The sequence below is a fragment of the Mucilaginibacter sp. HD30 genome, from assembly GCF_054061755.1.
The window spans coordinates 1,322,982-1,379,506 of the sequence record NZ_JBSSEO010000001.1 but is presented as its reverse complement, the minus strand read 5'-3'; the positions used below and the strand labels follow the sequence as shown (position 1 = coordinate 1,379,506).

The following is a 56,525-nucleotide window of genomic DNA, read 5'->3' as shown; positions in this document are numbered from 1 at the left end:
TACGCATTTACCATAGTGTCATTAATGATATTGGGAGCTGTTGCAGCCAAAACCGGGGGCTCAAGCATTAAGAAGGCAATTGCGCGTATAACCATTTGGGGGACATTAGCCATGGGACTATCCGGTTTAGTGGGTTATATTTTCGGCGTGAAGGTTTGATAAGTTAAGCTCGGCCTAAAAATATTTTTCCAGGTTCAGCCCATAAGTAAACAGTAAATTTTCGCTGCTTGTGCGGTTTTGCCGATTGTAGCTTAGTGACGAACTAATACTTAACCAGCTACGTAATTTAAAAGACAAAGTATTGTTAGTGCGGACAATATAATCATATCGCCTATCGAAAGAGTTTTGTAAAAAACTACTGCTTTCAAAGGTTACCAGGTTACTTATATTAAAACGCATGGCCAGCCGGAACGAATTACGGTAAGTATGATAAGCATCTTTAATATTGCCGGGTAACATCAAATCGCTGGTATCATACAATACACCGTCGCTTAAATTAAAATAGGCGTCTGGCCTGTCTATAATACTGTAAGCTATCCCCGCGCCGGCCAGTAATTGGCTGTTGATTTTAAGTGAATAACTGGTGTTATAGTTCAGTAGTCCCCAGAAGTAAAAATGTTGCGGCCCTTTGTACAAATTAAAATCAACGAATGATGAATAATCGTTATTGGTTAATCCCGCGTTTTGCCGCCCGTATATCCAGGTGTTGGTGAAATTGAGGGAGATGTCTTTTCTGCGAATATTGAACTTAAGGTTGTTATTCAGTAAATAAGCGGTGTTTCCGTTGGCCTTGTTGATAGAACCCGTTGGTGCAAAACTTACGTGATAAAACGTACTATCGTTATATTGTGCACTGGCTTTGCCAACATACATTAAAAACGCTAAAAGCAATATAATTTTTATTTTTCTTAAGGCCATCAACCATTAACTACTTCACCCCCGTTTACATGGATTACCTGCCCGGTGATAAAAGATGCATCATCGAAGCTAAAAACACATAGGCCGGCCCTAATTCAGAAGGCTGTCCGGCTCTTTCCATGGCGGTTTGTGTGCCGAACTTTTCTATATCTTCTTTTTTAAATGTAGATACTATAAGCGGTGTCCAAACAGGTCCCGGTGCAACTGCGTTTACCCTTATCTTCTTTTTAGAGAGATTAGTAGCCAGTGAGCGCGTAAACGATGTTATAGCTCCTTTTGTTGATGAGTAATCTATCAGGTGAGGCGATGACCGATAAGCGGTAACAGAGGTAGTATTGATGATGCAATCGCCTTCTTGCATGTGTTTAAGCGCTGCATCGGCAAAATAGAAATAGGCGAATATGTTGGTACGGAAGGTTTCTTCCATGTGCTTGTCGCTTATCTCATTAAGCTCCTCTTCGGGGATCTGCATACCGGCGTTGTTAACCAGAATATTGAGCTTGCCAAATTCTTTTACCATTTGTTGCACAGCCTTTTCACAGAATGCGCTCTTTTTAACATCACCCTTTATCAATACGCATTTGCGGCCAACGCGCTCTACTTCTTTTTGAGTTTCTAACGCGTCGATATCCTCATTCAAATAAACTATACCCACATCAGCACCTTCCCGCGCAAAATGTATGGTAACCGCCCTGCCTATGCCGCTATCACCACCGGTTATCAGGCCTACCTTACCCATAAGTTTGCCAGCGGCTTTATAGTTGGGCTTTATATATTCAGGGCGCGGGTCCATTTGGGCCTCAATACCCGGTTGTTTGTTTTGCTTTTTAGGGATTTTGGTTGCCATAGCGGTAGCTGTTGTTTTTATTTACAACTACCGTTTTAAGCAGAATGTTTAAAGAATTTGCAATATCAAATAATTTGTCTTTCTAAGCGATAGCGAAGAATATTATCAAACTATCTTGATCGCGTGGTACAGAAAAGCGAATAAGATTCTTCACTGCGTTCAGAATGACAGTATCCAGTACTACATCCGTTCCGGCACAGCAATACCCAGCATACCCATTCCCCTACTTATAACCTTCGCTGAAGCAGCAGAAAGTTGCAGCCTAAACTGTTTAGCCAGCTCATCCTCAGCTTGTAAAATAGAATGCTCGTGGTAGAATTTGTTGTATACTTTGGCTACTTCGTATACATAATTGCCAACAATTCCAGGGTTATGTCCCCTTGCAGCATCCACAATCGTTTCCGGGAATTTGCTTAAAAGTACAATCAGGTCGCGCTCTTCCGGTGCCAGTTCCGTTGGTTTTGATGCATCACCGGCAATGCTTGCACGGTTTAACACCGACTTAATACGTGCATGCGTATATTGTATAAACGGACCTGTATGACCTTGAAAATCAACCGACTCATTCGGGTCAAATAACAGGCGTTTTTTAGGATCAACTTTCAGCAGAAAGTACTTCAACGCACCCATGCCTATAGTATGGTATAGCTGCTGCTTTTCTTCCTCGGTAAAATCATTCACCTTGCCCAAGGCTTCGGTTACTTCTTTAGCTGTTGATTCCATTTCGGCAATCAGATCATCAGCATCAACTACAGTACCCTCGCGCGATTTCATTTTTCCCGATGGCAGATCTACCATGCCATACGACAAGTGGAATAAGCCCTTTGCCCAGCTTTTTTGCAGTTTTTGCAGGATGAGGAACAATACCTTAAAGTGATAATCTTGCTCGTTACCTACCACATAGATAGATTCATCCATGCCAAAATCATCGTATTTTAGCTGTGCGGTGCCCAGATCCTGTGTAATATATACCGAGGTGCCATCTGCACGGCGCACCAGTTTTTCATCCAGGCCATCCCCAGTCAGATCTATCCAAACAGAGCCGTCTTCCTTTTTAAAGAAAACGCCTTTCTCCAAACCTTCCTCAACAATATCCTTACCTAACAGATAGGTGTTTGATTCATAATAGAATTTATTAAAATCAACCCCCAAGGCTTTGTAAGTTTTACCAAACCCATCATATACCCAGGTGTTCATGGTTTTCCAAAGTTCCATTACCTCGCTGTCGCCTGCCTCCCACTTTTGCAGCATGGTTTGCGCCTGTTTTATCAGCGGGGCGTGCTTTTTAGCTTCCTCTTCCGTTTGCCCCTCGCCTTTTAAAAATTCTATTTCCTTTTTATATTCCTTATCAAAGATCACATAATATTTACCTACAAGGTGATCCCCTTTCATACCTGTCGATGCAGGCGTTTCGCCATTACCAAACAGCTGCCAGGCTAACATAGATTTGCAAATGTGTATGCCCCTATCGTTAACCAGATTGGTTTTTATCACCTCGTAACCGGCAGCCTTTAATATCTCTGCAACCGAATAGCCCAAAAGGTTATTACGCACATGGCCAAGGTGTAGCGGTTTGTTGGTATTAGGCGATGAATACTCTACCATCACCTTTTTGCCATTGGGTTTAATAACAGCAAAATCATTGGTGGCGATGTTTTTATATAATTGATCTATCCAAAACTGATCCGACAAAGAAATATTTAAAAAGCCTTTGATCACATTAAAAGCAGAAACCTCTGTAAGCGCATCTTTAATAAACTCGCCTATATCAGTGCCTGTCTGCTCCGGAGATTTTCGCGAAAACTTAGTGAACGGAAATGTCACAATGGTTACCTGCCCCTCAAACTCTTTGCGGGTTTCCTGCAGACTAACTTCGGCAGGTGTAATATCAACTTGGTAGATATGTTTTACTGCTTTTATGGCAGCATCAATTATAAAATTCATCGTAGGCAAAATTAGTCATTTAGTCGGGAAGTCGGAAGGGTTTATAGTCCGGAAGGCGGAAAGACCGAAAGTCCGAAAGACTGTAAGTTAAAATATTTACAATAGTTAGCCCGCAACTCGGAAAGGTTTTTTGGTTATTAGAAGGTATGCACTGGCATTTGGTTAACTATCTTTCTGAATTTCGATTTATAAAAATCTTTCCGACTTCCGGTCTTTCTACTTACATAAACACAAACATTATAAAATTTGCGTTAAGCAAATATTAAGTAATATTCATCAGCCCCTTAAGCTGTTTACAGTTACATAAAATAAGATAGCTTTGTCTATTAAATATGACACAACAATCTGATATTATCATAAACGTAGGCTCTGAAATAGGCACCTTGCGTTCCTTATTGATCCACAGTCCCGATAGCGGCCTGGGCCGCGTAGTCCCCTCAAAAGCACAGGATTGGCTTTTTGAAGACATTGTGCACCTGGACAGCATGCGCAAAGACGAATACGATTATTACATTAAACTATTGCTGTACTTTCTTGATCCGGATAAGATAAAGGGGAAACTAAAACATATAGACGCGAAGGAAAATGACCGTAATTTTTTTAAGCCTGACAATACAGACTTTTACTCATCTGATAAAGTAATTGAAATACAAGCCCTGCTTGCTGATATCTTACAACAGGACGAGATCCGCAATAAACTGGTAGCATCGGTTTGTGCCATTGAGGGCTGCACCTATGTTATGCAGCAAAAATTGATAGACACTACACCTTTGGAGCTGGCTAAGATCTTTATTTCAGGATCATTAAACGCTGCCGAAATGATTTTCGCTCCTATCCCCAATCTGATCTTTTCGCGTGATTTAGGCGTGGTTATTAACGATCATATTTTGTTGAACCGACCCGCTAAAAAGGCCCGTTCGCGCGAGACTTTGTTGATGCGATACATATTTTTTAATCACCCGATGTTTGCGGCTTACCACGATAAGATAATTGAGATAAGCGAAACCAAACAGCACTTTTTACGCCCGGGCGAGGCCAGCGAAGAAAAAACCACCATTGAGGGCGGCGACCTGATGATGGTTAGCGAGGGGCACTTAATTATTGGCTGTAGCGAACGCACCTCTATTAGTGGCGCCAACGAGGCCATTAAGTTGCTGTTTGAAAAGGATGTGGTGAAAAAAATAACCATCGTAAAAATACCGCATAAGCGCGACTATATGCATTTGGATACGGTAGTTACGCAGGTAAAACGTAATGTATGGGTATTGCTAAGATCATTAAGCGGCACCGAGATTGAACCTTTACAAAACGATGCAGTAGGATGGTTTAGCGACAAGAAAAACAAAGACAAAACAGAAATAGTACAGTTTAGACAGGATAAAAAACCCAAGAGCTTCGCCACGCTGGAGGCCTTATTGGATAATATCAGCAAAAAAGATCTGGGATGCACAGAACCTACCCGCTTCATTTATTCAGGTAATGATGAATTTCCGTTTGACGCCCGCGAACAATGGACGGATAGCTGTAACCTGCTGGCCCTGCGTGAAGGGGTGGTTTTAGGGTATGACAGAAATGACAAAACCATAGGCGCGTTTAAACAAAACGGCTTTAAAGTTATTAATGTAAAAGAGCTGCTAAAAAAACTGGAAAACAATGAAATTGATGCGCAGGAAATGAAGGATACGCTGATATTGATGCCTTCGGCAGAGCTTTCAAGAGCGCGTGGTGGTTTCCATTGTATGAGTATGCCTCTTGAGCGCGACGCGCTCAGTTCATAGTTGATGGGTCAGGGATCATAGCCAAATATGTTTTTTGACCAACAACTATTAACCAAGAACCATGACCAAGAACTATGAACCAAGAACCAAGAACTATATTAATGATCCGCCCGGTAAGTTTCGGGTTTAACGAACAAACGGCGGAGAGTAATGCTTTTCAAAATCAGGATGCAGATCAACAGCTTGTGCAGGAAAAAGCCCTGGCCGAGTTTGATGCATTTGTACAGGTTCTGAGAGAAAACAGCGTTGATGTAACAGTTATTGAAGATACACCCGAGCCACATACACCCGATTCCATTTTTCCGAATAACTGGGTGTCGTTCCATGAAAATGGCGACGTTTTTTTATACCCGATGCAGGCCGAAAACCGCCGGTTGGAACGGCGCGAAGATATTATCCGTCAGCTGGAAGAAAAATTTAAGGTAGGCCATGTGATAGATCTAAGTCGTTTTGAAAAGCAGGGGCAGTTTCTGGAAGGGACGGGAAGTATGGTATTAGATCGTGAAAACAAGATAGCCTATGCATGCCTTTCACCGCGTACAGATGCTGATGTGTTAAATGCTTTTTGTGAACATGCAGGGTATAAGCCCATGCTTTTTAATGCAGTGGATCAAAATGGCAAAGCGATATACCATACCAACGTTGTAATGGCCATTGCCGCCAAATATGTGGTGATATGCCTTGAAGCCATTGCAGACGATGACGAAATGGAAGCCGTTATTGATTCCATTTCATCTACCGAAAAGGAAATTATCGCTATAAGTCTTGAGCAAATGAACCGGTTTGCAGGTAACATGCTGGAGGTGTTCAATGATAAGACCGAAAGTTTAATAGTAATGTCGCAAGCGGCTTGGAACTCATTAGACGGTGAGCAGAGGGAAGTATTATCGAGCTTTAGTAAACCTGTTTTTGCTGATATTAACACTATTGAACAAAACGGTGGCGGCAGTGTGCGATGTATGATGGCGGAGGTGTGGTTGCCTGTCCTTTAAGTTGCTCTATATCGGCTTTAAATAACAGAAGCATACCATGTAATTATTTTTATATTTGTACTAGTTACTTCATGTTATGCTAAACTTTCGCCTTATCATATTGTTCGTATGTATTTTTTTTACTGCTCTGTTAACTACTGGCTGTAAAAAAGGTGGTGCTGAACCAGGATCAGAAAACGAAACAAACATCGTTACTGTAAGTACGTTTGCCGGAAATGGTTTGAGTGTTGTTGCCGACGGAGTTGGCGCAAATGCCTCATTTCAATATCCACGCAAAATTACTATTGATAATGACCGCAATTTGTATGTTATGGATGGTAACTATACAAAAATTAATATTCGCAAGATAACCCCTTCAGGTGCGGTTGTTACAATTATTAGCGATCCTACGCTAAGCGACTACAATTTTAGAACTTCCCCCAGCGGGGACAATTATCTGTATACCAATTCCGGAAGAGTTTTTAAAATAGATGGTTCCGGTAATAAAACAGAAATCATTTATGATCGTTTCCTGACGCCGGGTATAGAGGCTTTTGATCAACTAAATAGCATCGAAGTAGATGCTTCGGGCACTATATTTTTTATTGCGAAAGGCAGTATTTATAAGCTTGAAAAATCCGGTAAATTATCTTTATTCTATCAGGCTGATAAAAATCCGTTTTATCCTGGGTATATACAGTCAACTATTGATTTTCACGGCAATATTTATATTGTTGAGTCATTTAATATGGGTTGTAAAATAAAAAAAGTAAACAATGCTGGTCTACACACATTTATTGATGTTAAGCCACCTTCCGGAATGGAGGATTTGTTTGTAATAAATAATGTAACTGTTGACTCTCAGGGCAATTTTTATTTTATAGTATACGGTTTGACTATTTTATCGGGGTCAGAAGAATTGCCGAGGGCACATCATATTTATAAAATGGATAAAAATGGAATTATTACCCGCATTGCCGGTAACGATGCCAAGACGCCTCTCATTAACGGATCAGGGTTATCAGCTACCTTTAATTTCCCATTAGGGATTGTAATAGACAATTTCAACAATCTCTATATTGCTGATTCTCGTAACAATCTTATCCGTAAAATAGAAATACGAAAATAATTCTCTTTCGCATTTTTGCGCATGTTCTATACAAGCACTTAAGGCGCGAGAGTGATTGCCTAGCCTCAATATCAAATATCAATGGATACTTCAATAGCGCGTATTGGCACTGTTCTATCACTACTAAAAAGATTAGAAGATTGCCCTTTGCAGGAACGCGAAAGTTCAGTCGAAGCGGAATTGCTGATCTTGTCTGAATTTACAGACGGCATAAGCAACCTTCAGTCGGGCGATAAGATAATATTACTTACCTGGATGCATCTGGCCGATAGAACAGAGCTAAAAATTCAACCCCGTAACAACATAAACACGCCGTTTATAGGTGTTTTTTCTACGCGGTCGCCCAACAGGCCCAACCCAATAGGCTTACATAGGGTGACGGTACTTTCAGTAATGGGTAATTTGATAAAGGTGTCGGGCCTGGAAGTGCTTGATCAAACACCATTGATAGACATTAAACCAGTGATAGATTGACCTGATAATGGTTGGCAATACTTCAAAACGGGGTGATCCAAAGTGATCCAAAATGATCCAAAAAAGTGCAATTTCACTATTTTTCAATCACTTGATAATTAACACCTTATGAATGTTTTACAGCTAATTTTACTGACTTAAAAGTAGTTTCACTTTTGGAAAATTAAAAAATGCAAATTGTTAATTATCAATTGATTATAATAAAGTGATCCGCTTTTTTTTCGTGAGACGCATATTTTTTGGATCACCTGGTTATTTACCATAATCATAATAATTACATTGCTACCACAAAAATATTGCGGCAATGTTAATGTATTAATAACGTTTAAAAATTACATTTGCCCCAAATTTTAATAAATGCAGAGTTACCAGGAATTTCTTGATCTGAGCGTTGGCTTTCCACAGGAAGGTTTTGAGATCATCGATGATGAATTATACTTCCATGATCTTAACTTGATGGAAATGATAGAAACGTACGGCACCCCGCTACGTTTCACTTATTTACCCATGGTTACCAAGAAGATACAACAGGCTAAACTGTTGTTTCAGCAGGCAATTATTAAAAACAACTATCGGGGCAGCTACAAGTATTGCTATTGCACCAAAAGTTCGCACTTTAAACACATTGTTGAGGAAGCGCTAAAGAACGAGATCCACCTGGAAACATCCTCGGCTTTTGATATGCCGATGATTGACGCGCTGGAGAAAAAAGGCGTGTTAACCAAGGATATGACCGTTATCTGTAACGGCTTTAAAACTTTCCAATACAAGCAGTATATAATTGATATGCTACACGATGGATTTAAAAACATCATCCCCGTGCTGGATAACAAAGAGGAGTTTAATCTGTACGATGATGAGATAGAGATGAGCACTCCTTGCAACCTCGGCATCCGTATAGCGGCCGAAGAACAACCAGACTCGCAGTTTTATACATCGCGTTTGGGCGTCCGCATGGAGGACATTATCGATTTCTATTATAACAAGATCGAGAATAACCCAAACTTCCAGGTTAAGCTGCTGCATTTCTTTATCAACTCGGGTATATCCGATACGCCCTATTACTGGAACGAGTTAGAGAAATACGTTACGCTTTATTGTAAGTTTAAAAAGATCAACCCGCATTTGGATACCCTTGACATTGGCGGTGGTATGCCATTTAAAGATTCGCTGGTGTTTGACTTTGATTATGAGTACATGATCAACGAAATTGTAAAGCGGATCAAAGAGATCTGCGCCGAGCATGATACCATGGAGCCTGATATCATTACCGAGTTTGGTAAGTATACCTGTGCTGAAGCGTCGGGTATATTATACAAGGTATTAGGCCGCAAACAACAAAATGATCGTGAGCGCTGGCTAATGCTGGATGGTTCGTTCATTACCAACCTGCCTGATGTTTGGGCCCTTAACCAAAAATACATCCTGTTACCTATCAATAACTGGGATTCTGAATACGAGCGCGTCAATTTAGGTGGCATCACATGCGATGGTCAGGATTATTACAACCAGGAAGCCCACATGAACAGTGTATTTATGCCTAAAACCCGCAAGGTTCAATATTTGGGCTTTTTTAATACAGGGGCCTACCAGGAAGTTTTAAGCGGTTATGGAGGTATACATCACTGTTTACTGCCATCACCTAAACACGTCATCATACGCCGCAACCGCGACGAGACATTTAACTTTGAGGTGTTCGGCGAAGAGCAGAACAGCAAGCAGGTACTTAAAATATTAGGCTATACAACTTAGTTTAGTTGATTAGTTAATTGGTGATTAGCGATTAGTTTTAGATATTTAGAACATATTGCTAATCACTGACTAACTAAACCATGTTTGCCAACCACAAGGGCGAAATTCCTTTTGTCATTCTGCTACTACCCTTTCTGGTGGGGATTGGTTTGGCTTTGTACCTCACAGATTACACATCTACCAATGTTCCTTTTATTTTACTTGTTTGTTTAGGTGCGGTATTTTTCGTTCTGAATATCAGTTATAGACAATTCAGTATCTATAAGTTCAACTGGCTTGGCGGTGTACTAATACAGGCCATATTATTCTGCGCCGGATGGGTTTGTGCTATCGACCATAATGAGCTTAACAAGGCCGATCACTTCTCTAAACATAAATCGCAATACCTTGCAATAAAGGTTGCTACAGAACCTGTTGTTAAGAACGGATCGGTTCGGTTCGCTGCTACCGTAAACGGGGGTATAGAATTCGGTAAGCATTCGACTGTATTAGGGCAACTGTTAGTTAATATTAAGGACAGCGCGGCCTTTTACCTGAATTATGGCGATGTGCTATTGATTCCGGCAAGGTATAATACCGTTGACCCTCCCTTTAACCCTGCTGAATTTAATTACAAGCAGTATCTGGCCCACCAGAATATTTACCATCAGGTATTTCTTTATACTCGACAATACGCAGTGATAGAACGCAACACGGGCAATCCAATCATCGCTTATTCTTTGCAATTAAGAAAGAAGCTGGTAGCTAAATTTAATACCAGGATGCACGATTCATCGGCCATAGCTGTGGCATCCACCATGATATTGGGTTACAAAGCCGATTTGAGCGATGATGTATTGCAAGCTTACGCGAATACCGGCACTTTGCATGTGCTATCTGTATCGGGAGCGCATGTAGCTATCGTGTTCGTCTTGTTAAGCTGGGCATTGTCGTTTTTAAACAAATTCGAGCATGGCAAGTTTATGAAGACCTTTCTGATAATAACCTCAATATGGGTATACGCGCTGCTTACGGGCTTTTCGCCTGCGGTTAACCGGGCAGCGCTAATGATAAGTCTTATCATAGTTGGCAATAACTTTTACCGGTATATAAATCCGCTAAATCTGCTTGCTGTGTCGGCGTTTGCTTTATTACTTTATAACCCATATTATATAACAGATGTTGGCTTTCAGCTCTCCTACCTGGCAGTTGGTGGTTTGATCGTTTTTCAGCCGGTATTATATAAAACCCATCAATTTGAGCATAAATGGTTAGATAAGTTATGGTCGTTATGCACAGTTTCTATAGCAGCGCAGATTATTACGTTTCCACTAAGTGTTTACTACTTTCATCAGTTCCCACTTTATTTTTTGTTGAGTAACCTGTTTATTTTGTTACCGGTTTTAGCCATTATGTATATTGGACTGGCATTCCTATTGTTCTCATGGATTCCGGTGATTTCTGATGCGCTAGTGTACCTGCTCGAAAAAAGCGTTATTGTAATGAACGAAGGTTTGAGTTTTATTAAGCACCTACCTTATGCCAATATTAATAAGTTATGGATCAGCAAGATTGATTATTTGCTGATTTATTGCGCGATTATTCTCCTGTTCTATTTCCTTTATAACCACAATAAACGGTTGCTTAATTTAAGTTTGGTGTTATTGTTTGTTGTTATGATAAGCGTTGCATGGAAAAAAATTGATTCCCAAACCGATAGTTCTATAACCTTTCTTAACCTAAAAAAGCAACGTGCAATAGTTTTCATAAACGGAACACAAGCTGTCGTTTTATCGGACTTGAATTCGACCGATAAAAACTACCATTATTCCATTCAACCCGGTCTGGATAGCGCTAAGGTTGAAAGTGTAAACGTTTATGGCTTCGCCGAAAATATTGATCTACCGCAGTTAAAGAAAAGTGGAAATCTTATAAGGTTTCAAAATAAAATCACCGCCTTGCTTGATAGTTCTTCTCAAAACCTGAAACCATTACACCCACTTAAAGCCGATTACGTTTTTATAACCCATACTCCCCCTATTTCTATTGCAAAGGTTAACCAAATCTTTAACAGCCAACTGTTAGTTGTTAGTTCAGACAATAGCGACAGGTACATTGATTCCCTTAAAAAGCAATTATTGAAAAGCAGCAATAAGTATTATTTACTTAAGCACAATAGGGCCCTTAATCTCAGCTCCGATTAAATCACAAGGTCATACGGAAGGACTTTGTTTAGTCACATGTAAATTCACCCCCGTAACAAGTAATCGTCAATATTTTTAGTAAAGGTTTTTTAACGTCAGACTAAAATAGAGTATTTTTGCCATCCGATGTTGAGAAGTCTTTTTTTTAGCTTTATACGGTTCTTCCTTTTTTGGCTGCTTTTTTTTGCCATTACTCGCGCTACGTTCGAGATTTATTTTTACGGGCATATGCACGGTGTATCTGCTACCGATATTATCAAAACGTTCTTATACGGCATCCGTATGGACTCCTCGGCTACTGCCTACATTGCTACAATCCCTTTATTGGTATTTATTGCTGAGTGGTTTATTGACGGCAAGCCTTTAAAGCCAGTCTGGTTGCGTGCATACACTTGGGTTTGTGTGTTTTTTATAAGCTTTATAGCAATTATTGATCTGGGGATATTTACCGAATGGGGCGCCAAAGTAAATTTTAGGGCGTTTGAAACCTTGTATAATTCACCCAAAGAGTCATTTTCATCAACATCGTCCGCACCTATTGCATTACACGTTACTATTGGTGTAATTTTGCTGACACTTGGATTTGTGTTATCCTATTTCATTCTTGATTATCGCATTAAACGCCCTGCTGTAACTATAGGTAAGAAGATACTTTATTCCCTTTTGCTGTTCGGAATTAATTTTATCATTCTGCGGGGCACATTGTTACCTGATCCCATTAACCAAAGTGCAGGCTATTTCTCAGACAATCAGTTACTTGATATATCCGCTCAAAATACAGAATGGAACCTGGCCAACAATATTTTTGAGAATCTGCGGCATCCTTATAATCCTTACTTGTTTATGCCTGCCGCACAAGCGAAAAAAACAGTTGAGGACGCTTTTAAAGTCGAAAAGGATAGTACTGTAAGCATACTAACAACAAAAAGACCTAACGTAGTTATCATTCAGCTGGAAAGTTTTACAGCTGATCTGATCGAGTCGTTAGGCGGTGACAAAGGTGTAGCGCCGAATTTTGAAAAGCTGGCCAAAGAAGGTGTATTGTTTAACAATATTTACGCAGCAGGCGACCGTACAGATAAGGGTGTTATTGCTATTTTAAGTGCATTTCCGTCTCAGGCTATACGTACTATTATTGTGGATACACTTAAGCAACGCAAGCTGCCATCGCTTATAACAGCGTTTAAAAATAACGGTTACTATACCTCCTACTTTTATGGCGGGCATAGCAATTACATGAACTTTGATACCTACATGTATGATCATAAGATCGACATGATATTTGATAAGTCGCATATTCCGGCTGATCAGATCGGTTCTGTCTGGGGAGCTCATGACAATGTGCTTTTTCAAAAAAACATCGTTGAATTAGGTAAGCATACACAACCTTTCTTCGCCCTTGTACAAACCCTTACAAGTCACGAGCCCTTTGTGTTACCAACTGCACCTCATTTTAAAGGTAAGGATGTGGCAGAAATGTTTAAAAGCACTGCCTGGTTCACAGATTCGTGCCTAAATGCATATTTTGAAGATGCTAAAAAACAGCCCTGGTACAAAAACACCCTATTTGTTGTAGTAGCCGATCATGGGCACCGTTTGCCGCGCAGCACTTCGTGGGCGTATAGTCCGGGCAAGTACCATATTCCCTTGCTGTTTTATGGCGACGTGATAAAGCCTGAGTATAAAGGCCAAAGGGTAACAAAGTTAGGTAACCAAACTGATCTGGCTGCAACTCTGCTCGCTCAATTAGAATTACCGCATAAAGATTTTGAGTGGTCAAAAAATCTGCTTAATCCACACAGCAAAGAGTTTGCTTTTTATGATTGGGATAATGGCTTTGGATTTATGATGCCGCAGCAAGCCGTTGCGTATGATAGTCAGGGGAAAAGAATTATTTACCGGAAAAACGCTACTGCTGCTGTTAAACTAACGGAAGAAGCACTGAATAATGGGAAAGCTTTTATGCAGCAGATCTATACCGAGTATTTAGCTTATTAATGACCGTGATTAACGTGATTTATGGATTGACTTGTTTTAAAAAAATATTAAAATCCATAAATCAAAAAATCCTTTACTCAAGGTCCACTTCTCTTCCCAACGCTATTACCCAATCATTAAACAGACGCGTCTCTAACTCGACAGCATTGTCTGCATAGCGCTGCCAATCAGGCGAGAACTTGTGCAGTTGTGCTATCATTTCCTCTAAATGTCCTTCTTCTTCCAGTATTATCGACTTAACGTTTACCTTGCTGCCTGCATTATCTAACGCTTCTTGGTACACAGGATACAGCCCATCTGCGCGTACTTCAATAGCATAGGTTACTAAGAGATACGCTGCAAAACGCAGCTCTTTTCCAGAAAGACCCAAATCTTTCTTCAAATAACGCGACACTTCTACATCAAGCACATTTAAGTAATATTTGCTGTAAGCCGGCGCTACCAGGTATTCATCTGCATAGGTTGGGCAAAGCTCTTTACCGGCTTTTTCTATCTGTTTTTTAAGATAGAAGGCGTGACGGTGTTCTTCTGCCGCGTGTTTTAAAATTATATAAGTAACAGTAACCGGGTCCTCGCTGGCTGATATTTTGCGCGCTCCGGTATTTTCCATTAATGATAATGTATTTAACCAGCGGGCATGTAATTGATTATTAGATATTATTTTAGGTAGTATAGTAGCTAAGTTCATAGTCATTGTTCTTATAATTGAAACGGTATTGTAATCACAGATCATTTGCCTTAGGTAGCAATTGCTGATCAACTAATCACCAATCTCTAATAGTGCCTGTTCAATTTTGCTGTAAATGTACTCCAAGTCGGTATTGCTAATGCAATACGGAGGTAAAATATAAATAACGTTACCTAATGGACGTAAAATTATACCGGCTTCTAAAAAGTAATTATACAAAACATCGCGCAGCGAACTAAAGTAGGATGTGTTACTTCCTGTTTTCCATTCCAGGGCCAGTATCGTTCCTGTTTGGCGCACATCTTTAAGTTTCGGGTGATGCTTTATCCGTTCAGCAAACGCTGAATGCTGCTCTGCTATTCTTTTTATATTATCGCTTGTAGCTTCTTCCAAAAAAAGATCCATACTTGCCAAAGCTGATGAACAAGCTATGGGGTTGGCTGTAAATGAGTGGCCATGAAATAATGTTTTAAGTTTATCATCACTCAAAAAAGCATCAAAAATTTGCTGTGTACATGTAGTAACACCAAGCGCCATGGTTCCGCCCGTAAGTCCTTTGGAAAAACACATAATGTCTGGCTTTTCAGTAACATGATTACAAGCGAAGGGCATGCCCGTGCGACCAAAACCCGTGAAAACCTCATCATCAATAGTCAAAACGCCTTCTTCCCTGCAATGTACCATTAGCTCATTAAGATATTGAGCTTCGTACATGATCATTCCCGCAGAGCCCTGTACCAAGGGCTCAAAAATGAAACAAGCTAATTGAGATTTGAGACGTGAGATTTGAGATTTGAGATCTTGTATGTTTTCGTTATTGGGCAGATCAATAAACTCCACTTCAAATAACAAAGAATCAAAAGCAGCTGTAAAAGCACTTCGTCCGCTTACGGCCATGGCACCAAATGTGTCGCCATGGTAGGCATTTTTAAAAGCAAGTAACTTAGTTCGTTTTTGCCCTGTATTATGCCAGTATTGAAGGCACATTTTAATGGCCACTTCTACCGCAGTAGACCCGTTATCAGAATAAAACACCTTTTGCTGGTTATCAGGTAGAATTGCTAATAATCGTTCAGCCAATTCAACGGCTGTTGGATGTGTAAAGCCGGCGAATATAATATGCTCCAATTGCTTTAGCTGCTCGGCTACTTTCTGCGCAATGTGTGGATGAGCGTGGCCGTGAATATTTGTCCACCAAGAAGATACAGCGTCAATATACCGGGCGCCGTCTTCTGCAAACAGATAAACACCCTCGCCCCTAACTATGGGTATAGGCGGCAAAGCCGTTTTCATTTGGGTGTACGGATGCCATATTACTTTTAAATCTCTCTCAACTAATCCCATATTGTTTTTTCAATAATTTGACCACATGCTGGTCTATCGGAAAGGTAACATCTTCTACTTTTAAATCGCTGATTTTTATCCAGCGAAAGGCTTGCAAAACCTCACCTTTCTCGTCAAAATCAAAAGGCGCTTTTTTAAAATTAGGCTGTAGCGGTGCAGTGTTTTTTATAATGTAATAAATACTAACAATCTGTGCGTCGCTGAATGCCGATTTTATGAAGAAATCTGTCGTATAAAAATGGCTTAAAACCGCTACTTCAGCATTGCATTCCTCCATAAACTCACGCTTCAGGCCATCAATAGTACCTTCGCCGTATTCCAATCCCCCACCCGGGAATTTGGAAAACAGCATGCCATATTCTTTTTCATCGCTGATCAATATTTCATTGTCAGTATTAATAAGCAAACCGTATACACGAATACTATGATGCATATTATTCTTCAAAGTGTTTTTTGTTGCGTATCACCCTGTCAGGCGTCCACACAATGTCTTCTCGTTTTGGCTCAAACCTTATGGGGCAATTAGGCATGCTGCAATAGTGGCAGCAATCGGGCAGGCATGGGTCGGTATGAATAAAGAGTTCTGTTTTAGTAACGTCGTTATTTATCATTTTATCTACCAGCGACACCTCCTCATGTACTTTGTTGAGGTCGAAGTAGTTCGGTAAAGTTAAGTGGCAGTCAATATGCAGTTCGTTGCCGTATTGCTGTGCCCTAAAATTGTGTATGTCTATCCACTCGGGCCGGCGTTGGTCATTTAATATTTTGATCACCTTGTTTACTACATCAAAATCGGCTTCGTCCATTAACCCTCCAACAGACTTTCTAACAAGCTTATAACCAGTAAACACTATGTAAAACCCTACCAGGATAGATAATATGCTATCTAACAACAAAATTCCCGTAAAATTTATCAACAACAAACCTACAACCAATGCGCCGCTTGTTACCATGTCGGTTATCAAATGTTTGCCGTCGGCCTCAAGCGTTATTGATGCAAGAGCCTTTCCTTTGTTAACCATGTAGTAGCCTAACGCTCCGTTTATAACGCCCGTAATGCCGATTATAACAGCGCCTGTTAACAGGTTACTCACCGCATGCGAATAAAATATGCCATAGGCAGCTTTTATTATTATTAATATGCCTGCTAACAGAATAAGGGCCCCTTCTACAAAAACAGAGAAGAACTCTACCTTTCCGTGGCCGTAAGGATGATTTTCGTCACGAGGCTGCGCCGAAAGATAAATGCTGAAAAAAGCGAAGGAACTGGCTATAACATTTACCACACTTTCTGCAGCATCAGTTAAAATAAAAGTTGATGAGGTTAAAAAATAGGCCCCAAACTTGGCCATCATGAGTATGGCGCCTGTTACAAGAGAGATTAATATGATTCGTTTTTGTTGATACAAAACTGCTTTATTAAACGCCAAAGTTAGAAACTCCAAACGGCATTTACGTAAAAATGTTATTTCTGTTTAACAGGCAAATCTTTATAATAAAACACTTAAACTTTAGTCTACCTGTTTAGTATAGAATTTCTATATTTGCGCCCGATAACCATCTAAAACACAAAAATGAGTGCACTAAGTAACAGGATAAACAACCTGTCGGAATCAGCAACTATCAAAATGGCCAAAATGGGCCGTGAACTTGCCGCAAAAGGCGTTGATGTGATCAATCTTAGCTTTGGAGAGCCGGATTTTAACACTCCACAGCATGTTAAGGATGCCGCCAAGAAGGCCATGGATAATAATTTCACCTATTATACTCCTGTGTCTGGCTACCCTGAACTGCGTAAGGCTGTTGCCGCCAAGCTAAAGAACGAGAACGGTTTGGATTATGATTTCAGCCAGATAGTTGTATCAACCGGTGCAAAGCAATCTATTGCTAATACCTTATTAGTTTTGGTTAACCCAGGCGAAGAGGTGATCATCCCTACTCCTTATTGGGTATCTTACTCAGAGCTGGTTAAGTTAGCCGAAGGTGTAAGTGTTTTTATAGATTCTACAGTTGAAACTGATTTTAAAATTACGCCGGAGCAACTGGAAGCTGCTATAACGCCAAAAACCAAATTGTTTATGTTTTCATCGCCTTGTAACCCTACAGGCAGTGTTTACACTAAGGATGAATTAGAAGGCTTGGCTAAGGTATTTGAAAAATACCCTGATGTTTATATTATGGCCGATGAGATCTACGAGCATATCAATTTCTTAGGTAAACACGAATCAATAGCACAATTTGACAGCATTAAAGACCGTGTTATTATAATAAATGGTTGGTCAAAAGGCTTTGCCATGACAGGCTGGCGTTTAGGCTACACAGCTTCAAACAAAGAAATTGCTGCAGCTATTGATAAATTACAGGGCCAGGTTACATCAGGCACATCATCGATCACGCAGCGAGCCGGTCTTGCCGCGTACGAAGGTGGTTTAGAAACTGTATTAGAAATGCGCGAAGCTTTCCAAAAGCGCCGTGGTATTGTTTATGAGATGTTGAGTGCTATTCCGGGTATTAAAGTAAATCTCCCGGGTGGAGCATTTTATTTCTTTCCAAATGTTACATCTTTCTTTGGCAAGAGCTATAATGGCAGAACAATTAATGATGCAGACGAATTAAGCATTTACCTTTTAGAAGAAGCACATGTATCAACCGTAGGCGGTGATTCATTTGGCGATAAAAAGTCTATACGCATATCTTATGCCGCGTCTGAAGAAAAACTGATTGATGCGATGAATCGTATTAAAGTTGCTTTAGGTAACTTAAAATAATAAACACCGATCTTTCATTATAAAAAAGCCTTCCCGATTTTAGGGAAGGCTTTTTTTATGTTATAGTATACCCGCTTGACCAAATGTTGTTTTGTAAGATAACTTACCTACAAAATGTCGTTTGTAATGTTTTTAACCTCAAAAACTGACTTATTCGTCAGTTTTGTAAAATAGTCGGTACTATTATTTGTTGGGTTGAATTGTAAGCTTTATTTTTAAAATGTAATTTACCTAAACCTTATTACCAACCATAAAAAAAGCTTTGACGAAAATCAAGGCTTTTTTTATGCGCAATAAATGTGCCTATTGTTTAGCATAGAAAGTCTGTTCTACGAAATGATATTCTGTGCGGAGATCCAGCCCCCAGGCCAGTCGAGGCAAAGCATTATAAACACCTTCAAAAGTCATGTCTGTTCCCGTTAAATTCAGAATTGTTTTTGTTTCGCTTCCACCCCCATTTGGTTTTAATATTATGTTAGAACCATTTATGGTGTATTTTAAAAAAGAGGTTGTATCAGCCTTCAATACTTCGTTCTGTTTGTAAGGCTTACCGGTAACATAAGCATTTCCGTTGGTGTTATATATTTCAAACCACCAGTTAACGTTATTGGCGGCATCATATTTTATAGTTGTGTCTTTTATTAGCGTATTGTCATCTAAACTGTATACCAGCGTATGTCGTTGATTAACTACCCATTTTCCAACTATTAAAGCCGCATTTTTTGAAGATATTTTTACCTCAGGCTCCTTTTTGCAGGCTGCTGCGGCTAAAACAATAAAACACGGTAAAAGCAAATAACGAATTTCTTTCATAAGGGCAGACGAGGTATAGATGTTTAACAAAAATATAAAGATTTGTTTTAAAGTTTTAGTTATCCTTTATAATATTTTTGCCTTATGGACGATATTTTAGGGAAGGCCGTGTACGATCATCATAAAGGGTGCTTTGCAGGCAAACTATGGATATACAATAAATATGGACCGCGTGAAGAAATGCCTGTTGATGCATATTTTAGAGCAGAAGACGATATGCCCGATATGGAATGGCTTGCCATTGAGCGATGTTATGGCAAAGTGCTTGATATTGGCGCAGGAGCCGGAAGCCATTCGCTGATATTACAACAAAGCTCGGTTGACGTAACGGCTTTAGATATATCCCCTTTGCTAACGTGCGTTATGCTTGACAGGGGAGTTGAGAAAGTTGTACATGCAGATATTTTTGAGTACAATGCCAGCACTTTTGACACCCTTTTATTATTAATGAACGGAATTGGTCTGGCTGGAAATATAGAAAAGCTAAGGGCGTTACTCCATCACCTAAAAACGCTACTTAACCCAGATGGGCAAATACTTTTTGACTCATCTGATGTTGCGTACTTATATAAAGACAATTTGCCTGCCAGCCATTATTATGGCGAAATAGCTTATCAATATGCCTATAAAAAAGTCAGATCAGAATGGTTTAACTGGCTTTATATTGATGAGCAAACGATGGCATCCATAGCAGCTCAATGTGGTTTTGATATGGAAGTGTTGCTGGAAGATGAATTTGGGCAATACCTTACAAGGTTAACTTTAACTAAAAGGCTATAGAATATTGAAGATTTAAAACCCATTTACGCGTTAACCCATCCGGACGTAATTTTCTGCCTATCGCAGGCATAGCTGCAATTAGTTCAAGGCGGTTATTATTACCAAAACTTTTTGTTACGTTGATACCTTGATTAAGGGTAAGCCCTTGTGAATTGATAAGTGCTATTCGGGCTCCGTCACGGTTGAGGTAACTGTCATTACCTGTATGGTAAATTGCCAGCAGGTTGGGCTTCAGCGTAATTGATGCGGGCAGATTTATATAATATCCTAAACGAAACAACACATCTGGCTGACGGCTAAACTTATTCGTTGGAGGAAAATTGTTAATACGGCTATCAGGTGGGAAATTATCTGGAAAAAACCCGCTTTTATTATTTTGAATAACCGGTACCTGCAAAGCGGCGTCCAATTCAAAATGACCGCCGTATACATAGTTAACCCCTCCTATTAAGTCATAAGTGCCAATGCTTGATTGATAATCAAGCGGTAAAGCTAAACCCGCAGCGTTTTTATCATTTGCAGTAGTTAATGGTATTTTTACGCCACCAATAAACCTAAGACTACTATTTGCGTAATTAGTTGGCATATAAGTAATTACTCCATATATATCACCCAGGTTAAATTTACTGCCTGAAAAGCCGTTTGCGTAGGTTGAAGTTAATTTCCCCTGGATAGTTAAACGCTCATTTACAGTTACACCATATTGAATATATGGATTATAAGTAAGCGTTTTTTGCTCGCCATAGCCAAAATTAAAACCTACATCGAACATTCGCTTGGGCTGAGCACCACCAGAAACATTCTTTAAAGCGCCAAGGCTGCAGAAGCCGGCGTCGCTACATCCCTGCGATAATACACGTAATGATACAGCTGCTGTAAAGAAAAAGCATAAAAATAATTGTTTAGTCATTTAGGCAAGCCATTTTGAATAGGCGCAAACTAAGGTAACATCATTATTTTCAAATAATTGACACTGTAATGTAAAGTGTTAATCCTTTTTCGTTTAACAAACAATGCGGCATAACACTTAGTTACCTAACAACTTTTTCTTTTGCGCGTTAAACTCGTCCTGCGTAAGCGCACCGGCATCTAATAGTTTTTTTAGTTTAAGTAACTCGTCTGCTACGCTCGAAGCTGGTACTGTAGCCGTGCTGGTTGTATTAGCACATGGTGTAACTTCGCAGGCTGCAATAGCCTCCTCTATCCAAACATCAAAATTTATTAAGCCATTGCCTTTAACTACCAGAATTATTTTATTGCCATTGTCGGTTAACCTGCTGCCGGTTTTAATCTTTTTTATAACAGCATTGCTGTGTGCAAAGTCTTTACGGGCACTTAAATCGTTACCATTGCGGCGCGGCGGAAAAAATGCCGGTTGGCTGGCCAGTATATATTTAAAATTCCCATCGGGCATAGACCCCAACGCTACTTTCACGGTATCGCCAATACGGTAAGTTTTACCGTTAGAAGCTTTATATTCATTTTGGGCGAAACCGAAAAACGGTAACAAACAAAACACAGAAACAATTATATTTTTCATTTTTATAGCACCGATTAAACAGCTAAAGATAGATATTTATCACTATTAGTCGTCAATTGCATTTTTTCGCCACGCTAAACTAAAGGTGATTAATCGAAAGCTATATTAAAATAGTTATTTATTGTTAAAAATTTGGATTTTTTAAATAATGTTGCGTAAATTCACTAAAAACATAGTTACTATGAAAAACCTAAAACCCTTAATGCTTTTGTTGGCTATGCCGACAATGCAGATTTCGTTTGCGCAGAATACATCGCGTTTAAAGTTTTCTAATTCTTATCCCGAAAAAAACGAAAAAATCAGCTTTACTTACGATGTAACACCGGATTTAGCTAAGGTTAGCGGAAAACTTGAAGGTACCGCGTGGTTTATTGAGGATACCGGCTACCCATCTACCCCAATAACCATCGAAGGCGACGGAAAAACTTTTAAAGGTGAATTTAACGTATCGCCGGGTGCCCGTGCTTTTTTTATAAAAATCAACAAAGGAACAACCGTTGATAATAACGATGGAAAAGGATTTACTTCGCTTGTATATAAAGATCAAAAACCTTTAGAAGGCGCGTACGCCAGCAACGCTTTTATTTTAGGAAGTGGTATTGGTACAAGTTATGCCAAAATTACAAGAAGCGCTGATGATGCTGTTTTGCTCTTCAAAAAAGAGTTTGAAATATTTCCTCAAAGTGAAAAAAAATATGCCAATAACTATTATGCTTATTTGGCAGCTAATCCGGCAAATGCCAGCCTTGTAAACAGAAGAATATCAGAATTGAAAAGCAGTTCGGATGAGAATGATTTGGCGTTTGCCATGAATCTTATGAGGACTATGGGCCAAACATCTGGCATTGATTCGCTAACTAAGGTGATTAAAATAAAATTCCCTATGGGTAGGGTGGCTATTGGAGATGACGTTACGCCTATAAGCAAAGAAAAAGATCCGGTAAAAAAAGACTCCCTTTTTAAAGCCTTTCTTGTAAAATATAAGGATGCTCCCGCCAATTTGAAAGAACCTACTATAGCTACTATGCTTAGTGTTTACTTAAAAAATGGCGACACTAAAAGCTTCGACAGATATTCAGCCATGATAACGAATAAGGATATGTTGTCAAGTGTGCTTAACAACGCAGCTTGGAACTGGGCCGTGGCAGGCGAAAGATTAGCGGAAGCAGAAAAACTTTCTAAACAGACTGTAGATATAGCATTATCAAAAGCCGGATTGATCTCGCTTACCGAATTGACAAAGGCAAACGGCGGATCCTTTTCTATGTATGGTGATACTTATGCTTACATTCTATGGAAAGAAGGAAAATTTGACGAGGCCGTAAAATATCAGGCAGTGGTGTACGATTTGGGCAATGATAATACCGAAATAGTTGAACACTATGTTCAAATGTTAAATTCTGCTAAAGACTATACAAAAGCGCTTGCGATAGCAGAAAAGAACATAAGAGCAGGCAAAACAACAGCGATAATTGAGGATGAATTTAAAACGGCTTATCAAAAAGTAAAAGGCGATATGACCGGTTTTGACATTTATTGGGCTGATGTGCAAAAATCGAATAATGAGAAAAAAGAGCAGGCAAAAAAAGCGTTTGAAGCACAACAAAAAGACGTTTTAGCTAACGCAAATTCTGCGACCAATTTACAGCAGCTTGCTACAGTTAAAAAAGACCTGAGCAACAAAATGATCAAAGAATCCGCTCCCCTTTTTACATTAAAAGATTTGAGCGGAAAAACGGTTTCACTGGCAAGCTTTAAAGGCAAAACAGTGATAATTGACTTTTGGGCAACCTGGTGCGGGCCGTGCATAATGTCTTTCCCGGGCATGCAGATAGCCCAAAACAAGTATAAAAATAATCCTGACGTTGTTTTCCTTTTTATTGATACCTGGGAAACCGGCAGCAATTATTTGCCGGGAGTGAAGAAATTTATTTCTGAAAAAGGCTATTCCTTCCATGTATTGGTTGACGAAACAGGTTCTGATAAGCGGCAATCAAAAGTGATTAGCACCTATAAAGTGGAGGGCATTCCCACCAAATTTATTATTGATAAAAACGGTGATATCCGCTTTAAATATGTTGGCTACACCGGATCAACAGAAGGCGTGGTAAACGAAGTAACGGCCATGATAGAGCTATTGGATGACCCTATCGCTAAAACAAAAATATCGGCACCGAGCACTTCAAATTCTGGTGTTGCTGCACCTCAGCCGCCTTCGGTGAATAAATAAAAACACTTTAAACAAAAAGCCCGATTTAGTCGGGCTTTTTGTTTAACATCTTATTGCATTCTCAATTGCTATGAGATATCAATAATAAATTACCCTACCATCTTTTTCCACCGCGCCCGGCTATAAGATAGGCAATTGACCCTAAAAACGGTGCCAACAATACAACAGCCAACCACAATAGCCTGGTTGTATTGTCTTTAAAGGATGATCTCATTATATCAACTATGCAGTAGATGGCAAGTATTGCGTATAATATCCCGAATATTGAACTGCCGAAACCAAATCCTAAAAAAGTAAATTATTCATGCAAAGTTTTTAAACTAAGATACCGTTAAGCGCAGCATATTACAGCATATTTGCATAATTATTGTTACGTGCATTTAATGAAGATCTTTCAGCAACATATACAGCTTGGCCAGCGCAGGCGTGGTTTCCATTTAATTACCTCCGAAGTAATTCACGCCTTACCGCAGATAAGCGAAATAAAAAGCGGTATTTGCCAGGTATTTATTCAACATACATCGGCATCGCTTACCATCAATGAAAATGCCGATCCAACTGTACGTAAGGATTTTGAAATGTATTTCAGCAAAACCGTCCCTGAAAATGACCCGGAGTATCTGCATGACGATGAAGGCCCGGATGATATGCCTGCCCACATTAAGGCGTCTATGCTGGGGGCGTCGGTTACAATACCTGTTCGCAATGGCAGGTTGGCGTTGGGTATATGGCAGGGCATTTATTTATGTGAGCATCGTAACTACGGCGGGCAGCGTAGTTTGATGATTACGGCTTGGGGAGTGTAAATTTCTTTTTGTTGCTTACTATTAACTTTTAATACTTAAAATATCGCCAATTGCATATTCTACCTCATTAAATTGAAACTGGTAGCCTGCATCTTTCAGTCGCTTTGATATTACCCATCTACTTTTTAGTATCAATTCCATTTCGCTCCCAATAATGGCCAAGCCTATTTGTAACAGCCACGCAGGCGCAGGTAATCCAAATGGTATCCCCCATGCTTTTCGTAAGGCGCTCATAAAATCTTTATTTTTTACGGGTTGTGGGGCAGTGCAGTTCACAGCTCCGGTTATGTCATCGTGAGTCAGCAAAAATTCGGTACAAGCTACTGCATCTTGTTCGTGTACCCAGGATATATATTGCTCACCACTACCCTGCCTACCTCCCATACCTAATTTAACCAGGTTAAGCAACCGTGGGAAAGCTCCATCAGCGCCGCCCAACACAATACCCATGCGTAATGCTATCTTGCGTGTGTGCGGCGTATAAGTATCAAAAAAAGTTTTTTCCCAGCTTTTACAAACGTCGATGGAAAAGCCGTAGCCAATTTCACCGGTTTCTTCATTCTGTGGGCGGTCCTCTGCGTGACGGTAAATGGTGGCAGAACTCATGTTGATCCAAAGTTTTGGTGGGTTAGCCAACTTAGCTATAACTTTGCCTAGCAAAGCAGTAGGCAATAATCTTGAGGTGAATATTTCCGCCTTGTTTTTTTTAGTATAACGGCAATTCACATTCTTCCCGCACAAATTAATCAGCAACTCTGCGCCTTCCAGTTCGTTGACCCAAGCGCCTTCTGTTTTCCCGTCCCATACCAGTGTTCGTATGTTGTCTTTGCTATTTTTAGCCTGTCTGCTTAAAATAATTACTTCGTCAGCAAGGTCTTTATAATGATCAGCAAAAACCCCACCCATGTAACCGTTACCGCCTGCTAAAATTATTCTCTTGTATCTCATGATGTTTAGGTTTAGCCAAGTATAATTAATAAAACAATAATGCGATAAAGCGCCCAGCTAATGGTTAACCACCAGCCTATTTGTAATAGTCTACTTCTGCGGATATGTTCTAAAAACATCAGACCTACAACAGTTATAAAATAAGCTAAAAATATTATCGGGTGATTTCCAATAAACGGAGCTGCTATCAACATTAAACATAGTAGCAATGCGCCCGCGAAAGATATGGTCATCATGTTGCCTAAATAATCCCATCGTTTGTGCTTCGCTACAAAACTTACCACAATCCCCTGAAAGATGATTTGACCACTGCAGATGAAGTACTCCCGTAAGCTTCCTCCAACCGGCACCACATCAGCCAATAGCGCTGCGTATTTTGTCAATATAACTGATGTTGTAAACCAGGTTAATATCAAATATGCTATACGATAATGGAGTTTTAAAGCAGGTTGCAAACCATAACGCAGGCCGGTTGGTGGAACGATGACCCTGCGGTTATAGGATAAAAACGCATACAATTTGTTTAACACCCACATCACGGTTTGGAAAGTAAGTATTCTGCCCAATAGTGGATATTGCGCTGCATATAGCCTTAGTATACTTTCTGCGCCATAGCTCACCTCTCCTGTTTCTAAATTTACCAATGCTATCTGATCGGCCGCTCGCTGCCTGTCAACCATCGGACAGGTCTGAGCGTCAAGTTCATGTTGATAGGCCTTACGTCCATCGCTGTCTATTAATCCACTTTTTACAACAGCTTTGCTGTAAGCATTGCAAATGGGGCATTCAGCATCAAATAGTAAAAGGTGTTTGGCTAAAGTTTTCATTTTCATTAAAATTAAAGTTTCAGAAATATTTGAAAATTAATTACAAATTTTTTTATTTAAATATTTTTAGGATAGAACCCCAAAACCAGTTCTCTTCTGCTTTAATCATGGTCTCTAAAGTTTTATCAACGTTTTTGGCCAGTTTATTAATGTCAGTAATAGATTTATTAAACGTTTTAAAATGCTCATCTTTCTTATCACCCTCCACTTTGCTCAACTCATCTAATACCTTTAGCACCGGATCCAGCTCTCTCTTACGGCGTTCCTTAGCTACCTGGCGGGCTATGTTCCAAGTATCTTTATCAGCAAAAAAATACTCCTTACGTTCGCCAGCGCGATGCTTTTTTTCAACCAAGCCCCATCCTATCAGATCTCGTAGCGTCATGTTAGCATTACCGCGAGAGATCTGTAATTGCTCCATTATTTCTTCGGTAGTCAATTCGCCCGGCGTTATCAATAGTAAGGCATGTACCTGCGCCATAGTACGGTTTATGCCCCACTCTGTGCCCAGCTTACCCCATGCTTCTATAAACTTTAACCTTGCGTCCTGCAATTCCATAAACAAATGTAAAAACTATTTTTAAACTTTCAAAACTTATTGAAAGTTTATTTACAAACTGATCGCCATGAACTATATAATCCACCTTATCCCATAAAAAACTTTTCCCTATACCCCGTCGGCGTCATCCCTACAGATTTACGGAAAACCTTTCTGAACGCCTTAGGGTCGCTGTAACCCGAGTTAAGCATCACCTCCGTCATCTGTTGGTTAGTTTGTACTAAGAGTTTTTTTGCCGCTTCAATTCTGGTTTTTTGCAGATACTCAATTGGCGTAATGCCGGTTATTTGCTTAAACCTTCGTAAAATATTACGACGGCTTCCGGGTATTTCCTTAATAAGGTCCTCAATAGTGCCGTTATGATGAAACCCCTCCTCTATGCGTTGCTGGGCCATGGCTACCAACTGATCGTTATGTTGTTGCGCCGGGTAAAAAGTACTGAAGTACGTTTGTTGCTCGCGGTCCATATCAATCGAAAATAATTTAGCAGCACGTACTGCTATTTCTTTACCACAATATTTTTGCAGCAGATGAAGCATTAAATGAAAACTTGATGTTGAGCCGCCGCTGGTGTAAAGCCCGCCCTCACCGGTAACCACTTTGTCGGGCTGCAGGTTTACTGCCGGAAAACTGTCTGTAAAAGCTTGGCAGGCATCAACATGCGTAGTAGCCGGCCTGCCATTAAGTAAGCCGGTAGCTCCAAGCAGGAAAGCACCTGTACAAACACAGGCAATTTCTGATCCACCGCTAAATTGCTGCTGCAGCCATGGGATGAATGGTTTATTATCCAAAACAGCTGCACGAATATTATCAGACCGGAACGCCGGAACAAAAATAATATCCTGTTGGGGTGCTCCATCAAGGGCAAGCAATGGATAGTTGTTAAACTCGGCATACGCAGCGTCTTTCTCAGCACAGAATAGATTTATGTTGAAAAAAGGTTCGCTGCCCTCCTCCCTGTAGAAGCGATTAACACTATCAAACATATCCAATATTGCGGCCACGCTCAACAATCTGTAGTTGTGCGTAAGTAAAATACCTAAGTTTTTCATATTAATAGTACTGTGGGTAGCAAGATAAAAAAAATGTCTCAAATGCCCCCTACAATTGACTTTTACACCCATTTGTTTAAACCAAAATACCAACTATTTTAGCATTATTATAAAGCACAATACTTAACCAATATTAAACAACACAACAATGGCAGCAATTAATCCTTATTTGAACTTTTTAGGTAACACCGAAGAAGCTTTCAATTTTTACAAGTCAGTTTTTGGCGGCGAGTTTGAAATGGTAATGCGTTTCAGAGACACTGAGCACGGTGCAAATGTATCCGATGAAGACAAAGACAAGATCATGCACATTGCCTTACCAATATGGGGCAATATGCTGATGGGCACAGACTGCCTTACTTCTATGGGGCAAAAATTAACCTTTGGTGATAATTTCGCTATCTCCATATCGCCGGATAGTATGGAAGAAACGGAAGCTCTTTTTAAAGGACTGTCTGATAGTGCTAACGTTATTGTGCCTTTAAAGAAAGAGTTTTGGGGCGACTATTTCGGAATGCTGATAGATAAATTCGGCATACAGTGGATGGTAAATTACAAAGAAGCTCAGCAATAATCATATGGCAGCACCTCTATTTGGGGGTGCTGCATTAATCACCTACCTATGAATATTTCGCAAGATCTTACACAAACCAAAGCCGCTTTATTGAATGCTATTTCGGCAATTGACGAGCAAAAATTCAATACAGTACCTTTCGAGGGAAGTTGGACAGCGGGTCAGGTATCAGAACATGTATCAAAAGCTGTTGGTGCAGATTTGCTATATGCCGATACCAAACCAACAGACAGACAGCCTGACGAGAAAGTAAAAGCAATTTCAGACATGTTTCTGAATTTTGAGATTAAAATGAAATCTCCCGATTTTATTGTACCGGAAGATAAAGCTTACGACAAGGATGTTTTGCTAAATGGACTCGAAACGACCTTTGATAGGCTGATAGTCGCAGCAGAAACTTTGGGTCTGAACGAAGTAGTTACAGTGTTTGAAGTACCTGGCTTCGGCCCATTTACCCGACTGGAATTCTTGTGGTTTTTTAATGTACATGCAATCCGCCACACCCGCCAATTAAAAAATATTGATGTAGCGTTGGCGAAAGTTTAAACGTTTAATAATAGTATATTATGATAGTTGAAGTTTTCAAAACGAATGTAGCGGAAGTTGAACTGTCTGAACTATTAATTAGGCAACTTGAAGACCATTTTCCTGATAGCCTTATCAATTTTGATATGGAAGATTGTGACAAGATATTGCGTGTAGAAGCATTCACGGTTGTTCCCGAAAAAATTATACATATTTTGAATTCAAATGGCTATTCTTGTGAAGTACTCACTTAGTTTATAGCCGCTTACATGCCATGACTTTCAGAAAATTTTTATCTGCTATAAAACTCTCACTTAGCGGCCAGGAACAGGACTACACAGAGGGAAGTATCCGCAAAGCGGTGTTTCTGCTGGCTATACCGATGATATTGGAACTTAGCCTGGAAAGCGTATTTGCGCTGGTAGACATATTTTTTGTGAGCAAATTAGGTCCAAACGCAATTGCCAGCGTTGGTTTAACAGAATCTGTTATTACCATAGTTTACTCCATTGCAATTGGTTTAAGTGTAGCGGCAACGGCAGTTGTGGCAAGGCGGGTTGGCGAGAGAAACCCTAAAGCTGCGGGACATGCAGGCGCACAGGCTGTATTGGTGGCAATTGTGCTATCTGTCGCATTAACCATTGCCGGGACTATTTTTGCGCCACATGTTTTAAAGCTAATGGGTGCCAGCCAGGAAGTAGTTGCCGAAGGGTCTATTTTTACCCGTATTATGTTTGGCGGAAGCGTGGTAATCATGTTGATATTTCTTATTAACGGAATCTATCGTGGCGCGGGCAATGCCGCTATGGCCATGAAAAGTCTTTGGATAGCCAGTGCTGTAAATATTATCCTTTGCCCTATCCTGATCCACTTTTTTGGTCTAAAGGGTGCGGCAATAGCAACCGTTACAGGTCGTTCATCGGGTGTCTTATACCAGTGCTACCATTTATACAAAGGCAATGGCATTATTAAGTTTAGCATGGCTGATTTTGGTTTTGATACCGCAGTTGTAAAATCAATTATAAAAATAGCGTGGCCGGCTACCCTACAGTTTATTATAGCAAGTGGCAGTTGGATTGCTGTAACGCGTTTGGTTGCCGAAACTGATGGTACCAACGCCTCTGCAGGCTATCAATTGGCTATGCGCAATGTAATATTCTTTATTTTACCCGCATGGGGATTAAGCAATGCAGCGGCTACATTGGTGGGCCAAAACCTGGGTGCCAGAAAGTTTGACCGCGCCGAACAAAGCGTAAACATTGCCGCAAAATACAATGCTATTTTTATGGGCTTTGTAATGCTGTTGTTTCTTTTATTTTCTGATTGGATAATTAAATTCTTTACGAACGAACCGGAAGTTATAAAGTATGGATCGTTAGCCTTAAAGATAATGGGCTCCGGCTATATATTTTATGGTTTGGGGATGGTGATGAGCCAGGCATTAAACGGAGCCGGCGACACCCAAACGCCCACCTGGATCAACTTTGTTTGCTTTTGGCTGATACAGATAACGTTGGCTTACGTTCTGGCGAATAGCTTTAACCTGCGCTCAACAGGAGCTTTCCTATCAATGCCAATAGCAGAAACCCTGCTTGCACTTGCCGCATGGTATTACTTTAGAAAAGGGAAATGGAAAGAAGTTAAGGTATAGATAGTTCATTGTCATCCTACGTTTCCATAGGATGACAATGTGTTAAAACTTCTAAAACCTGGGCTCCATAAAGTGATAACCGTAAACATCGGCAACAGCTTTATAAGTAACAGAACCTTCAAAAGTATTTAAGCCTTTTAGTAGTGCGGCGTTATCTGCAAAAGCTTTTTTGTAGCCCTTACCTGCTATTTGCAGCGCATAAAACAACGTTGCATTTGTTAAAGCAATGGTTGAAGTATAAGGAACTGCGCCTGGCATATTGCCAACGGAGTAATGCAGCACTTTGTTTTTTATATAAACCGGGTCATCGTGTGTGGTTACATGGTCGGCTGTTTCAAATATACCGCCCTGATCTATAGCCACATCCACAATAACCGAACCCGGCTCCATAGAAGCTACCATTGCCTGCGTAACTAATTTAGGCGATTTAGCACCGGGTATTAATACAGCACCAATAACCAGGTCAGAACATTTAACAATTTGAGCAATGGTGCTTGAATTAGATGCCAGGGTTGATACCTGGTAACCAAAAATATCATCCAATTGACGCAGGCGATCAAGGTTGGTATCAAGTATTGTTACTTCGGCACCTAAGCCTATAGCAATTTTTGCCGCATTGGTGCCTGCAACACCCCCGCCTATAATAGCAACTTTAGCCCTGCGCACACCGGGTACACCACTAAGCAGCACACCTTTGCCACCATTTGGTTTTTCCAGATATGATGCGCCAACCTGAACGGCCATGCGGCCGGCAACCTCACTCATAGGCGTTAACAAAGGCAGGGTTCCGTTTGGTAGTTGAATGGTTTCGTAAGCTATAGCGGTAACCTTTTTGTCTAAAAGTGCTTTGGTAAGTTTTGGTTCAGCGGCAAGATGCAGGTAGGTAAATAATATTAGATCTTGACGGAAATACTTAAATTCGCTTTCTATAGGTTCTTTTACCTTCATCACCATATTGTTGGCCCACGCTTCTGCGGCGGTATCAACCAATTTTGCGCCAGCCTGTTCGTATGCGGCATCAATAAAACCAGACCCTTCGCCGGCGCTTTTTTCAATGCTAACCTGATGGCCAGCGGCAACTAATGCCACAACCCCAGCGGGTGTAACTGCAACTCTGTTCTCGTTATTCTTAATTTCTTTTGGTACGCCGATAGTCATGATCAATTAATTAAATGTGTTTGCATAAATTAAATAACCGATATCGGCGGTTGTTAGCCGTCCAATAATATTATCGCAGGGTAGTAACATGCGTTTTTAGATAATAAGTCAGTTAATTAATGCAGCAAAAATAAAACTAATTTCCATCAAAATAGTTTTAAATGTCGTTTAACATCAGGTCATTTGTTAACATAATAATAATATTAAATTCACTTTATATTAACCTATTTTTGCGCTGTACTTCAACCACTTATTTGAATTAACATCCCTATGAAAAAAAACGAAGCGGCAGCCATTGCAAAAAAGGCCCGAAAAACATTTAAAAAAGACCTTACTGATAAAATAGCAACCCAATTAAAAGCTGCAGTAGGCGAAATAGGAACCGATCTGAAAAAAACCAGCAAGGCAATTGAAAAGGCCGCTAAAAACCTTGCTAAGAAAATATCAAAACAAGCGGTTAGCAAAAAAAGTGCATCTACTGAAACCAAGGTTAAGGTAAAACCCGTTGCTAAAACTTCAGCAGCTAAAACGGTACCCGTTGCAGAACAAGCGGCCTCTCCCTCAAAAACTAAAGCTACTGTTGCAAAAAAAGCCGCTGCCAAGCCGGAATAGTAAAGTTTTACCACCAAAGCTTTAAGGAATACCCGCTGTGTTGTAAAAATTTATATTTTTATCAATGGGGGATTAATTCATTCAAAAAAGTGTTCGTATTTAGCATAAAATAAGCGTACGAATATTATATTTGTTAATCCCCCGTAAAAAGTTGGTATTGATCTGCCTGAGAAAATATGTCCGATTAAAAATTGCTGCCGCATTTTGGTTGTTGGCGTTGTCTTTGGTTTATTTAACAGGTTGTGAGAAAAAATCAGACGATTCCGGTCGCTATACTGAAGCATTTCTACCGATATATAATCAAACTACCCGTTATTTTGATGCCGATCAAACCCAAAATGGGCTTAATTATTTAGATTCAGCCTTTAACGAACTATCTTCGCCCTCCTATTCAGACCGTTTTAGGTTTTACGCCTTTCATTACGTCCACTTTCAGCGGGTATTACACAATTATCCAAAAGCCTTGTTATACGCCGATAGCATGATGCTGATGGCTAACAATACAACAGATAAACGCGACTATGCGCACTATCTTGCCGAAGCTAATTATGCAAAAGGTGACACCTATTTTGATCTTCATCAGTTTAATGATTCCTATCAGTGTTATTACCAGGGTTATCTGTTAGGTAAAAGTTATCTCAATGACGAGGCGCTTTCTGATTACACCTATCGTATGGGGATGATCATGTATAAGAAATCGCGATACCAGGCGGCGGCTAATTACTTTAAGGAAAGTTTTAAACAGCGAGCCAGTATTAAAGCTGAGGATAGTTTTGTGGCTTTTTATCGCATGCAGGAGTTGTTAGACAATATCGCGTTAAGCCATAAACACAACGGAGATCTTGATAGTGCCCTGGTTTACTTTAATAAAGCCAAAGTATATGTGAGCGCCAACGCTGACAAATACCCTGAAAAAAAGGGTTTTAAAGAAATGGCGCTCGGCGTAATATATGGTAACGAGGCTGAGGTTTTTATAACGCAGAAAAAATATGATAGTGCAATAAGCCTTTTGCAAAAGAGCATCAATATTAACCTGCAAAAAGGCTTTGATAATGTTGATGCGCAATATTCGCAAATTAAGCTTGCAAAGATTTATGCAGAGCAGCACCAAACTGCAAAGTTGAAAGGATTATTAGATGCGCTTCGCCCTCAGCTTGACTCTATTAAAAACGTAACTGCAGACGCTGAATGGCACCGGCTTATGGGTGAGTATTACAACACGCAAAACAATCTGCAAAAGGCAATGAGTCATTTGCAGACCTATAATATTCTTAAAGATTCATTGGCGCAACAAACAAGTTTGCTGCGCGAAAGCGATGTTAATGAACAACTAAGCAATTATGAGAAAGCGCATCAGATAGAATTGCTGAATGAGAATAATAAGATACAGCGAATATATTTGGTGGTGTCTATATTATTCGGCCTTATGGCGTTAGCAATCATTTTGTTAGTTTACCGCTACTGGCGCCGTTCGAAAAACGATGTTAAATTGATGAACGAGCTTAATAAGCAAATAAATGAGCAAAATAGTGACCTTGAAAAAGCGTTAGAAAAACTGCAACTAAGCAGCCGGGAAAAAGATCGTATTTTAAGAGCTGTGGCGCACGATTTACGTAATCCTATAGGAGGAATTGCATCATTGACCTCTGTTATGGCCGAAGAAGATTATACCGACGAGCAAAAGGAAATGATCAATCTTGTAAAGGAAACATCGTATAATTCTCTTGAGCTTATTAACGAGATATTGGAGGCGGCCAACGTAACTTCAATAGAACTTAATCCCGAACCGGTAGAAATTAACGGGTTGGTAAACAACAGTGTAGAGTTGTTACGATTTAAAGCTGCTGAAAAAGGTCAGCAGATATTTTTTGAACCCTTGCCAGCTTCGCAAGAACTGCAAATAAGTCGTGAAAAGATCTGGCGCGTTATTAGTAACCTGGTTAGCAACGCAATAAAATTTAGCCCTACAGGCGCATTAGTCCATGTTGCAGTTGAGAAAGCCGCCGACCAGGTAATCATTTCCGTAAAAGACAACGGTATTGGCATCCCCGAGAAAATGCAGGATCAGGTGTTCAATATGTTTACCAGCGCACAGCGGCCCGGTACGGCCGGCGAAAAATCATTTGGTTTAGGGCTTTCCATTTGCCAGCAGATAATGGAAAAATCAGGCGGAGCTATCTGGTTTAAAAGCCGGAAAGACGGAACTACTTTTTATATCAGCCTTCCCCTTGTGGATGGATCAGCGCCGGGATCGGCCCAAAAAATCACCATACCATTTACCCGATGATTTGATTATGCGCTGCTGCGTTTCAAAATCAACATAAATTATTCCAAAGCGCGGGTGATACCCCTCTGCCCATTCAAAGTTATCTGTAAGGGTCCAAACAAAGTAGCCGTCAACTTTGCAGCCCTCGTTTTTGGCTTTAAGTACTTGGTGCAGATAATCTTGTAAATAAGCTGCACGTAAGGGATCGTGAACACCATCACCTTCAACTTCGTCCGGAAAAGCCGCACCACTTTCTGTAAGATAGACTTTCTTTATTTGTGGATATTGGTTGTATTTATGCAGCATGTGGTAAATAGATTGCGGCCACACCTCCCAACCCATTGTAGTTACGGGCACGTTTCGTTTTTCGGCTTTAACCAGCGATGCCTGTATGTAAGGTGTAAAAAGAGAGTATTTTACAATTTCGCGTGTATAATTCTGTAAACCTATAAAGTCGAAGTCAAATGCCAGTTTATCCTCATCGCCGGGCAACATATACTTTTTAATACCCTTTAGCACAGGCAGGTCTGCAAAGGGATAACCTAAACCTAATACAGGTTCAATAAACAGCCTGTTTAATAAAGTATCAACCCTTTTTGCAGCAGCAATATTACGTGGTTTATCAGAATATGGCTCAATGTAAGAGCACGAAAAAGTAGTACCAATTTCTGCTGCTGTAAGTAACTTTCGTAATACCTTGCCACCTGCCGCTATACTCAAAGCAGCATGATGAACCGCGGGCAAGAAGTTATTTAAACCTGTTTTGCCAGGAGCATGTATACCAAAAAAGTACCCCGCTCCCGTAAATACCGATGGCTCGTTCATCACCATCCAATGCTTAACGCGGTCGCCAAACGCGTTGGCACAGACAGTAACAAAATTTGTAAACCAGTTAACAACTTCGCGGTTTGTCCAGCCGCCTTTAAGTTCAAGCGCGTGCGGAAGGTCCCAATGATATAAAGTGAGCCAAGGTTCAATACCCAGCGCCAGGCAATAATCAATTACTTTGTTGTAGTAGTCAATTCCGGCTTGATTAACCGCACCCACGCCATCCGGCATTATGCGCGACCAGGAAAGGGAGAAACGGAAATTAGGAATATTAAGCTGTTTTATCAGATCAATATCGTTTTGATACTGATTATAAAAATTGCATGCTGTATAATGGTGACTGCCGTCTCGGATCTTGCCTTTTTTTAGGCTAAATACATCCCATATAGATTCGCCTTTGCCATCGGCATCATGTGCGCCCTCAATTTGTACAGCAGCAGTGGAAACACCCCAGATAAAATCGTCGCCAAAAAGCGCCTTGTTAATAGGTGTTTTGTTATGAGTAGATTCCATTAAATTGAGCTAACCGGTAGCCCAAATTGTATATTAAAATTTGATAAAAAAAATCTGCACCGCAGATTAGTGAATAAAAGACGATCTCATGCTTTTTGAGATCATCCAATCGCGTAAGCTGTTAAATAAATTGATGATGTATTTCATGATTGCTTATTTAATGATACTAAGGTAAACTGCTGATATGACCTCACCATAACATCAACATTACCATATTGTTAAGCCGATTTTTTAATTATTACATTCATTATTGCCTTTAATCCTCTATTTTTAGCTCAACCCAACTTTGTATGGAAATAAATTATTACGATATAACAATTGCGTTCGGGGTATCTGAAGTATTGCTCGCGATTGCGAAGAGATCAAAAAACACACAGGTTAAAAACAAGGCTGATAAAAATTCAATGCTGATTTTGTGGTTATGCATTGTTGGCGGTTTAGTATCAGGAGGCTTTGTGCCCGGTTATATTAAATTAGCTATTCCGGCGACTGTATGGGTGCAGAAAGCGGGAGTTATAGTTGTGTTAGTAGGCTTTATCGTAAGGTGGATAGCAATTTTACAATTAGGCAAAATGTTTACCGTTGATGTAAGCATAAACAGCGGTCATCATTTAAAAACCAACGGACTGTACGGGATGGTAAGGCACCCCAGCTACCTGGGCCTGTTGCTTATTTTGTTGGGTGTGGGATTCTTTACAGGTAACTCAGTTTCCCTGTTTATCGTTTTTGTTCCATCATTACTGGCGCTTATTTATAGGATGCAGGTTGAAGAGAACGCACTAATGGCTGAATTTGGCGCGGATTATATAGATTATAAAAACAGAGTGGCGCGCATCATACCTGGAATGTATTAACGGTTTTAATATGCTTAAAGAATATTTTACCGGCCTTTTTAACTACGACAAACATGTTAACCTGCAATTTGCAGCGCTCATTAGTGCGGCTGACGATAAGGACAAGCCTATTGAACTAATGTCGCACTTGCTAAATGCCCAGCAAATATGGCTAAGCCGTTGCTTGGGGGCATCATCTTCCAATTATCAGTTATGGCCAAAATGGGGGCCGGACACTTTTAAGGATATTATTACTAAAAACCATAATGACTGGGTAAACTTTCTGAATGTTGAAATTGATCCGGAGCAAATTATTGTTTATGAGAACTTTAAAGCCGAAAAATTCAGCACCAAGCTTGTTGATATTTTAGCTCATGTTATTAATCACGGCACGCACCATCGCGCGCAAATAGGTATGCTTTTAAAACAAAGCGAAGTTCTTGAACTGCCGGCTACAGATTATGTCCATTATCTCCGTGGCGTGCAATAAACAGCGTAATTAATGGGATAAAACGCGTAATAACACTTACTTTTGATTTTTCTTAAAACGCCTTTATATGAAAAGATACGTCATTCTTTTTACCCTTATTGTTGTTGCCTTTGCCGCTTGCACAGATGAAAAGGCAGCGGAAAAGCAACTGTTAGACGAAGTGATAAAAATTCATGACGAAGTGATGGGCAAAGAAGAATATCTTATGCGTAACAAAATGAAAATAGATACCATTTTGACGCCAGGCCCGGTGAGTGAGAAATACACTACGGAGGAAAAGGCTACTATAGGTGCCGTACGGTTTAAATTGATGGCAGCCGATGAGGCAATGTCAAACTGGATGCAGCATTTTGACCCTGAATTAAAAGGAAAAACGCACGAAGAAAAGATTAAATATTATACTGAACAAAAGAAGGCGGTAACGCAAATTGATTCGATATTTACTACGGTTATTGAAGGATCAGATAAATATTTGAAGGATCTAAAAAAATAAGATGAGGAAATTGATAAGTGCAGCGGCTGTAATTTTGGTATGGAGCGCCTGCAAATTTAATGATGCCACACAGCGACTACCCATTGCAGGCAACCGCGACGTTGCTACCAAAGTGGTTAACGGGCAAACTGTTACGGATACCGTATATCATACCATCCCTGAGTTTAAAACAGTTAATCAATATGGCGACTCTGTTAAAAGCATAAACCTTGATGACAATATTTATGTAGCAGATTTCTTTTTTACCACCTGCCCTTCTATTTGCCCTGTAATGCACCGTAATATGCTGAAGGTTTACGGTGAGTTTAAGGATATGCCCGATCTAAAGATCATATCCTATACAATTGATCCCAAACATGACAGCGTAGCTGTACTTAAAGACTACGCCACTAAGCTGGGTATTGAGGGTAACAGATGGTGGTTATTGCAAGGCAAAAAAGAGGAGATCTATCAGCTTGCATCAAGCTACCTGGTAACCACTCCGGCAGAAGATGCAAAAGAAAAATTTATTCACGATGGGTACTTTATATTGGTTGACAAGCAAAAACACATTCGCGGACAGTATAACGGTACCGACCCCGAACAGGTACAAAAACTAATTGACGATATTAAGCTATTAAAAGCCGAACCCGAACAAAAATGAAATGGAAGGTGATCTGCTTTCTGGGCTTATTTGTTTTTGCTGTAGTGGCTTGCCAGAGCGACAAGGACATTGAATTTGCCCGCTATTATTCGGGCGGAAGTGCTATATATCAAAGTAAATGTCAAAACTGCCATGGTTCTGATGGTAAGGGCCTGGCTGCGTTAATACCCGCACTGACGAATGAGGCACATCTAAAATCCACCAGCTCGTCCTTAGCCTGCCTGGTTAAATATGGCTCAAAAAGCTCCTTTAACGCGGCAAACAAAACTTTTACTACAACAATGCCCGCAACAGACTTGCCGTCGGTTGATATAGCAAAGGTGCTAACCTACGTTACAAATTCTTTTGGTAATAAAATGGGCACCATTACCACAGAACAGGTAGAGAAAGATCTACCGGGTTGTAGATAGTCCGGAATCGGCAAAGTCTGGAAGTGTATTCTATTACCTGTTTTTACTCATCAATGGCAAAACCGCCAAACGCACTATTGTATGCGCTACCAATGACAGGGTCAGTGTAAAAGCAATTATCATCCCCTTTTTTTTAGGCGAATCAAAATAGTCTAAAAAACCAGATTCTCCAGTACCGCTATAAAGCAACGCGAGTATAAACACGGTAGCGCCCGTAAGCCATAGTGTTAAATGCGAATAGAAATAACGTTTTTGTGCAAGTTGAGCTTTAGGGAACGCAGTAAATAACAATATTACGTTTGCAAGGAATAATGCGGCAGCAACAGCCAGAAGAAAATAAAACATAAATAGGTAGATTGTACATCAATTATAACTACTATTAGGAATATTTGCAAGTGTTTAAGCTACTTTTTAACTTCAGATTCAATAGAATTTCCGGTTTCCTTGTCAATCTTTTTAGGTAATTTCTTTACGTTTCTTTCAACTTCAGTCTGCTCCACATGTACTGCGTATTCTGCCGGTTCAATGCGCTTGCCTTTAAAATCAACATAAGCCTTGGTAAACTCTGCACCGAAGTATAAAATAGCGGCTGTATAATATACCCACAAAAGTATTGCGATAAGCGAACCTGCCGCCCCATAAGTGGAACTACTGGCAGACGATGCCACATAAATACCGATCGCGAAACGCCCCAGCATAAATAAAACGGATGTGAATATGGCACCTGAGCGTACATCTTTCCAGGCAATTTTAGCATCAGGTAACACTTTAAATATTACAGCAAAAAGGGTGGTAATTACAACAAAACTGATCAAAATATTAATGCCATTAAACAGCAGGACGGTAACGTCAGGTAAATAAGTTTTAAGCTTGTCACTCAAAGCAAGCAGCGCTCCGTTTAAAACCAAAGATACCAGCAACAAAAAGCCCAATGAAATAATTAGCGATCCGGATAATAAGCGATCCTTTAACATTTTAAGCCACGCCTTTTTAGGTTTAGCTTTAACCTGCCAGATAATATTGATAGACTCCTGTATCTCTCCGAAAACCCCCGTGGCACCAACAACAAGCGTAACCGCGCCAATAATAATAGACATGGTGGATTTGCCGGATAACTCAAGCCGAGCTATCAAATCCTGGATCTGTTTGGCAGCATCATTCCCAACAAAGCCGTTTATTTCGGCAAATAACTGCCCTTGAATAGCTTCCCTGCCTAAAAATAACCCCGCCAGTGATATCACCAGCAACAACAGCGGCGCTAAGGAAAAAACGGTGTAGTAAGCCAACGAAGCGCTGAATTTAAGTGCCAAATCGTTTGAAAAACCGGCAAAAGCCGCCTTCAAAATCGTCCAAAGGTTTATAAAAGCTTGTTTGGTAAAATACTTCTTCATATTACCTGAACATAACTTTATAGCGCAAGGTTTGAGTCAAATTTAATTTGTTGGATTATTGTTATTTGGTGACGGTTTTAGTCTCCTTGACTTTCGGTCTTTGCCGACTTCCCGACTAAAACCCTATCTTTGCTACGCAAAACGTTCTATCGCTGTCCTGATTTATCAGGGTGGAGGAAAGTCCGGGCAACACAGAGCATCCTGCTTCCTAACGGGAAGGCGCCGTCAGCCGGCGACAGCAAGTGCCACAGAAAATATACCGCCCTGATTTATCAGGGTAAGGGTGAAAACGTGAGGTAAGAGCTCACGGCTTTCCCGGGCGACCGGGATCGCGGTAAACCTCAGGAGTTGAAAAACCAAATAGGTCCTGAACGCGGAGCTGCTCGCTCCCACTCCGGCAACGGAATTTCAGGATGGGTAGGTTGTTAAAGCCTGTTAGCAATAGCAGGACAAGATCAATGATAGAAACCCGCTTGCGGGAAACAGAACCCGGCTTATAGCTTTGCTGCTGAAATAAGCGCCTCGTCCGCAAGGATGGGGCGTTTTTGTTTAGTATTTCGCAATCGTTTTAGACGATTTTTAGCTATTGCAAACTAATTCCATTCATGTACCTATCCATTAATAAGCTAAAAACAGCTAATTTGGCGCTCACAATTTTGTAGTTATGTTACGAGAAAACCCATTTTAACCCGAATAAAAATAAATAAGCAATGAAGATGATCATAACAGCGTCCAAAAACTTTATTTGGATATGTGTACTTGTGTCGCTCGCGTTATGCGTAAAAGCCGATGACGGACATAACCTGTGGCTTAGACCGGTAAAAGCAAAACCAGTAAAAGTAACAGGCGTTAACGCGAAATCAGTAACGATGGGCATCGCCAAAAAAGAAATTGAGCAACGCTGGTTGGGCGCCGAAAACGCAACAGTTGAGTTTAGGATAGTAAAAGACCCAAACGTTAAAGTAGATGGCTTTAAAATAACCGGAAATGCAATAAGTGCTACCAGCGAAACTGGAATACTTTATGGTGTTTACGAGTTACTGCGCCGCCAGCAAACCGGCGATTTGAGCAACGTTATCTCCAACCCTTCTTACCAACGCAGAATACTAAACCACTGGGATAACCTGAACGGCTCAATTGAACGTGGGTATGCAGGTAACTCAATATTCTGGCGCAGTGGCGATAATGCATTTACGGTAACCGACAAAGACAAACAACTATGGGAAGAATACGCCCGCGCTAACGCTTCAATAGGCATTAATGGTTCGGTTTTAAATAACGTTAATGCGTCAGCTCAAATGTTGGGTACGGATCAGTTGAACAGAATGAAAGCCATTGCAGCGGTTTTACGTCCGTATGGTATTAAAACCTATTTATCGATCAATTTTGCCTCTCCAATTGGTTTAGGTAAATTACCTAATGCCGATCCGCTGAACCCGGAGGTTATTAAATGGTGGAAAGAAAAAGTAGCCGAAATATATAAACTGGTACCTGATTTTGGTGGTTTTTTAGTGAAAGCCAATAGCGAGGGCCAGCCCGGTCCGCAGGATTACAAACGCACACATGTTGATGGCGCAAATATGCTTGCAGACGCGTTAAAGCCTTACAATGGCATTGTTATGTGGCGCGCATTTGTTTATAACGCGTCAGAGAAAGACCGCGCTAAACAGGCCTATTTAGAATTTACGCCATTTGATGGCCAGTTTAGGGATAACGTAATTATCCAGGTTAAAAACGGACCGATAGACTTTCAGCCGCGCGAACCATTTAGCCCCTTATTTGGGGCGCTAAAGAAAACTCCTATTATGCCTGAGTTACAGGTAACACAGGAATATTTAGGTCACTCAGAACAATTGGTGTTTTTGGCGACTATGTGGGAAGAAATGTTTAAAAGCGATACCTACCAGGAAGGCAAGAATAGTACCGTGGCACGCGTAACGGACGGAAGCATTTTTACGCAAAAATACACTGCTATTGCGGGTGTGTCAAACGTAGGACTTGATACCAACTGGAACGGCCATGAATTTGCACAGGCAAACTGGTACGCCTATGGCCGCCTTGCCTGGAACAACCAGTTAGATAGTAAAACAATAGCCGACGAATGGATAAAGTTGACCTTTGCCCCTGCTGATGCTAATAAGGATTGGAAAAGCGGCTTTTTAGATCCTGTTAAAAAGATGATGCTGGAGAGTCGCGAAACAGCGGTTGATTATTCTATGCCGCTTGGCCTTCATCATATTTTTGCAGGTAACCACCATTATGGCCCGGGCCCGTGGTGGGCGCCGCCGGGCACACGTAAAGACTGGACGCCGGCTTACTATCACCAGGCAGACGCCAACGGGATAGGATTTGACCGCACAAAAAAGGGCACAGACGCAGTAGATCAATACCACGAACCTTTAGCTACCGAACTTAATAACGTGGCAACCACGCCCGAGATGTACCTACTTTACTTCCATCATTTGTCATGGGATTATAAAATGAAGAATGGCAAAACCCTCTGGGATGACCTATGCTCGCATTGGGATAGCGGTGTTAAACAGGTGCGCCAGTTCCAGGTGGTTTGGGATAAAGTTGAGCCTTATGTAGATGCGGAGCGTTTTAGCCGCGTTCAGGAAAAACTGCGCCGTCAAACCCGCGACGCCCAGTTTTGGAAAGATGCCTGTATACTGTATTTCCAGCAGTTCAGTAAGCGCCCTATTCCCGACTATGTTGAACGTCCGATCAATAACCTTAATTATTATATAACTACTGACCCGGTTAGCATGAAACCGGTGCAACAGAGACGATAGTAATAGCTTTTTGTTGATATTATGTAGGGCCCTGCGTTAAGCAGGGCCTTTTTGCTTTTTATTAGCGCGGCCTATCGCAATTATTTTACTTTTGCGCTAAACTCTATTCTGCATGGCAAATAACATTAAACTACAGGTATATCACGGCGTTGAAGCTACAGTGAACGCGTACATTTTTTCAGACGATCAAAGCGTTATTCTGGTTGATTGTCTTCGCAACAGCGAAGAAGCATCTAAACTGGCTGCTCAGATAAAAGAAATAGGGAAACCGCTTACTCATTTGTTCATTACCCACGGACATCCTGATCATTACACAGGCATGAACGTTATTAAAGCGGAATTTCCGGATGTACGAATAGTGGTTAATACGCCAGAGACCAAAGACGATATCATCAACTTTTCTACCTGGATGGAAAGTGTGGGATGGCTGGAAAAAGAATCCGCATTAAAACCAAAAACAGACGAAAATCCGGATGGATTTGATTACTACGGCAATATCAGCATTTTAAAACGCGGTCAATTGGTATTAGCAGAGGGTGCCATAATTGAGGCGTTTAGTGATTATGAAGCAACTGAATGCGAACACCTTACAACACTTTACAGCAAGGATCTGAATGCCTTTTTCTCTAATGATTTTATATACAATGGCGTTCACCCCTGGCTGGCAATTGATAAACAAAACATTGAAAACTGGAAACAGCAATTATTGGAGTTTGCCAATGTGTTGGAAAAAGACCTTACGATTTATCCCGGCCACGGAAAACCTGCTGACATTACTGTATTTGAAAAACAGCTGAAATATATTAACGATTTTGAAGCTACAGTTGCTACTGCTAAAAGCCGCGAAGAAGCTATGCAAAAGATGCAGGAGTTGTATCCTGATTATACCCAGGCCGATTTTCTGTTGGTTTACTCCGTTAATGCTTTTGTAGCAGAATAAGCACAGCCAATTTATTCCGGGGTTAGCAAAAATGCCTTTTATGTGTATATTTGCCCTCCGTAGTACGACTTGGTAGCTCAGCCGGTAGAGCAACTGACTCTTAATCAGTGGGTCGAGAGTTCGATCCTCTCCCAGGTCACAAAACAGCCTTTCAGCACAAGTTGAGGGGCTGTTTTTTATTAGCATAGGTAATGCTTATTGGTAATTGAAAGTTAAGAATATTAGTTATTGCCGATTTTGTCAAATATCTCTTGAATATCATCATTTAATGCTGGAAGTTTTGTGCTAATAATATCCCAAACGATATCATAATCGACACCGAAATAATCATGTATGAGACGATTCCGCGTGCCACTCATTTTTTTCCATTCAATGTGGGGGTAGGTTGCTTTAAAATCTGGATCAAGTTTCGTGCAAACCTCACCTATTATTTCCAAACTCCTTATGATAGCCCTTGATAGTACAGGGTCATTGATAACAGATTCTTTATCTTTTCCGGCGATAGCCTTCAAGACAAAAGATATTTCGTCTAATATATGTTTTAGTAATTCAAACTCAGATGGCAACATATTCTGCCTGTTTTAGTATATAAGGGCCAATATGTTTACTTAACCCTTGAGTAGTGACCAATTCAACTTTCCTGCCCAGTAGATCTTCTAAGTAAAAAGATAATTCAATAAAATTGTCGTAATTCTTTTGTTGGGGCTCAAACTCAACTAAAAAGTCAACATCACTATCCGGTTTTATTTTACCGGTAATAAACGAACCAAAAACACTCAGCTTTGTAACGCCAAATGATCTTATTTTCTGTTTATTATCGACCAATGCCGACAATAACATACTTTTATTTTGAATCGCAATTTGCATATGCAAAGTTAAGTATTTAATGTCAAAAGAAATAGTTCACCGCAGGAAGCTAATTGACCCATCTGATAGTGTAGTTTTATAAAAAAAATCGATAAACTGAAAATCTTCTTCTTCTAATGTATTTTTGCACTTTCTTGAAATATCCTCAGCAGTAGCATCAAATTTTTAAAGTCTTGTAAAAATAGTTCGAAAACTCGTCATCCTCGGTCACAAAAAAGCCTCAAGCATTTTGCTTGGGGCTTATTGTTTTAATGAATCCGGTCGCACTATACCCTATAGTTAGTCGCATATACACCCGCCGCTGCATCATCTTAATATCGAAATTTGTATCAAACAAACTGACATAATTTAAATTGTAATTGGGAGATTAAACATCATGAGAAAAATTATTGTTCTATCATTCATCACATTAGACGGCGTAATGCAGGCACCGGGTGGACCGGAAGAAGATCCATCAGAAGATTTCAAATATGGCGGCTGGAGCGCACCATTTGATGATGAGAGCTCTGCATTCCTATTTAAAAAAATGCTTGAACCGGCAGACCTTCTGCTGGGCAGAAAAACCTTCGATATTTTTGCTACCTACTGGCCAAAACACGCCGAAATATGGCCGGGCGTTAACGAAGCACCTAAATACGTACTATCAACAACACTAAAAAACGAAGACGACATAGTTACCGGCTGGAACAATTCATCGGTTTTGAATGACCTTGAGGATATTAAAAAGCTAAAAAACACCGAAGGTGCCGATATAAAAATATGGGGTAGCAGCAAGTTGGTTCAGCTGCTGCTTGAGCATGATCTGGTTGACGAACTTTGGATAATGACCCATCCTATTATATTGGGTAAAGGCAAAAAGCTATTTGCTGATAACTCACTTCCCGGATCATTTAAACTGGTTGAAAATTTTGTATCAGATAAAGGCGTGATAATAGCCAATTACAAACGCGACGGTGATGTAAAAACCGGTAACATGGGCGTTTAAATAGTTGAAATTTTAGTATTGAAATAGCCATGGCTCATGTCATGGCTATTTTTTTGTTAATTATTTTTCTCTTCTCGCCTACACAATCAGCTCATTCGCCTACACAACAACGCGAGTTGTCTATTATACACTATCCCCCACTTAACTTTTTGGCTTTCAGCTTGTCATAGGGGTGTATTTAAATAATTAGAAAAATATTCACTCATTAAAATATTCAGACAAATGAAAACTCAAATCACAACAATCATTGCAGCAGTAGCCTTATTAGTAAGCACAAACATTACACACGCCAAAGCCGATAACGGCGCTGTTGAATTAACCCAGGTAGGCGATATCAGCAAAATAGAAGCCAGCGGCAACGTTGATGTTTACCTTGTAAACGGAGATTATGATGCTGTTAAAATATACGATGATTATTACGGAGGCAACGCGGTTGTAAAAAACGAAGACGGTGTTTTACGCATTGCATCATATGCGTCAGAAAAACTAACTGTGTTTGTAACTGTAAATGACCTGCAAGCCATAACTGCTAACAATAATGCAAGTGTTAGATCATACGGTGATGCTTTTTCTGCAAAAGGGATAGACATAACCCTAAATGACCAAGCTGTGGCTCAGTTAAATATTGATGCCATTGGCGCTACCATAACTGTTAACGACGAAGCCCATGCAGAATTTGCCGGACGTATTGAAAACTACGAGCTAAACTATGCTGCGGCAGCAACCGTTAACAACGACAATCTGCAAAGCCATACCAGAAGAGAAAACAAAATAGAGCAACCAAAACCTACGCGCGCACACGGAATCCGTTTTGCAATGCACGCGAGTTTATAATTTAGAAAGATATTAACCCCTATAAAAAACGCCTCCGGATTACTTCCGAAGGCGTTTTTTATTTTATTAGCCGTGCGTGTATTACAGTTTATTAATAACACCGCATCCTATCCTGCTGCCAGAATTACCTGTTGGCTGGGTGGTGTAATCATCCACACCCGAGTGAACGATTATAGCGCGGTTTAAAATGTTGGTTTTTTCAGGGCCACCAATAGTCCAGCGGTCTGTTTCAATGGTAAGCGTGGCTTTTCCGTCTTTGTCCAATTTAATATTGCCAATATCGCCAGAATGATATTTGGCCGAACCCCATTTGCCATGATCTTCTTTGGTTGGGTTCCAGTGCCCGTGAGCGCCTTTACCCTCATCGCCGCAATCGCCATGCTCATGGAAGTGCACAGCTACTGTTGAGTTTGCTTTTTTAGGTACATTAAGGGTTAATACAAGTTCTACTTTGTTGCCTTTGTGGTTAAATTTTGCCATGCCGGTAACTACGGTGTCAGTTTTGGTACCACTAAGGTCTGCGCTTGCCGCTTCGTACATTGCCGTGTCAACAGCCATGGCATGCGCTGCCGTGTCTGACATTTTAGATGTGTCTTGGAGTGTATCTACCACTTCGGTCTTCTCACCGCCGCCGCAGGCAGCCATGGCCAGCACAAAGCAAAAGCCTATTGCCGTTAAAAAATGTTTTTTCATGAGTTTAGTGTTTATTTAAACTCTAAATAAATTTTTAATAAAAATTGTTTTGGTCGGAGGATAATAGCGGCGTAAATTGGATTACGACGACAAACCGGTATTTATATGGTGCTGAATTTTTTCTACCAATGATGCCAATACATCTTTGGGTAAAGTTTTGCCCTCCACATTGGCGCCGTTTTCGCCAATCACTATTTCGGCTACCGTTACATCATTTTCCAGGATAGCATAATGCCCAATATTAGGAACCACTTCAAATTCCCTGTCTTTATTACCAGATCTTACTGAGATTAAAAACCTTTCGTGTATACCTTCCATAAATTTAAGTTTTAATGCGTATATAACACGTTGTGTGGCAGTTATGTTTTGGTGGAGTCACAATAGCAAGCTACGTGTAAAAGCCGCAATTCGATTAAAACATTGGGTTACACATTAAGAATTGGGGCACTAAGCAACCCATCGTTGTTGTTTTTAATTATTTCTGTCAACGACTGAATCAGTTTATTAACACCATTTAAAGTATCATCATCAATTATTTTACCCTCATCGCTCACTTTTGTCTTTAAAAAGGAAATCAGCAGTTGCGTCTCTAAAGTCATTCGGGCCTCAAGTATTAACAACGTTCCTAATAGCGATTGATGTGCTTTTTCGCCCGATAAGGAGGCCGTAATAAGCGCAGCCGGTTTTTGTGAAAATTCCATTGAGGATACTGTCCAGTCGATAGCATTTTTTAATGTTCCCGGAACTCCGATTGCATATTCAGGGGTGCAAATTAATACTCCCTCGGCTTCTCGTAGATTTTTACGGAAATTTTTAACTTCTTGCGGAACGAATTCGTTATCTAAATCGGGATTAAAGTGCGGAAGTTTTGATAAACCGTCAAATATAGTAATGGTAAATAATTCTGATGTAAGATGTGCTATGGCTTTTATAAGATTTAGATTGGAAGAAGTTTTTCTTGTGCTTCCGGAAATAGCTAATTTTTAATTTTTTTCATCACAAGCTGCGCGAATAAAGTTTATCTAAAACAGGTATTCGCAAGAAATATAGAAATAAATAAATCCACCTGAAAAATACTTTATTCATGCATTACGCATGCTCCCCCCCTTAAACCCTCTGGCTCATCTATGAATCTTTCGCGCCAATGCTGAAATAGCCATAGTTTTACTTTCGCGATATCCCTTAGAAAGTATTACTCTAAGCTAATTTTACTGATTACGTTGTTGCAAAAGTGTTGCTATTCTGTTGCTATCGTGTTGTTATTCTGTTACGCAAAACGCTAAAAAAACATCAATTTTTCACTTTTACAAAACACTCGCTTACAGTAGCTTACATCTATTACACAGATAAATTTACTGACTTAAAAGTCATTTTATTTCAAAATTATAACATACTGATTGATAACTTATTACGAATATTGAAGCTTTATTTTTACTTAGCACACTTATTTTGTGCAACACCCCTCCGGTTTAATTTTCTTTTAAGCCAAACATCCGCAATAAAATAGTGTTTACTTTACACTACAAACTTTATATTAGCACTTAACAACTACTTAAACTGCACATGGCTAAAATATTAATTATAGATGATGAGCGGGCCATCCGCAATACTTTACGCGAGATACTTGAATACGAGGACTATGAGGTTGAAGATGTAGATAACGGCATTGATGGCCTTTCTATGATAAGCGCCAATAACTATGATCTGGTACTATGCGACATAAAAATGAACCGCATGGACGGCATGGAAGTGCTTACAGAGGGTTTGGCTATTAAGCCCGATCTGCCCTTCATCATGATATCAGGCCACGGAACCGTAGAAACTGCCATTGAAGCCAGTAAGAAAGGCGCATTCGACTTTATATCCAAACCCCCTGATCTTAACCGACTGCTTATAACCGTTCGTAACGCGTTAGATCGTGGCAGTTTGGTGGTAGAAACCAAGGTATTAAAACGCAAGGTATCCAAGGTAAGGCCTATTCTTGGCGAATCGCAAAGTATTGGCAAGATTAAAGAAACTATTGAACGAGTTGCCCCTACTGATGCCCGCGTACTGATAACCGGCGCCAACGGTAGCGGTAAAGAGTTGGTTGCACGCTGGCTGCACGAGAAATCAAACAGGTCTAACGCTCCTTTAATAGAAGTAAACTGCGCCGCCATTCCGTCTGAGCTGATAGAAAGCGAGTTATTCGGTCACGAGAAGGGATCGTTTACATCTGCTGTTAAACAGCGTATAGGCAAGTTTGAGTCAGCCTCTGGTGGTACCCTATTTCTGGATGAGATAGGCGACATGAGCCAGTCTGCCCAGGCAAAAGTGCTGCGTGCCTTGCAGGAAAGCAAAATAACCCGTGTAGGCGGCGAGAAAGAAATTGAAGTAGATGTACGCGTGGTTGCAGCAACCAATAAGGACCTGCTGAAGGAAATTGAAGACGGCAACTTCCGGATGGACCTTTACCACCGCTTAAGTGTGATACTGATACATGTACCGCCGTTAACCGAGCGCAAGGACGATATACCACTGCTCACCCAGAACTTTTTAGAAGAGATTTGCAGCGATTATGGCATGCCGGTTAAAAAGGTATCAGATGGTGCCATGGAAGCACTGAAAGCCCTGCCATGGACGGGCAACATACGTGAGCTGAGGAATATGATTGAACGGCTTATTATATTAAGCGAAAAGACCATAACCGAAGACGATGTAAAGTTGTTTGCCAACCCATCCGCACCTGTGGCTGTTAATAATGGGACAATTGCAGCTGCTGCCCCCCAAACAGATTTTAACCAGTTTAAGAACTTCCAGGAGTATAAAGATCATGCTGAACGCGAGTATATCAAGTTTAAGTTAGAGAAGAACAACTGGAATGTATCAAAAACTGCAGATGATATTGACATTCAACGAAGTCACTTATATAGTAAAATAGAAAAATATGGTTTAAAGCGGGGCGAGTAATTCCCCGCTTTAAATTAAAGTATTACCTTTGTATATGCCGTATAAAGAACGCGATATCAGCAAACTATACTATACCATGGGCGAAGTCTCGGCCATGTTTGATGTTAATGCCTCGCTAATACGGTTTTACGAAAAGGAGTTTGAAGTACTTCAGCCTAAGAAGAATAAAAAGGGCAACCGCTTATTCACCCAAGAAGATCTGGAGAACCTCAAGATCATTTTCCACCTGATAAAAGATAAGGGCTACACGCTGAACGGCGCTAAGGATCACCTTAAACAAAACATGCATGATGTTAAGGATAGCCAGCGTGTAATTGCTTCTTTGGAAAACCTGAAGAAATTTTTGTTAGAGGTAAAAGAGCAGCTTTAATTAAGCCACCATCTCTGCAAACAGCCTTTGCAATGTTTTTTCGCAATCTGCGGTTAACCCGGGGTGTACTTTTGATGCCTGTACAACGGTACTGCGGGTAGCGGTAAGCCATCTAAACCTTGAAGCCTCATCCAATGCAGCAATAGGGCCGCAGGTGGTATTACCTTTAGTTATTTCGGCAAAGGCATGCAGGTTAGCTTTTACTGCTGCAATATCTAATCCATTTGCGAAAGCCGCAACGCGTTCATCATCAACCTTAATAATACATTGCAGAAACTTTGTCGTCTTACAAAACAGTATAACACCGACATTAATAAACTCTTCGCGTTCTACCCTGGGTACAACACGTATTACGGCGTACTCAAAAACGTTTTTCACGGGCATAGTTAGCTTCTTCAATAAATGTTGCAGATGCTGCAAGGCGCATTGTTAAAAACCGTGTATAAACCTCGCGCTTTTGCACTGCCGTTAGGTTTTCATCCTCCAACCACTCTGTAGGAATCAGGTCAACAATTTGCCGTATTTTATCTTCTGTTAATAATGCTTTAAACGCACCGTCAACAGTATTAAGTTCAGTTGCCCAGGGCAGTAACACATGGTCTTTGATAGGTACAAAAGGTCGCGTCGCCTGTTCTTCCCAATTATCCCAAGAGTGATGAAAATACAATGCCGCACCATGATCTATCAACCAGAGCTCTTTGTGCCACATCAGCATATTGGTATTGCGCGGTGTACGGTCAACATTGGTAATTAAACAATCCAGCCATACTATTTGCGACGCGAGCAAAGGCGATGGCTGCGTAACTACAGCATCAAAAGTTATAGCTCCAGATAGATAATGTAAAGCCAGGTTAAGGCCCACGCTCGCTTTTAAAAGGTCTTGAATTTCCTCATCGGGCTCTGTACGGCCAAAGGCAGTATCTAAATTAGCAAACACTATCTCAGGCACTTTAAAACCCAGCGTACGGGCCAGCTCGCCACCTATCAATTCGGCTATTAAAGCCTTGGTACCCTGCCCCGCTCCTCTGAATTTTAATACGTAAAGAAAATCGTCGTCCGCCTCAGCTATTGCGGGCAGTGAGCCGCCCTCGCGCAATGGTGTAACATAACGGGTAACATTTACCGTTCGCAAGGCAGAAATTGTCGTAGTCATTGTGTGTTTCAGGTGCTAAAATTACTCATTTAAACTAAATACTTTTAAAATTGCGATAGCTTGTTTGTAATTTCACGATTCAAGGGCACCGCGCGCCTAAAGGTAAACTATGCATTCTAAGTTGATCAACAAAAACAAGCAGGTTATATTATATGGTATCGCTCTTGCGGGTTTACTGGTATTGTTAAAATGGCTGGAATTTAAATTGATCATCGTAAACCACGCTTTTGAACTGTACATTGGCGCCATCGCTATCTTTTTTACCACATTGGGTATATGGTTGGCATTGAAACTAACTAAACCCAAGGTGGAAACGGTGGTAATTGAAAAGTCTGTTTATAAAGAAGTCATGCCTGATTTTAAGGTAAACCAATTAGAGGTTAATAAATTAAACCTAAGCGCCCGCGAATTGGATGTATTGCAACTGATGGCGCTTGGGTTAAGTAATAAGGAGATATCTGATCGGTTATTTGTTTCGCTTAATACGATTAAAACACATTCATCAAAAATATTTGAGAAGATGGAGGTAAAACGCCGTACCCAGGCCGTAGAAATGGCTCAACGCTTAGGCATCATACCTTGATACTATGGTAGGATTATTTACTCAGCCCATACAAGAGAGCGCCTTGAATGGCGCCCTTTTTGTACGCTGATAAAACCTAATTTAAATGAATGCTGGCAATGCCTTTCTCCAGCGCTATGTCTTTCACGTTCGGCAACGAAGTGCCTTCTACTCTAAACACTGTCAGGTCGGTTAAACCAATATGACCTAAAACGGTTTTTAGATATGGAGCTACAAAATCATTTCCCTGCATAGGTCCTTCAGAATAAATACCACCGGTAGATTCGGCAATGTAGACTTTTTTATTTTCGAGCAAGCCATGCAAGCCGTTGGCGTCATAACGGAAAGTGACCCCTGCTCTTATGATGTGATCCAGCCAGGCCTTTAAGCTGGAGGGGATGCTGTAATTGTACATAGGCGCTCCAATTACAATGATATCTGCTTCCTGGATGGCATTTATTGCCTCATCAGAATGTTTAACGGCTTCCTGCAACGCAACACTCCTACTTTCAACCGGTGTGAAGAATGAAGTTATATGCGCTTCTTCAAGATGCGGAAAATTCTGTTGATCTAAGTTGACCTCTGTCACCGCGCTGCCCGGATGGGCTTTTTTTATCTTTTCAACAATGGCATTCCCTAATTTTATACTAAATGACGCTTCGCCGCGCGGACTTGAAATAATGTGCAATATCTTTTTCATAGTTATAATATTTTTTTGATTTCTCAAAATTACTTACATTTACTAACAAAAGGTTAGCACTATACAAAAGGTTAGTACTTACCTTTTGTATAGTTAATAAAAAATAAGATGGTTATAGAAGAGAAAAACTTAAGTACGCCAGAATGCACCAGGCGTTTAACCGCAGTGGGCGATGCGCTATATGTTATCGGTGGCAAATGGAAATTACGTGTAATCATAGCGCTGCGTGAGGGCCATACACGTTTCAACTTAATACAGCGCGCTATAACAGGCATATCAGCCAAGGTATTGGCAAGCGAGTTAAAAGATTTAGAATTGAACGGCTTTGTTAAAAGAAATGTGCATACAGGCACCCCTGTAGTTGTAGAATACCAACTTACGCCCTACGCGGATTCGCTAAATGATGTATTAACCGCATTATTCGCCTGGGGTATATCACACAGAGAACGCATTAGAGAGGGATCTATTTGAGTAATGTTTAATCTGATTACTAATGTCAGGTAAATTCTTAAGGGTGATATGACGCCATAAAAAAAGCATCCCTGAATATGCGGGGATGCTTTTCTTATTAATGACATCTAACTTTATTATTCGGAATAAACATATTTAGGGAATGAAGCAACATCAACAGGTTTAAACAACAATTGTGAAAACATATAAAGACCGTTTTTCCAAACTTTAAAATCATGTTTGCCCGGCTCAATGTAGTAAATATGCGGAATGCCTTTTGACGCCGCGTACTCATGTGTTCTTTTGCTGTAGGTAATTAAATTGTCTTCGCTACCACATGATATCCAAAGCAGCTTTAACTGTTTTTTTGCAGCCTCCGGATCAGGGAACAATTGTTCGGCTGGTTTAGTATTCGGAGCAGAAGAAAAAGCGCCTACCCACGCAAATTTATCCAGATTACCTAAGCCAAAATTTAACGTTTGGCCACCACCCATTGAAAGGCCTGCTATAGCTCTGTGCTCTCTATCGGTTAACACTGAATATTTGCTTTCAATATAAGGTATAAGGTCTACCAAAAGATCTTTTTCAAATGTAGCGAACCCTTGAACTTTCGGCCCCGACATTGAATTTGACCTGGTGTCATCTTTCGATGCGCGACCATTAGGCATAACGATTATCATTGGTTCAGCTTTTCCATCGGCGTAGAGATTATCCATTATAATCGGAGGATGACCGCCATCGTTTAACCATTCTTTTTCATCGCCGCCTATTCCATGTAAAAGATAAAGTACGGGATATTTTTTACTTGCTGTATAGCCCGGTGGCGTGTAAACTGTGGCTTTACGAACAGTTCCAACAGTGGTTGAATTCCAAGATACAGAATCAATTTTGCCATGCTTTATGCCGGTACGTTCAACGTCAAATGTGACAGGCATTTGTTTTACAACGCCTTGGGATAAAGCAGGTAAGGTAAATGCTGCCGATAAAGCAATTGCGCAGGCAACTACTTTAATGTGTGATAATGCTTTCATTCTTTTAAGTTTTATTTATTGGTAAATTTAATGCTCTTTATTTGAATGTTTTGCGCAGTTCCGGTGGAAAACTTTACAAAAACATCGTGCTGCCCGGCAATGCCATTCAAAGCCTTGCTGAAACTTTTCCAGCTGCTGGCCTCTGTAGCAGTTACGGGTATGGTAGCAATCAACTTGTTTTTTTGTATGTCATCAACGTAAACCTCTAATTGGCCGGTTGCTTTTGCTGATGCCGAAACGGTTATTGACGATGCGGCCTTTCCCAACTCAACGCCAGATATCATAAACCAACCGCCTAATTTAGAAGTATTAGTTACCGGGTTGCCGGTCTGGTTAGTTAAAGTTGTAACGCCAAAATAATTACTACGGCTTTCTGCGGGAATCTCTGACGATCCATCTTTGCAAATAAACAGATCAAAATCAGCGGTTTTATTCTCTGCAAATAAGCCAACGCTGGTGCCTACCCATGAATTATAATTAGGTTGAGATTTGTCAAGATTAACAGCACTTATTGGCGCACCTAACGATGACCATTTCTTACCATCAGAACTATAGAAAGCAGTTAAACGGTGTTGATATCTCTCCAGCTTAAGCCATACAATATTGCCAATGGTATTTGCAGCACTGCGCGTGGCAGTGTCCATCTGGAAAATTATTTTTTTGCCGTTATCATAACCAGTATACAATTTAACAGTAACGCGCTGATTACCGCTGGTTAAGTAAATCCCTGCTTTACTTGCCGCATCCGTAGCATCAAGGTCAACCTTTGTTACGGCAGTATAAAAATGGTCTGTTTCTTTCTGCACTAAATGTGTGGTACTTGTATCCGCATTGAGTCTAACCCAGCTTTTTTTAGCAGTAAGCGAATATTTTGTGGAGGCTTTTTTAGTAAGGAAATGCCAGGCCAGATCAAGGGTTGGGCTATCAAAATAATCAGTTTTAACTGATCTCCACGCAATTCCGGATTTTGGTAAATTTGGTTTAACAACAGGTTGAGTAGTTGGCGCTGCTCCCCATGGTCTGTCGCCATCCCACGTTACCTGGTACAAACCGGTCTGGCGGCCAAGGCCCGACCAATCATCGCCGTCATATTTTTCATAACTCTGCCCTATTGTCCACCAGGTTCCATCTGCTAACTGTACAGGTGCAGCAATGTGATTGGGGCGCCGAAACCCTACTTTGGCATCGGTAATAGGCTTAAAGAAATTCCCTAACCTCTCCCATTTACTTGAGTCCGCAGTTAAGGCCGAACCTTTAATAGCATATTGCCCGCCTGAAACATCCCCGGCAGGGTAATAGTAATAAATGCCATTTCGTTTTGACATTACCGGGCCTTCGGCCCAGCTATATTGCAATTTGGCGTTTATCCAGTCCATGTTCATCACCTTACTTGTTAACTGCCCATCTTTGCCTAATTCTTGCAAGCGGTTAACTTTTTGGCCGTTTTTAATTACCATGTAGGG

General features: G+C 40.5%; 60 protein-coding genes, 1 tRNA gene and 1 other RNA gene (2 of these 62 cut by a window edge). 33 read left to right on the top strand and 29 right to left on the bottom strand.

Going from position 1 to position 56,525, the window contains the following annotated elements; all coding sequences use genetic code 11:
* Nucleotides 1–159: the end of a VIT1/CCC1 transporter family protein gene (locus ACVW2L_RS06740; protein ID WP_457127198.1), read on the top strand. The gene continues 543 nt to the left of window position 1, outside the view; 159 of the gene's 702 nt are visible here — the last part of the coding sequence; its start codon lies off the left edge, out of view; the stop codon is at nt 157–159.
* A gap of 15 nt (nt 160–174) precedes the next feature.
* On the opposite strand, the gene ACVW2L_RS06735 is transcribed toward ACVW2L_RS06740, so the two are convergent.
* The 3 genes from ACVW2L_RS06735 to argS all read right to left on the bottom strand — a co-directional run bounded on the left by ACVW2L_RS06735 (nt 175) and on the right by argS (nt 3,709).
* Nucleotides 175–918, bottom strand: a complete 744-nt coding sequence (locus ACVW2L_RS06735; protein WP_457127197.1) for a DUF481 domain-containing protein — start codon at nt 916–918, stop codon at nt 175–177.
* 34 nt (nt 919–952) lie between these two features.
* On the bottom strand, nt 953–1,765 hold the full coding sequence (locus ACVW2L_RS06730) for an SDR family oxidoreductase (protein WP_457127196.1): 813 nt from the start codon (nt 1,763–1,765) through the stop codon (nt 953–955).
* A 180-nt stretch (nt 1,766–1,945) separates the two neighbouring features.
* Complete coding sequence (gene argS, locus ACVW2L_RS06725; protein ID WP_457127195.1) at nt 1,946–3,709, bottom strand: arginine--tRNA ligase; 1,764 nt, start codon at nt 3,707–3,709, stop codon at nt 1,946–1,948.
* A gap of 332 nt (nt 3,710–4,041) precedes the next feature.
* Here argS and ACVW2L_RS06720 point away from each other — a divergent pair, with 332 nt between their 5' ends.
* From ACVW2L_RS06720 to ACVW2L_RS06690, 7 genes are all read left to right on the top strand, one after another.
* A complete protein-coding gene (locus tag ACVW2L_RS06720) occupies nt 4,042–5,487 on the top strand; it encodes an arginine deiminase family protein (RefSeq protein ID WP_457127194.1) in 1,446 nt (481 codons plus the stop codon).
* A 74-nt stretch (nt 5,488–5,561) separates the two neighbouring features.
* Nucleotides 5,562–6,479 carry a citrulline utilization hydrolase CtlX gene (gene ctlX, locus ACVW2L_RS06715; RefSeq protein WP_457127193.1) on the top strand — a complete coding sequence of 306 codons (918 nt, stop codon included), beginning with the start codon at nt 5,562–5,564 and terminating at the stop codon, nt 6,477–6,479.
* A 310-nt stretch (nt 6,480–6,789) separates the two neighbouring features.
* Nucleotides 6,790–7,587 (top strand): hypothetical protein, encoded by a 798-nt coding sequence (locus ACVW2L_RS06710; protein ID WP_457127192.1) that lies wholly within the window; start codon nt 6,790–6,792, stop codon nt 7,585–7,587.
* An 81-nt stretch (nt 7,588–7,668) separates the two neighbouring features.
* A complete protein-coding gene (gene tsaA, locus ACVW2L_RS06705) occupies nt 7,669–8,061 on the top strand; it encodes a tRNA (N6-threonylcarbamoyladenosine(37)-N6)-methyltransferase TrmO (protein ID WP_457127191.1) in 393 nt (130 codons plus the stop codon).
* A gap of 357 nt (nt 8,062–8,418) precedes the next feature.
* A complete protein-coding gene (locus tag ACVW2L_RS06700; RefSeq protein WP_457127190.1) occupies nt 8,419–9,813 on the top strand; it encodes an arginine decarboxylase in 1,395 nt (464 codons plus the stop codon).
* Between the two features lie 80 nt (nt 9,814–9,893).
* The gene (locus tag ACVW2L_RS06695; RefSeq protein ID WP_457127189.1) at nt 9,894–11,996 is read left to right on the top strand and encodes a ComEC/Rec2 family competence protein; all 2,103 of its coding nucleotides are present in this window, start codon (nt 9,894–9,896) and stop codon (nt 11,994–11,996) included.
* 228 nt (nt 11,997–12,224) lie between these two features.
* Nucleotides 12,225–13,994 (top strand): LTA synthase family protein, encoded by a 1,770-nt coding sequence (locus ACVW2L_RS06690; RefSeq protein ID WP_457127188.1) that lies wholly within the window; start codon nt 12,225–12,227, stop codon nt 13,992–13,994.
* A gap of 73 nt (nt 13,995–14,067) precedes the next feature.
* Here ACVW2L_RS06690 and ACVW2L_RS06685 read toward each other — a convergent pair whose 3' ends face one another.
* The 4 genes from ACVW2L_RS06685 to ACVW2L_RS06670 form a co-directional block, all read right to left on the bottom strand.
* Nucleotides 14,068–14,682: a hypothetical protein gene (locus ACVW2L_RS06685; protein ID WP_457127187.1), complete on the bottom strand. Its 615-nt coding sequence runs from the start codon at nt 14,680–14,682 to the stop codon at nt 14,068–14,070.
* Nucleotides 14,683–14,754: 72 nt separating this feature from the next.
* Complete coding sequence (bioA, locus tag ACVW2L_RS06680; RefSeq protein WP_457127186.1) at nt 14,755–16,026, bottom strand: adenosylmethionine--8-amino-7-oxononanoate transaminase; 1,272 nt, start codon at nt 16,024–16,026, stop codon at nt 14,755–14,757.
* A complete protein-coding gene (locus tag ACVW2L_RS06675) occupies nt 16,013–16,471 on the bottom strand; it encodes an NUDIX hydrolase (protein WP_457127185.1) in 459 nt (152 codons plus the stop codon). Before ACVW2L_RS06675 ends, bioA begins: the two co-directional genes overlap by 14 nt.
* On the bottom strand, nt 16,461–17,435 hold the full coding sequence (locus ACVW2L_RS06670) for a cation diffusion facilitator family transporter (RefSeq protein WP_457127184.1): 975 nt from the start codon (nt 17,433–17,435) through the stop codon (nt 16,461–16,463). Before ACVW2L_RS06670 ends, ACVW2L_RS06675 begins: the two co-directional genes overlap by 11 nt.
* A gap of 165 nt (nt 17,436–17,600) precedes the next feature.
* On the opposite strand from ACVW2L_RS06670, the gene ACVW2L_RS06665 reads away from it, so the two are divergent.
* The gene (locus ACVW2L_RS06665; RefSeq protein WP_457127183.1) at nt 17,601–18,794 is read left to right on the top strand and encodes a pyridoxal phosphate-dependent aminotransferase; all 1,194 of its coding nucleotides are present in this window, start codon (nt 17,601–17,603) and stop codon (nt 18,792–18,794) included.
* Nucleotides 18,795–19,097: 303 nt separating this feature from the next.
* Here ACVW2L_RS06665 and ACVW2L_RS06660 read toward each other — a convergent pair whose 3' ends face one another.
* On the bottom strand, nt 19,098–19,607 hold the full coding sequence (locus ACVW2L_RS06660; protein ID WP_457127182.1) for a lipocalin family protein: 510 nt from the start codon (nt 19,605–19,607) through the stop codon (nt 19,098–19,100).
* 84 nt (nt 19,608–19,691) lie between these two features.
* Between ACVW2L_RS06660 and ACVW2L_RS06655 the strand changes: the two genes are divergently transcribed.
* On the top strand, nt 19,692–20,387 hold the full coding sequence (locus ACVW2L_RS06655; protein ID WP_457127181.1) for a methyltransferase domain-containing protein: 696 nt from the start codon (nt 19,692–19,694) through the stop codon (nt 20,385–20,387).
* Here the strand turns inward: ACVW2L_RS06655 and ACVW2L_RS06650 are convergent.
* Entirely contained in the window at nt 20,374–21,297 is a 924-nt protein-coding gene (locus ACVW2L_RS06650; protein WP_457127180.1) for a hypothetical protein, read from the bottom strand. The genes ACVW2L_RS06655 and ACVW2L_RS06650 overlap by 14 nt on opposite strands.
* A 117-nt stretch (nt 21,298–21,414) precedes the next feature.
* Nucleotides 21,415–21,927, bottom strand: a complete 513-nt coding sequence (locus ACVW2L_RS06645) for an SHOCT domain-containing protein (protein ID WP_457127179.1) — start codon at nt 21,925–21,927, stop codon at nt 21,415–21,417.
* Between the two features lie 181 nt (nt 21,928–22,108).
* On the opposite strand from ACVW2L_RS06645, the gene ACVW2L_RS06640 reads away from it, so the two are divergent.
* Nucleotides 22,109–24,157 (top strand): redoxin family protein, encoded by a 2,049-nt coding sequence (locus tag ACVW2L_RS06640; protein WP_457127178.1) that lies wholly within the window; start codon nt 22,109–22,111, stop codon nt 24,155–24,157.
* Between the two features lie 94 nt (nt 24,158–24,251).
* Here the strand turns inward: ACVW2L_RS06640 and ACVW2L_RS06635 are convergent, their stop codons facing one another.
* Complete coding sequence (locus ACVW2L_RS06635; RefSeq protein ID WP_457130182.1) at nt 24,252–24,392, bottom strand: PLDc N-terminal domain-containing protein; 141 nt, start codon at nt 24,390–24,392, stop codon at nt 24,252–24,254.
* Between the two features lie 148 nt (nt 24,393–24,540).
* Here ACVW2L_RS06635 and ACVW2L_RS06630 point away from each other — a divergent pair, with 148 nt between their 5' ends.
* Nucleotides 24,541–24,963 carry a secondary thiamine-phosphate synthase enzyme YjbQ gene (locus ACVW2L_RS06630; protein ID WP_457127177.1) on the top strand — a complete coding sequence of 141 codons (423 nt, stop codon included), beginning with the start codon at nt 24,541–24,543 and terminating at the stop codon, nt 24,961–24,963.
* A 21-nt stretch (nt 24,964–24,984) separates the two neighbouring features.
* Here the strand turns inward: ACVW2L_RS06630 and ACVW2L_RS06625 are convergent, their stop codons facing one another.
* From ACVW2L_RS06625 to ACVW2L_RS06610, 4 genes are all read right to left on the bottom strand, one after another.
* Nucleotides 24,985–25,911, bottom strand: a complete 927-nt coding sequence (locus ACVW2L_RS06625; RefSeq protein ID WP_457127176.1) for a TIGR01777 family oxidoreductase — start codon at nt 25,909–25,911, stop codon at nt 24,985–24,987.
* 11 nt (nt 25,912–25,922) lie between these two features.
* Entirely contained in the window at nt 25,923–26,738 is an 816-nt protein-coding gene (locus ACVW2L_RS06620; RefSeq protein ID WP_457127175.1) for a DCC1-like thiol-disulfide oxidoreductase family protein, read from the bottom strand.
* Nucleotides 26,739–26,790: 52 nt separating this feature from the next.
* Nucleotides 26,791–27,297: a GbsR/MarR family transcriptional regulator gene (locus ACVW2L_RS06615; RefSeq protein WP_457127174.1), complete on the bottom strand. Its 507-nt coding sequence runs from the start codon at nt 27,295–27,297 to the stop codon at nt 26,791–26,793.
* Between the two features lie 86 nt (nt 27,298–27,383).
* A complete protein-coding gene (locus ACVW2L_RS06610) occupies nt 27,384–28,349 on the bottom strand; it encodes a GlxA family transcriptional regulator (protein WP_457127173.1) in 966 nt (321 codons plus the stop codon).
* A 148-nt stretch (nt 28,350–28,497) separates the two neighbouring features.
* On the opposite strand from ACVW2L_RS06610, the gene ACVW2L_RS06605 reads away from it, so the two are divergent.
* From ACVW2L_RS06605 to ACVW2L_RS06590, 4 genes are read left to right on the top strand one after another with little or no spacing between them, the layout of a single operon-like run.
* Nucleotides 28,498–28,923 carry a VOC family protein gene (locus ACVW2L_RS06605; RefSeq protein ID WP_457127172.1) on the top strand — a complete coding sequence of 142 codons (426 nt, stop codon included), beginning with the start codon at nt 28,498–28,500 and terminating at the stop codon, nt 28,921–28,923.
* 48 nt (nt 28,924–28,971) lie between these two features.
* Nucleotides 28,972–29,469, top strand: coding sequence for a DinB family protein (locus tag ACVW2L_RS06600; protein WP_457127171.1), 498 nt, complete (start codon nt 28,972–28,974; stop codon nt 29,467–29,469).
* Nucleotides 29,470–29,489: 20 nt separating this feature from the next.
* Complete coding sequence (locus ACVW2L_RS06595; protein WP_457127170.1) at nt 29,490–29,702, top strand: hypothetical protein; 213 nt, start codon at nt 29,490–29,492, stop codon at nt 29,700–29,702.
* A 20-nt stretch (nt 29,703–29,722) separates the two neighbouring features.
* A complete protein-coding gene (locus tag ACVW2L_RS06590; protein ID WP_457127169.1) occupies nt 29,723–31,099 on the top strand; it encodes an MATE family efflux transporter in 1,377 nt (458 codons plus the stop codon).
* Between the two features lie 51 nt (nt 31,100–31,150).
* Here the strand turns inward: ACVW2L_RS06590 and ald are convergent, their stop codons facing one another.
* A complete protein-coding gene (ald, locus tag ACVW2L_RS06585; RefSeq protein WP_457127168.1) occupies nt 31,151–32,257 on the bottom strand; it encodes an alanine dehydrogenase in 1,107 nt (368 codons plus the stop codon).
* Between the two features lie 270 nt (nt 32,258–32,527).
* On the opposite strand from ald, the gene ACVW2L_RS06580 reads away from it, so the two are divergent.
* Entirely contained in the window at nt 32,528–32,869 is a 342-nt protein-coding gene (locus ACVW2L_RS06580) for a hypothetical protein (protein WP_457127167.1), read from the top strand.
* A 223-nt stretch (nt 32,870–33,092) separates the two neighbouring features.
* Nucleotides 33,093–35,156 carry a tetratricopeptide repeat-containing sensor histidine kinase gene (locus ACVW2L_RS06575; protein ID WP_457127166.1) on the top strand — a complete coding sequence of 688 codons (2,064 nt, stop codon included), beginning with the start codon at nt 33,093–33,095 and terminating at the stop codon, nt 35,154–35,156.
* On the opposite strand, the gene ACVW2L_RS06570 is transcribed toward ACVW2L_RS06575, so the two are convergent.
* A complete protein-coding gene (locus tag ACVW2L_RS06570) occupies nt 35,109–36,476 on the bottom strand; it encodes a GH1 family beta-glucosidase (protein WP_457127165.1) in 1,368 nt (455 codons plus the stop codon). The two genes, ACVW2L_RS06575 and ACVW2L_RS06570, sit on opposite strands and share 48 nt — an antisense overlap.
* Nucleotides 36,477–36,766: 290 nt before the next feature.
* Here ACVW2L_RS06570 and ACVW2L_RS06565 point away from each other — a divergent pair, with 290 nt between their 5' ends.
* The 5 genes from ACVW2L_RS06565 (at nt 36,767) to ACVW2L_RS06545 (ending at nt 39,345) form a co-directional block, all read left to right on the top strand.
* Nucleotides 36,767–37,330 carry a methyltransferase family protein gene (locus tag ACVW2L_RS06565; RefSeq protein ID WP_457127164.1) on the top strand — a complete coding sequence of 188 codons (564 nt, stop codon included), beginning with the start codon at nt 36,767–36,769 and terminating at the stop codon, nt 37,328–37,330.
* Nucleotides 37,331–37,340: 10 nt separating this feature from the next.
* Complete coding sequence (locus ACVW2L_RS06560; RefSeq protein ID WP_457127163.1) at nt 37,341–37,799, top strand: DinB family protein; 459 nt, start codon at nt 37,341–37,343, stop codon at nt 37,797–37,799.
* Between the two features lie 67 nt (nt 37,800–37,866).
* Nucleotides 37,867–38,292: a hypothetical protein gene (locus ACVW2L_RS06555; RefSeq protein ID WP_457127162.1), complete on the top strand. Its 426-nt coding sequence runs from the start codon at nt 37,867–37,869 to the stop codon at nt 38,290–38,292.
* A gap of 1 nt (nt 38,293) precedes the next feature.
* Nucleotides 38,294–38,935, top strand: coding sequence for an SCO family protein (locus ACVW2L_RS06550; protein WP_457127161.1), 642 nt, complete (start codon nt 38,294–38,296; stop codon nt 38,933–38,935).
* The gene (locus ACVW2L_RS06545) at nt 38,932–39,345 is read left to right on the top strand and encodes a c-type cytochrome (RefSeq protein WP_457127160.1); all 414 of its coding nucleotides are present in this window, start codon (nt 38,932–38,934) and stop codon (nt 39,343–39,345) included. Before ACVW2L_RS06550 ends, ACVW2L_RS06545 begins: the two co-directional genes overlap by 4 nt.
* A gap of 33 nt (nt 39,346–39,378) precedes the next feature.
* Here ACVW2L_RS06545 and ACVW2L_RS06540 read toward each other — a convergent pair whose 3' ends face one another.
* Nucleotides 39,379–39,690 carry a hypothetical protein gene (locus ACVW2L_RS06540; protein ID WP_457127159.1) on the bottom strand — a complete coding sequence of 104 codons (312 nt, stop codon included), beginning with the start codon at nt 39,688–39,690 and terminating at the stop codon, nt 39,379–39,381.
* A gap of 59 nt (nt 39,691–39,749) precedes the next feature.
* Nucleotides 39,750–40,736 (bottom strand): YihY/virulence factor BrkB family protein, encoded by a 987-nt coding sequence (locus ACVW2L_RS06535; RefSeq protein WP_457127158.1) that lies wholly within the window; start codon nt 40,734–40,736, stop codon nt 39,750–39,752.
* A gap of 133 nt (nt 40,737–40,869) precedes the next feature.
* Between ACVW2L_RS06535 and rnpB the strand changes: the two genes are divergently transcribed.
* The 4 genes from rnpB (at nt 40,870) to ACVW2L_RS06515 (ending at nt 44,607) form a co-directional block, all read left to right on the top strand.
* Nucleotides 40,870–41,248: RNase P RNA component class A (gene rnpB, locus ACVW2L_RS06530), an RNA gene on the top strand.
* Between the two features lie 198 nt (nt 41,249–41,446).
* On the top strand, nt 41,447–43,528 hold the full coding sequence (locus ACVW2L_RS06525) for an alpha-glucuronidase (protein WP_457127157.1): 2,082 nt from the start codon (nt 41,447–41,449) through the stop codon (nt 43,526–43,528).
* A 112-nt stretch (nt 43,529–43,640) separates the two neighbouring features.
* A complete protein-coding gene (locus ACVW2L_RS06520; RefSeq protein WP_457127156.1) occupies nt 43,641–44,468 on the top strand; it encodes an MBL fold metallo-hydrolase in 828 nt (275 codons plus the stop codon).
* A 66-nt stretch (nt 44,469–44,534) separates the two neighbouring features.
* Nucleotides 44,535–44,607: transfer RNA gene (locus tag ACVW2L_RS06515), tRNA-Lys, on the top strand.
* Between the two features lie 82 nt (nt 44,608–44,689).
* Here the strand turns inward: ACVW2L_RS06515 and ACVW2L_RS06510 are convergent.
* Nucleotides 44,690–45,037, bottom strand: a complete 348-nt coding sequence (locus tag ACVW2L_RS06510) for a HepT-like ribonuclease domain-containing protein (RefSeq protein WP_457127155.1) — start codon at nt 45,035–45,037, stop codon at nt 44,690–44,692.
* Nucleotides 45,024–45,335 (bottom strand): nucleotidyltransferase family protein, encoded by a 312-nt coding sequence (locus tag ACVW2L_RS06505; protein ID WP_457127154.1) that lies wholly within the window; start codon nt 45,333–45,335, stop codon nt 45,024–45,026. Before ACVW2L_RS06505 ends, ACVW2L_RS06510 begins: the two co-directional genes overlap by 14 nt.
* Nucleotides 45,336–45,711: 376 nt before the next feature.
* On the opposite strand from ACVW2L_RS06505, the gene ACVW2L_RS06500 reads away from it, so the two are divergent.
* Nucleotides 45,712–46,320, top strand: a complete 609-nt coding sequence (locus tag ACVW2L_RS06500) for a dihydrofolate reductase family protein (RefSeq protein WP_457127153.1) — start codon at nt 45,712–45,714, stop codon at nt 46,318–46,320.
* A gap of 222 nt (nt 46,321–46,542) precedes the next feature.
* The gene (locus ACVW2L_RS06495) at nt 46,543–47,154 is read left to right on the top strand and encodes a GIN domain-containing protein (protein WP_457127152.1); all 612 of its coding nucleotides are present in this window, start codon (nt 46,543–46,545) and stop codon (nt 47,152–47,154) included.
* An 81-nt stretch (nt 47,155–47,235) separates the two neighbouring features.
* Here the strand turns inward: ACVW2L_RS06495 and ACVW2L_RS06490 are convergent, their stop codons facing one another.
* From ACVW2L_RS06490 to ACVW2L_RS06480, 3 genes are all read right to left on the bottom strand, one after another.
* Entirely contained in the window at nt 47,236–47,847 is a 612-nt protein-coding gene (locus tag ACVW2L_RS06490; protein ID WP_457127151.1) for a superoxide dismutase family protein, read from the bottom strand.
* 81 nt (nt 47,848–47,928) lie between these two features.
* Nucleotides 47,929–48,165 (bottom strand): hypothetical protein, encoded by a 237-nt coding sequence (locus ACVW2L_RS06485; protein WP_457127150.1) that lies wholly within the window; start codon nt 48,163–48,165, stop codon nt 47,929–47,931.
* Nucleotides 48,166–48,272: 107 nt separating this feature from the next.
* Nucleotides 48,273–48,821: an NADPH-dependent FMN reductase gene (locus ACVW2L_RS06480; protein ID WP_457130181.1), complete on the bottom strand. Its 549-nt coding sequence runs from the start codon at nt 48,819–48,821 to the stop codon at nt 48,273–48,275.
* Nucleotides 48,822–49,410: 589 nt separating this feature from the next.
* Between ACVW2L_RS06480 and ACVW2L_RS06475 the strand changes: the two genes are divergently transcribed.
* Both ACVW2L_RS06475 and ACVW2L_RS06470 read left to right on the top strand, forming a co-directional pair.
* Nucleotides 49,411–50,796, top strand: coding sequence for a sigma-54-dependent transcriptional regulator (locus ACVW2L_RS06475; RefSeq protein ID WP_457127149.1), 1,386 nt, complete (start codon nt 49,411–49,413; stop codon nt 50,794–50,796).
* A 34-nt stretch (nt 50,797–50,830) separates the two neighbouring features.
* Nucleotides 50,831–51,166 (top strand): MerR family transcriptional regulator, encoded by a 336-nt coding sequence (locus tag ACVW2L_RS06470; protein ID WP_457127148.1) that lies wholly within the window; start codon nt 50,831–50,833, stop codon nt 51,164–51,166.
* Here the strand turns inward: ACVW2L_RS06470 and ACVW2L_RS06465 are convergent, their stop codons facing one another.
* Nucleotides 51,167–51,550, bottom strand: coding sequence for a DUF3037 domain-containing protein (locus ACVW2L_RS06465; RefSeq protein ID WP_457127147.1), 384 nt, complete (start codon nt 51,548–51,550; stop codon nt 51,167–51,169).
* Complete coding sequence (locus ACVW2L_RS06460) at nt 51,528–52,319, bottom strand: HipA family kinase (RefSeq protein ID WP_457127146.1); 792 nt, start codon at nt 52,317–52,319, stop codon at nt 51,528–51,530. Before ACVW2L_RS06460 ends, ACVW2L_RS06465 begins: the two co-directional genes overlap by 23 nt.
* A 109-nt stretch (nt 52,320–52,428) precedes the next feature.
* Between ACVW2L_RS06460 and ACVW2L_RS06455 the strand changes: the two genes are divergently transcribed.
* Nucleotides 52,429–52,902: a response regulator transcription factor gene (locus ACVW2L_RS06455; protein WP_457127145.1), complete on the top strand. Its 474-nt coding sequence runs from the start codon at nt 52,429–52,431 to the stop codon at nt 52,900–52,902.
* Between the two features lie 76 nt (nt 52,903–52,978).
* On the opposite strand, the gene ACVW2L_RS06450 is transcribed toward ACVW2L_RS06455, so the two are convergent.
* A complete protein-coding gene (locus ACVW2L_RS06450; RefSeq protein WP_457127144.1) occupies nt 52,979–53,581 on the bottom strand; it encodes an FMN-dependent NADH-azoreductase in 603 nt (200 codons plus the stop codon).
* A 108-nt stretch (nt 53,582–53,689) separates the two neighbouring features.
* Here ACVW2L_RS06450 and ACVW2L_RS06445 point away from each other — a divergent pair, with 108 nt between their 5' ends.
* Nucleotides 53,690–54,052: a winged helix-turn-helix transcriptional regulator gene (locus ACVW2L_RS06445; RefSeq protein ID WP_457127143.1), complete on the top strand. Its 363-nt coding sequence runs from the start codon at nt 53,690–53,692 to the stop codon at nt 54,050–54,052.
* 116 nt (nt 54,053–54,168) lie between these two features.
* On the opposite strand, the gene ACVW2L_RS06440 is transcribed toward ACVW2L_RS06445, so the two are convergent.
* Both ACVW2L_RS06440 and ACVW2L_RS06435 read right to left on the bottom strand, forming a co-directional pair.
* Entirely contained in the window at nt 54,169–55,062 is an 894-nt protein-coding gene (locus ACVW2L_RS06440) for an alpha/beta hydrolase (RefSeq protein WP_457127142.1), read from the bottom strand.
* 11 nt (nt 55,063–55,073) lie between these two features.
* On the bottom strand, nt 55,074–56,525 hold the 3' portion of the coding sequence (locus ACVW2L_RS06435; protein ID WP_457127141.1) for a family 43 glycosylhydrolase. The gene runs 510 nt beyond the window's last position; the window shows 1,452 of its 1,962 coding nt (coding positions 511–1,962); its start codon lies beyond the right edge, outside the window — the gene reads right to left on this strand; the stop codon is at nt 55,074–55,076.

Excerpts from the sequence above, each read along its gene's own strand:
- ACVW2L_RS06735 (WP_457127197.1), bottom strand. The coding sequence starts at position 918 with ATGGCCTTAAGAAAAATAAAAATTATATTGCTTTTAGCGTTTTTAATG.
- ACVW2L_RS06730 (WP_457127196.1), bottom strand. The coding sequence starts at position 1,765 with ATGGCAACCAAAATCCCTAAAAAGCAAAACAAACAACCGGGTATTGAG.
- argS (WP_457127195.1), bottom strand. The coding sequence starts at position 3,709 with ATGAATTTTATAATTGATGCTGCCATAAAAGCAGTAAAACATATCTAC.
- ACVW2L_RS06720 (WP_457127194.1), top strand. The coding sequence starts at position 4,042 with ATGACACAACAATCTGATATTATCATAAACGTAGGCTCTGAAATAGGC.
- ctlX (WP_457127193.1), top strand. The coding sequence starts at position 5,562 with ATGAACCAAGAACCAAGAACTATATTAATGATCCGCCCGGTAAGTTTC.
- ACVW2L_RS06710 (WP_457127192.1), top strand. The coding sequence starts at position 6,790 with ATGGATGGTAACTATACAAAAATTAATATTCGCAAGATAACCCCTTCA.
- tsaA (WP_457127191.1), top strand. The coding sequence starts at position 7,669 with ATGGATACTTCAATAGCGCGTATTGGCACTGTTCTATCACTACTAAAA.
- ACVW2L_RS06700 (WP_457127190.1), top strand. The coding sequence starts at position 8,419 with ATGCAGAGTTACCAGGAATTTCTTGATCTGAGCGTTGGCTTTCCACAG.
- ACVW2L_RS06695 (WP_457127189.1), top strand. The coding sequence starts at position 9,894 with ATGTTTGCCAACCACAAGGGCGAAATTCCTTTTGTCATTCTGCTACTA.
- ACVW2L_RS06690 (WP_457127188.1), top strand. The coding sequence starts at position 12,225 with ATGCACGGTGTATCTGCTACCGATATTATCAAAACGTTCTTATACGGC.
- ACVW2L_RS06685 (WP_457127187.1), bottom strand. The coding sequence starts at position 14,682 with ATGAACTTAGCTACTATACTACCTAAAATAATATCTAATAATCAATTA.
- bioA (WP_457127186.1), bottom strand. The coding sequence starts at position 16,026 with ATGGGATTAGTTGAGAGAGATTTAAAAGTAATATGGCATCCGTACACC.
- ACVW2L_RS06665 (WP_457127183.1), top strand. The coding sequence starts at position 17,601 with ATGAGTGCACTAAGTAACAGGATAAACAACCTGTCGGAATCAGCAACT.
- ACVW2L_RS06660 (WP_457127182.1), bottom strand. The coding sequence starts at position 19,607 with ATGAAAGAAATTCGTTATTTGCTTTTACCGTGTTTTATTGTTTTAGCC.
- ACVW2L_RS06655 (WP_457127181.1), top strand. The coding sequence starts at position 19,692 with ATGGACGATATTTTAGGGAAGGCCGTGTACGATCATCATAAAGGGTGC.
- ACVW2L_RS06650 (WP_457127180.1), bottom strand. The coding sequence starts at position 21,297 with ATGACTAAACAATTATTTTTATGCTTTTTCTTTACAGCAGCTGTATCA.
- ACVW2L_RS06645 (WP_457127179.1), bottom strand. The coding sequence starts at position 21,927 with ATGAAAAATATAATTGTTTCTGTGTTTTGTTTGTTACCGTTTTTCGGT.
- ACVW2L_RS06640 (WP_457127178.1), top strand. The coding sequence starts at position 22,109 with ATGAAAAACCTAAAACCCTTAATGCTTTTGTTGGCTATGCCGACAATG.
- ACVW2L_RS06630 (WP_457127177.1), top strand. The coding sequence starts at position 24,541 with ATGAAGATCTTTCAGCAACATATACAGCTTGGCCAGCGCAGGCGTGGT.
- ACVW2L_RS06625 (WP_457127176.1), bottom strand. The coding sequence starts at position 25,911 with ATGAGATACAAGAGAATAATTTTAGCAGGCGGTAACGGTTACATGGGT.
- ACVW2L_RS06620 (WP_457127175.1), bottom strand. The coding sequence starts at position 26,738 with ATGAAAACTTTAGCCAAACACCTTTTACTATTTGATGCTGAATGCCCC.
- ACVW2L_RS06615 (WP_457127174.1), bottom strand. The coding sequence starts at position 27,297 with ATGGAATTGCAGGACGCAAGGTTAAAGTTTATAGAAGCATGGGGTAAG.
- ACVW2L_RS06610 (WP_457127173.1), bottom strand. The coding sequence starts at position 28,349 with ATGAAAAACTTAGGTATTTTACTTACGCACAACTACAGATTGTTGAGC.
- ACVW2L_RS06605 (WP_457127172.1), top strand. The coding sequence starts at position 28,498 with ATGGCAGCAATTAATCCTTATTTGAACTTTTTAGGTAACACCGAAGAA.
- ACVW2L_RS06600 (WP_457127171.1), top strand. The coding sequence starts at position 28,972 with ATGAATATTTCGCAAGATCTTACACAAACCAAAGCCGCTTTATTGAAT.
- ACVW2L_RS06595 (WP_457127170.1), top strand. The coding sequence starts at position 29,490 with ATGATAGTTGAAGTTTTCAAAACGAATGTAGCGGAAGTTGAACTGTCT.
- ACVW2L_RS06590 (WP_457127169.1), top strand. The coding sequence starts at position 29,723 with ATGACTTTCAGAAAATTTTTATCTGCTATAAAACTCTCACTTAGCGGC.
- ald (WP_457127168.1), bottom strand. The coding sequence starts at position 32,257 with ATGACTATCGGCGTACCAAAAGAAATTAAGAATAACGAGAACAGAGTT.
- ACVW2L_RS06580 (WP_457127167.1), top strand. The coding sequence starts at position 32,528 with ATGAAAAAAAACGAAGCGGCAGCCATTGCAAAAAAGGCCCGAAAAACA.
- ACVW2L_RS06570 (WP_457127165.1), bottom strand. The coding sequence starts at position 36,476 with ATGGAATCTACTCATAACAAAACACCTATTAACAAGGCGCTTTTTGGC.
- ACVW2L_RS06565 (WP_457127164.1), top strand. The coding sequence starts at position 36,767 with ATGGAAATAAATTATTACGATATAACAATTGCGTTCGGGGTATCTGAA.
- ACVW2L_RS06560 (WP_457127163.1), top strand. The coding sequence starts at position 37,341 with ATGCTTAAAGAATATTTTACCGGCCTTTTTAACTACGACAAACATGTT.
- ACVW2L_RS06555 (WP_457127162.1), top strand. The coding sequence starts at position 37,867 with ATGAAAAGATACGTCATTCTTTTTACCCTTATTGTTGTTGCCTTTGCC.
- ACVW2L_RS06550 (WP_457127161.1), top strand. The coding sequence starts at position 38,294 with ATGAGGAAATTGATAAGTGCAGCGGCTGTAATTTTGGTATGGAGCGCC.
- ACVW2L_RS06545 (WP_457127160.1), top strand. The coding sequence starts at position 38,932 with ATGAAATGGAAGGTGATCTGCTTTCTGGGCTTATTTGTTTTTGCTGTA.
- ACVW2L_RS06540 (WP_457127159.1), bottom strand. The coding sequence starts at position 39,690 with ATGTTTTATTTTCTTCTGGCTGTTGCTGCCGCATTATTCCTTGCAAAC.
- ACVW2L_RS06535 (WP_457127158.1), bottom strand. The coding sequence starts at position 40,736 with ATGAAGAAGTATTTTACCAAACAAGCTTTTATAAACCTTTGGACGATT.
- ACVW2L_RS06525 (WP_457127157.1), top strand. The coding sequence starts at position 41,447 with ATGAAGATGATCATAACAGCGTCCAAAAACTTTATTTGGATATGTGTA.
- ACVW2L_RS06520 (WP_457127156.1), top strand. The coding sequence starts at position 43,641 with ATGGCAAATAACATTAAACTACAGGTATATCACGGCGTTGAAGCTACA.
- ACVW2L_RS06510 (WP_457127155.1), bottom strand. The coding sequence starts at position 45,037 with ATGTTGCCATCTGAGTTTGAATTACTAAAACATATATTAGACGAAATA.
- ACVW2L_RS06505 (WP_457127154.1), bottom strand. The coding sequence starts at position 45,335 with ATGCAAATTGCGATTCAAAATAAAAGTATGTTATTGTCGGCATTGGTC.
- ACVW2L_RS06500 (WP_457127153.1), top strand. The coding sequence starts at position 45,712 with ATGAGAAAAATTATTGTTCTATCATTCATCACATTAGACGGCGTAATG.
- ACVW2L_RS06495 (WP_457127152.1), top strand. The coding sequence starts at position 46,543 with ATGAAAACTCAAATCACAACAATCATTGCAGCAGTAGCCTTATTAGTA.
- ACVW2L_RS06490 (WP_457127151.1), bottom strand. The coding sequence starts at position 47,847 with ATGAAAAAACATTTTTTAACGGCAATAGGCTTTTGCTTTGTGCTGGCC.
- ACVW2L_RS06485 (WP_457127150.1), bottom strand. The coding sequence starts at position 48,165 with ATGGAAGGTATACACGAAAGGTTTTTAATCTCAGTAAGATCTGGTAAT.
- ACVW2L_RS06475 (WP_457127149.1), top strand. The coding sequence starts at position 49,411 with ATGGCTAAAATATTAATTATAGATGATGAGCGGGCCATCCGCAATACT.
- ACVW2L_RS06470 (WP_457127148.1), top strand. The coding sequence starts at position 50,831 with ATGCCGTATAAAGAACGCGATATCAGCAAACTATACTATACCATGGGC.
- ACVW2L_RS06465 (WP_457127147.1), bottom strand. The coding sequence starts at position 51,550 with ATGCCCGTGAAAAACGTTTTTGAGTACGCCGTAATACGTGTTGTACCC.
- ACVW2L_RS06460 (WP_457127146.1), bottom strand. The coding sequence starts at position 52,319 with ATGACTACGACAATTTCTGCCTTGCGAACGGTAAATGTTACCCGTTAT.
- ACVW2L_RS06455 (WP_457127145.1), top strand. The coding sequence starts at position 52,429 with ATGCATTCTAAGTTGATCAACAAAAACAAGCAGGTTATATTATATGGT.
- ACVW2L_RS06450 (WP_457127144.1), bottom strand. The coding sequence starts at position 53,581 with ATGAAAAAGATATTGCACATTATTTCAAGTCCGCGCGGCGAAGCGTCA.
- ACVW2L_RS06445 (WP_457127143.1), top strand. The coding sequence starts at position 53,690 with ATGGTTATAGAAGAGAAAAACTTAAGTACGCCAGAATGCACCAGGCGT.
- ACVW2L_RS06440 (WP_457127142.1), bottom strand. The coding sequence starts at position 55,062 with ATGAAAGCATTATCACACATTAAAGTAGTTGCCTGCGCAATTGCTTTA.